This is a genomic window from Fuerstiella sp., from assembly GCA_022447225.1.
GTDB lineage: Bacteria > Planctomycetota > Planctomycetia > Planctomycetales > Planctomycetaceae > S139-18.
This window is the reverse complement of record JAKVAZ010000006.1, coordinates 346,029-403,699: the sequence shown is the minus strand read 5'-3', so window position 1 is coordinate 403,699 and position 57,671 is coordinate 346,029. Positions and strand designations below refer to the sequence as shown.

The window sequence follows — 57,671 nt, the reverse complement described above, 5'->3', positions numbered from 1 at the left end:
GCACGCCGAAATCGTCGGTGGAAGCCACGATGCCCCGACCAAACAGATGGTGCCAGATCCGGTTGACGGCCACACGGGCCGGAAACGGATTGTCCGCAGCCAGCAGGCGTTGAACCAGTTCACGGCGGCCGCTGCCTGATTCAATCGGTGCCTGGTCCTCTCCGGCAATTGCTTCCAGAAACGACCGTGATGCCACAGGACCCGGATTGCGGTGACTGCCTCGAGTGAAAATGTATTGATCTTCCCCCGTTCCATCGGTGATGGCCTGTACCGGTACTGCGTGAGCAGCGTGTGTTGACTGTTCGGACCAGGCTGTCTGGAGTTGAGTCCACTGTTCATCCGACGACGCGGGCAGCAGGCTCTGTGCAAACAGGTCAGGCCATGCGTACTTCACCGCACCTGCAATCGGATCGGTCCCGGAATCAGTCTGTAACGCCTGATAAAGCTGACGAACCGGTGCAGGAACGTCAACGGCGGGTGGTGCTCCGTTTTGGTGTTCCACAAAGTGAACTTCGTCGATCACGAACCAGCCGTCACCTTCATCGATCACTTCCAGGTAAGCCTGATTACCGAGATAGCGATGAGTGTCGCCGGCAATCCGTATCCACTGGAATTTTCCTCCGGTATCGAACTTCTGATCAACTCCACTGAACAGAAGTCGGTTGAAGTGAGACATCACATAACCTTCGATCACCAGACGAACCCGTGCGCGTTCGCCGGCAACACGGATCAGGATCTCCGGGTGCGTGATTTCGAATGTGGGGCTGTACAGATGACCTCCAAACTGATTGGACAGATCTCCCGAGCTGAACCCTGCATGTGCCACACGATGCTGATTCGCACCGGCGGCCACTTTCGCTCTTGGTGACCCTGCAAAGGCCGGGCCTGTTACCGACCAGCCGTCCGGCAGGCCGTTGCTGAAATCAGCATACTTTTCAACAGAGGATTCGGATTGCAGCGCCTGCCGCACTTCATCCTGCCACCGCTGAACAACACTGCCAATATCTTCCTGTGGCGGTGACTGGGCCACTTGAGCCAGCAAAGAAACCGGGTCCGGGATTTTTCGCGATTCGGCCTGCCCTAGTTTTTCCACCCACAGCCGCAACAGATCCGGATCACAGGAGAATTCGTCAGCAACCGCCGTGATTCCGCGCCGGGCACCGACTGCTTCAGCAAAAGGTTGTTCGCCAGGCTGTGCCTGACCGCGGAAGACGTCCAGTGCTGCGCCGGCATAACGCAGGGCCGTTCCGGATTTCAGATCCTGTTGCTGTAACGTGGCGACGAGCCTGTCGACCTGGCTTCTGAGTTTGCTCAGTTCTGCAGTTGTTCGGCCAATGCTGTTTCCCGGGTCCAGCCATCCGGTTCGTCGCCGCGAACTTTGCAGGATACCGTACAGAGCATAATAGTCCCGGGTGGAAATCGCATCGAACTTGTGGTCGTGACACCGGGCGCAGGCCACGGTGAGTCCCATGAATGCGCGGCCAAACACATCGATCTGATTGTCGATCTTGACGGATTCTTCATATTCCACGTCCACCGGTGAGTGTTTGGCTTCATGCAGGAACCAAAAACCGGTGCCAATCAAAGATTCGTTGTAGCTTTCCACCGGATGACGGCGAGGCTCCGGCAGCAGGTCGCCGGCGATGTGCTCGCGGGTAAAGTCGTCCCAGGGCACGTCTGCATTGAATGCTCTGATCACATAGTCGCGGTACTGCCATGCGTGCAGCAGAGGATAATCGAATTCATGTCCCAGTGTTTCAGCATAACGGACCACATCCAGCCAGTGCCGGGCCCAACGTTCACCAAACTGAGGTGAAGCCAGCAGCCGATCAACCACCGTTGCTGTCGCAGTCAGGTCATCGGCCGGATCATCAGTGAATCGCCGGATATTTTCCGGTGTCGGAACCAGTCCGATGATGTCGATATAAAGGCGACGAATGAGTGTTTGTCGATCGGCGTCCCCGGCCATCGGCAGGTCTGCGTCTTCCAGGCGAGCCAGAATAAAACGATCAATGGTATCAGTCGGCCACGTCGAATTCCGGACGTTGGGCGGCTGAGGATTTTGGATGGGTTGCCAGGACCAGTGCGCGTCCCGGCGTTCTTTTAACGGAAACGCTACGGGGGGGGTGATAGGCGTTTGGGAAGCCTGAAGACCTTGCGGCCATGGAGCACCCATTCGTATCCAGTCGACCAGAATCCCGATTTCCGCTTCAGGCATTTTCGATCTGGGGGGCATTTCCAGTCCCTCGTATCGAACGGCTTCAATCATCAGGCTTTCATCAGGTTTCCCCGGTACTATCGACGGGCCACTGTCTCCGCCTTTCAACAACAGTTCGCGGTTGACCAGTACCAGCCCCCCTTTCGGCTTGGCGGTCCCCGCGTGACATTCGAAGCATCGCGCCTGCAGCAGCGGGATCACTTTGTTCTGAACAAACGCTTGTTGCTCAGCCGTGATCGGCTGTTGCTCTGCCGACACCGTAGCCGTAACCGCCAACAGCCCCACTAAGAGCCGGCCGATCAATATCGCCATATCCGTTGGAATATTGTTCGCACGTCGCATTGAAGACCCAAACCATGAAAACAGACACTGTTCGAAACGCTGACTCGAAACCCTGATATTGTGACCGGAGCCGGACTCACATTCAATGTCTGGCTATGCTGTCACTGCAGAGCCAGACGGGGTGCAGGCTGACAAACCGGTCAGCCCTTGTTGCATCGAATGTCTTCGACCATCCGTAACACTTCAGCACGTCGCACCATAATCATTTACATGTGCGCCTGAGTACGTTCGCCGTGTTCTTTCATCAACTGCACGACGTGGTTGATGTCAAAATTTTCTGTTGTCTGACAATAGTCCACAACCGTCTTTTCCGATTCCAGAAATTTGTGAATAAAGGAGACCAGCTGGTCGAGGGGAATTTCCTGAGGAATCGTCATCACACCGTGTTCGTCGGCATGGATGAGATCGCCAGGATAAACAACCAAACCACCAACTTTCACGGGTGTGTTGATTTCTATCCAGCGAATGTGGGCATGCCCCACGACCGCGGCCGGTGCGCAAAGTTTGAAACCGAGCTGTTCGACTTCCGGCAGATCACGCACTCCTCCATTGGTAATTGCTCCCACCGCCCCCAGACGCAAAAAGATACTGGCGGCCACGTCGCCCCAGGAACAACTGCGTGCCGCTGGCTGGTCCATGTCCTGAGAAACCATCACCTTCGGACCGGGGGCCCTTTGTACGTATTCCCACATTTGCTGCCATTCCACAATTCGTTCCCCTTCGGCCGGTGGTAATTCACCGACAACCTTTCCGGTCACCGCGTATCCGACGAGCGGGCCCAGAGACGGAGAAACGGATCGGATGGAAGTGTCCATGAGACCTTCGGTGCGTGGACGAAGATCGAATTTTTCGAGGGCATCATAAACGATGGGTGTGCGGATCTTTGCCAGTTCTGCCAGGGCTTCGTCGTTTGTCATGGAGCTGCCTTTGAGGAAGTGAGTTGAGTGACCTGGTGACTGGAATTGACGTTGGACCGACAACAGGCCGGTGTCCATTCTTTACGGAACGACGACCACCAATAGAACATGGGAATGAAACCGCAAACCCGAACGTTGGATTTCATGCGATATTGATATGAACCGGACCGGACGACAGTTTGAAATATTGTCGGTGCCCCGGCCAACAAACCTTGAGTTGCCAGGCAGACCAGGGCCAGTGCGAACAACAGGAGTGAGATGTCTTCTGCGGTGGGTCCCGCCGGAGTGGCTTAAACGCGACGGAGAACTTTGTGGAGATCCACAGTGCCCGCGCAGGTTAATCAGCCACTTAAGCAGCATTTCTTTCTGCCACCTGCCACCCCGTCATCCATCACTGCTTCACGCTCCCTGAATACGCGGGTTGAGGTGCTTCGTTACTGCGTCGACGGTTCTTGGGCGGATGACGGGGTGCGTTCGACGGCAGCACAAAAAATTGACACATCAAAAAAAACAATAATTTGAGCATTGCATCCATGCCTGAAGCTGCCTACATTAACTGAGACTGAGACTCAGTATCATATCGTTTTGTTGGGGAACTCAGTGGGGTGTTGTCAGGCTTTGTGCGTTTCATCAGGAAAACGGCGAGCCATAAGTGCTGCCTCAAGTGATTCGATACAGAGTTCAATTGACCAGGTTTTTCATTGGCCGGACAGAATGATGACGAGGCAGGGCCCTGGGAAAAGCGACCATAGCCATCGAACATTGCGGCTATTCGCGGCAGCGGCTGTGCGTGCTGTTCTCATAAACAACGGAATTTGTGGTTTTGGTGCAGGTCACTGGTCCGGAAAGTAAGACACGATGATTGATTCACAGCCATTGGAATCGCTGCGTGCTGCTGCACAGCATGAATTGGAGGCATCCAACTTTCAGGAAGCCCTGCTGTTGCTGGAGCAGTGCTTTGAACAGGTGCCTGAGGATCCCAGAAGTTACGAACTTCTGGGACTGGCTACGTATGCCACCGGACATTACGGCTGTTCTGTGAACAGTTTGGAACGAGCTTCGTCACAGGTGCCCCTGCGATCGGTGGCCCAAGTCTGTCTGGCACATGGGTATGCAAAAATTGGTCGTACGCAGCTATCGCATGACCTATTGATCGAACTGGGTAAAAATCTCACCCTTTCCAACAGTCTGCTGCTGCAGATCGCCACCGGACTGGACCAGATTAATCAGTCTGAGGAGGCGATTCAGCTTTGTCGGGTGATTGCTCGACGGGATTCAAACTGCGCTCAGGCCTTTTACGACCAGGGATTCTATCTGGGACGGCTGGGGAAATCGGTGGACCGCATTGTTCCTCTGGTCCGGCGTGCCATTGCTCTGGCACCTGACGTTATCTGTTATCGGGTGGGGCTGGCGGGGCTGTTTTGCATAAACAGACGTTACGAGGAGGCCTACGAACTCATCAGTGAACTCAGCAATCAGCAGATTGAATCGATCGAGTGTCTCAGCTGTATGGAAAAAATGACGCGTATTTACGAACGGAGACAGGACTTTCGACGTACGGTGATCGCCCGCCAGCGGATGCTGCAACTGGAAAAATTATCTGTCTGAATCAGATAAACAAAGACGTTCGAGGGACTCGACAGAATTGACAGGACTTCTCCGCTGAAAACAGGATTCCGGTTCGGACCATGCACCTCATTTTCATACATCTCAAAATTTTTGGTTTGATCGTGGTTTTGACAGCACTGATCTTCGGAGTGAATTGGTGTATCGAAATGCTGATGTTTGACCTGCGTCGGTTTTTGAACTCGGCTGGCCGAATGCGGGAGGCAGAACACCCGCGCAGACTGAGTCCTTTCGAACGGCCCAAGCCGAACAGATCGGTGAGAAATTCGCATCTGTTTGAAGACCGTGGTTTTGAACAGCATTTTGTACAGCGTCAAACACGCGATAACAGCAGGGACTGACACACGGTGCTGCTCAATATTAATCACGGGATGGTTTAGATGATTGCCGTTGTAGACACGACAACCCTGACAGTGGACGTGGCGCGTATGCATCGCGCAGCCGAAAAAGCGTATCACAGTCGTAATACAAAAGTTGCCAAACGTATCCTTCGGCGCTGTGTCCGCCGCAATCCACGTGATGGCCGAGCCTGGGAATTGTACGGAAACGTGCACCACTCCACCGGCAACTATCCTCTGGCAGTGGCCGCCTTTCGGCGCGGTGCCAGGATTGTTTACCTGGAAAACAGCAGTCGAATTTCGCTGGCCCTGTCCTGTGCCAACCTGGGGCGTACCGCTCCGGCCAGAAGAATTTTAGTTCGGTTGTTGCAGAACGATTCACTGACTGCGAATGAGTATCTGCAGCTGGCAATGGGGCTGTACATCGTCCGGCAACCGCACCTGTCCATTCACGCCTGTCGTAAAGCTCTGCAGGCGGATCCGGAATGTGCTCAGGCGTGCTACGACCTGGGTTATTACTGTGATAAGTCCGGCTATCCGTCTACCACTGTTGAGTGTCTGATGCGACGGGCGTTGAAACTGGATTCTGGTAATGCTCGATACAAAATTGGTCTGGCATGTCTGCTCTGCAAAGCCGATCGGAGCAGAGAAGCTCACCGGGTGGTGAGGGATTTGGGGATGACAAGTATTAAAGCCATGACGTGCTCCAGCTGTCTGCAGCGACTAGTGCAGTTGTATCGCCGTGCCAAGGATCGTCGTCGACAGGGCGTGTGTCAACAGCGACTTGTAGAGCTACAGCTACGAGGCTGTGGATTCGAATGCTGATCTTTCTTTCGGGAGTTACAGCACAGGAACCCAGTTCTGGAAATCGTCAGTTCGACTGATTGTTCATGACTAATAGCCAGACGTGCGTCCAGTCCTGCAGCCCAAAAATACAGATCGCGTTGCCGGCCAACAGTCCCTTTAACCCTTTAACCCTTTAACCAGAGAATCAAGTGAATTATGACTGACAGTTTTATTCCCGTTGAAGGTGAACACTTCGTCACAGTGCCTGCCGGAAATGAAAAGCATACGAACCTGATTGGTGTCCGCGGATTACTGCTGACGTTGGGACCAAATGCCATGGTACGTGCGGACTTTGATGGACACGGTGTTGTTGAGTTGTCGGCCTTCGATCTCACCGAATATACAGAATTAGAGGCGGCCGTAACCGGAGCCGGCTCTGAACCCAATGTGGGGATTTACTTTGGTACGGAAACGGGAAATACCCAGGAGATCGCTGAATCTATCGAGAAACAGCTGCAGGGATGCAATGTCAGTGCCTGCCAGGATATTGCTGATGTTCCGGTAACAGACCTCCTGAAGCATGACGTCCTGCTGTTGGGAGTCTCCACCTGGAACATTGGAGATATTCAGTACAACTGGGAAGAAAAACTGGACGAAATTCATGCCCAAAGTTACAGCGGAATCAAGGTTGGCATCTTCGGTCTGGGTGATGCCGCCGGTTATCCGGATACCTTCGTCGATGGAATGGGTATTCTGTGGGACCGCATGAAAGAAAGTGGTCCGGAACTAATCGGTATCTGGCCATCCGACGGCTACACCTTTGATGAATCCAAAGGTATGTATGACGAATCACACTTCCTCGGGCTTGTCATTGATGAAGATGGCGAAGCAGAACAGACGCCGGACCGCGTCAGGGAATGGGTGGCGCAGCTGCACAGCGAACTGGGTGCGGCTGTGGCTGTGTGAATCTTCACATTCGACTAAATGGCCGCAGGGCAGTCAGCCGGATAACCAATTTACCTTTTTGTGGTGTTCGGCTGGCTGTGTGCTTACACGCAGGACCGATGACTAAACCAGTAGTCGCTGGAAACGGGCAATTCAGCCTATGTCAGGTGAACTGCCGCGAGACCGTGCACAGAGAACGGCTACTGACACAAAGCGATAGTCAGAACGGAATGTTGGCAAGAGGGCATATTCGGAAGAGCGTCCGTCGGTGGGTTGGTCTTCGGAGGAATCGCGCGTTCGTTCATTGATGTCCTTCCCGACCCGTACGCAAAAGTTTAGAACAAACACCAGGTGTCGGCTTCTTTTTCGATCATTGGTGCATGGGAAACTTACCATTGATCGTGATTGATGTTGAGACATCGAGGTAGCACCTTTTTACCCGTCAGGACTTTGAGGCTGTACCGAAACCGAAGTAGCACCGCACGAGGTCGAATGTGGGTGGAACACCGTTCACCCTGTGTCAGTCGTGGGTTGATGGTTTTGCGTTTGCCGGGTCTGACAATGCCGCGCCGATAAGTACCCCGGCAACACCGATCACGGCACCGAGCGATTCACCCGTGGTGTACATGTAGTTGGTCAACCCTGGGCCGGGGTGAGCAAAAATATGGATTGCGGTTGAAACGGGAATGCACAAAGCTGCCAGGACGGTGGCGGTCAAAGATCGAAATCCAGGAGCCATCAGAGCACCTGCCAGCGTAAACGCGATGCCATTGGGAAGAGTTTGCAGTACCGGCAGAATAAAGGCTGAATAACCTGAGCCCTGTCGATCCAGACCGAGGTGCGAGTGAAAGACGACTCCTGTGTGTTTCAGTAACCAGCCAGCCAGCATCGCGGCTGGTAACACGCAGGCCCATCTCAGGAGTCTGCTGCTGCGGCGCTGGTTTTGAACGGATTCTGAGTCGTGCATGATTTCACAATCTCGTCCGACGGATCCGACCGACTGAAAGCGGTATTGTGACGCCGAACACTTACTTCCCGATAGATCGATTTGTTTGAGTTATTCGAAGGACCTGTACTCGCCCGGCGAACTTTCGTGACCGCTCAGTTCGTGGTGCAGTATTTGCCAACAGACAAACTCATCGCCAACATTTTTTTGCAGAGGAAAACCTGCAGGCTGAATGACTGTGTGTCAGGCTGATCTGATTTTCACTAGACTGGCTGATCGGTGGCTGGGTGCGAATGCTGGCTTTTGTGAGTCAGTCTGCGAATGGAATGATCTCATACGAATTATGACGGCTTTAGTACTATGGATGGCAGCTGTATCGATTCCGGAGAAAGAGTCTGTTGTCTTTGTTTCGGACTCTAAATCCGGTACGGATAATGCGATTCATACCTGTCGTTTTGCATCAGACACCGGTCAGCCGATTTCTGTTCCGATCTACGCATGTATTGGTTATTGGTATGTTGAGTTAACCCGGACTGTGTCGCCACACGGATGTCGTTTACGTCGAATGCCGCGAAGTTTCATGAAACTGGTCTCTGTTTGAATCATCATCCACATGACAGATCTGCTCTGTCAAAAAAAGGTTAATAATTAATAATGCGTCAGACACCACAGCAAAGAATCACTCGCCGTCATCTTCTGGCCGGTGGTGCAACCCTTATGGCTGCATCAACGCTTCGGCCTCTTTCGATTTTGCAGGCGCAGGAGCAGGCTGAGAAAACGCACGGCCGTCTGCGTATCACCGGGATTGAAACGCACGAAATTGCAGTTCCGTATCAGGACTGGATCGCATATGAGCTCAATCACTATTACGGACCAACTCGACGTACCATCTATGTGGTTCGTACCAACAGCGATCTGATCGGACTGGGAGAGGGAGGACGTTCACCGGAGGCAGAATCCGTCCTGGAACAGTACATTGGTTCCAGTCCGTTTCACTGGATCGGGGATGAGACAAGTCTCGGTCTGGGAACAGCTATGTATGACCTGATGGGGCAGGCCGCCGGGGTGCCCGTCTGGAGACTGTTTGGTCAAAAGTATCGGTCTTGGGTGCCGGTTGCATCATGGACTGTGTCCACAGATCCTCAGCGGATGGCTGCAGCGGTTCAGCGGTATGCGGCGGCGGGATACACGTGGATGAAGTACCACCTGTCGCCGTTCGAGAATGTGATTGATCAGATGGAAGCGATGCAGGCGGTGGCCCCAAAAGGATTCCGGATCCACCACGACCTGACGATGGGAGGTTCTGACGACCACACGTTCGAGCTGCTGGAAAAAATTTCACGGTATCCGATTGCAGGTTGCTTCGAAGATCCGCTGCCGTCCAGAGACATCGAAGGCCATGCCGAGCTGCGAAAGAAGTGCCGCCTGCCGATCTACTATCATCATTCCCCGCTGGGGGCCGGATTCGAAACTCAGTCGCGAGCTGCAGACGGGTATATTGTCGGCCACTCACGAATTGGCGATGCGATTCGACGGGCGGGGCTGTTTGCACAGCTTGAGCTTCCGTTTTCACTGCAAAACGTGGGTGGCATGATCACCCGGGCTATGTGCGCACACATGCATGCCGCGTTCAAAACGGCCCGACTGCACTTCAACAACGATACCGAAACATGGAAAGCTGACGTGGTGAAAGAACGTCTTGAACCGGTCAACGGTCTGCTTCGCGTTCCGGAGGGGCCAGGACTGGGCGTGACCCTGGACCCTGACGAACTGGATCGCCTGAAGAATCTCACACTGCCCGAACATCCAAAGTGGATTATCAGGACTAAATATGCCAACGGCACCACAATGTACAATATTGCCAATCCCCAAAGATCTTTGTTTATGGTCCGGCCAGATAAAAGGCGTGAGGTGACACTCAGCTATGACGCTCCGCTGGCCACCGACTACTGGGACCCGGATGGAACACCGGCATTTCGTGAGATGTTTCAGCGACTGGAAAAAGAAGGGATGGTCCTGGAACGACCACAGTAATACAGCTCACACGCTACGTGCCGGTATTGATGGAATCGAATTTGTGACTTACGTTCAGTGCACCGGCTGAACCTCATTCGGGAGGATAAGACGTTCGTCGGTCTGCCTGGTTAGGTCATGCATTGGGCTGTTTTGGATCAGCTCAGCAGAAAATGTAAGCCATTATCAGATCAGCAAAAAAACGCGACGCAGGTTTTTCACCATGCGTCGCGTTACATTGAGTCAGACAAAGCAGCAGGACGTCTAGAGGATTTTCTTGATGTCCGCGATGATTTCCTTTGTCTTCAGCTCTTTAACGTCGCTGACAGCGAAGTTGGCTTTAACATTGACTTGATCAGCCAGAATAACCGTGACCTGTGCTTTGGGGCTGATTCCGTAATTGTCGGGACCGTTTTCGAATTCGTTGGGCACAACGAAAGGCACCTGAGTGGCTTCACTTGTGGTGGCCAGTTTGCGGGCAGCATCGGATGCATCGTCCCTGTCATCAGCCAGGACGTTAACGAAGCCGGTCAGTTTTGCGTCTGCATTTTTGTTGATGGCCTTGTCAAGCTGCTTAACAAATTCAACAACCTGAGGGTCAATCGAACGCGTAAAAATCACAACCTGCGGCTTTGAACCGTTTTTGCAGCGATAGCAAAGTGACTTGCCTTCTCTCACGCCATCCTTTTCGGCACCGGCACATTTGGTGACGTAGAACGCACCGAGCCTGTCACCGGCCTGTGGACCACTTTTCAAATCCTCGCCAACACTTACAGCGGACGTAACAGCGAAGGCCATTCCAAACATCACCAGATTTCTCACAGTTTGCTCCTGTTCAAGGGGGGCTGATATCTCCGTGCTCTGCGGCACGAACAGAGATTTGTATGCTCTTCAATTTTTGAAACACGACTGCCGGACGTTCGGTCAATGCCGACACCGAATTATTTTCGCCTGACTAAGACTGACCGTCCACCACCAAATATGATTTCACAGCAACCAGTCTACCTGTTCCAGTGCGGGCTATACTACAATGTCCGACAGTTGGTTAGAAGTGAACGAGATTGCATCCGGGGAGATCACTCCCTGCAAAATACGGTTTCGCTTCGGTTTTACCGGACGAAGTTTTATGGATTCTTAAACTTCCGGCCGAACTGCAGATATGAGAACAGGCTGCAAATGAATCGAGAACATCATGGCAGGGATTTCGGGTCTGTCTGGAACTCGATTCGTCCGGAGTTGGGGGTTGTTTCTCCTTTGTGTTAATCGATTAAGCGGACAGGCGAATGCATCGAACGTTAATGAGCATGATCGTTCTCACGTTGGCGTTGTCCTGTGGTCGGCCTGCCGGACAGGCGGCTGAGTCTGCCAGGAACTCAGGTGAGGCTCTGGAATCAGCCGCATTGTATCGTTCTCCGGTGGATGTGGCACTTTCCCCGGACGGACTCTGGCTGGTCACTGTCAACGAAACATCCAACAGTTTGTCTCTGATCAGTACGAAGGATCAGTGTGTTGTTGATGAAGTGAGTTGTGGTGACCATCCTGCGGATGTGGCGTTTTGTCCCGACAGTCAAACGGTTGTGGTAAGTTGCGCGTGGTCCGGCGATGTGCGTGTTTTTCAGATTGCTGATCAGCGACTCGGGCAGCATGCGGTGGTGGATGTGGGATATGAACCATCCGGCCTGGTGATCAGTCCGGATGGCAGCCGCGCATTCATCGGACTTGTCGCCGGAGCCCAGGTTGCAGAAATCGACCTGGAGTCCAGGAGGGTTGGGCGACGTTTTGAAGTTGGAAACTGGCCGCGATACCTCACTGTCTCTCCCGATGGGTTACGACTTGCCGTGGGCTGTGGCGGGGATGGCACCATTCATGTGATTGATACGCAAAGTGGTGATCCGCTTTACAGTGAACCTCTGGTTAACGGAATCAACCTTGGACATATGGTTCCATCGTCGGACGGCATGTACGCCTACTTCACATGGATGGTCTATCGTACGAATCCCATCAACGTTGGTAATCTTCGACGAGGCTGGCTGCTTGCCAGTCGGATTGGTCGCGTTCGCCTGGATGGTCCGCAGGTCCGTCAAGCAATCTCGCTGGATGTCCCCGGCAAAGCTGTTGCGGACCCTCACGGAATTGCAATGACTACTGACGAACAGAGGCTGGTGGCGTCTGCGGCAGGGACTCATGAACTGCTGGTCTATCGACTTACCGATCTGCCGTTTGTTGGAGTTGGTGGACCAGGAGATTTGATCGACCGTCGGCTGGAAAACGATTTTGATCGTTTTCACCGAATTGAAGTGGGTGGACGTCCCATGGGACTGTGCATTGCCGGCGATGACAGCACGGTTTACGTTGCCAACTACCTGCGCGACTCGATTCAGATCGTCAGTCTTGACGACAGGCAGGTCACAAATGAGATCGATCTCGGAGGTCCCGAACAGATATCACTCGCTCGACGTGGAATGGCGATTTTTCACGACGGGCAGCGCAGTCTTGATCAGTGGTACAGCTGTCATTCGTGTCACCGCAACGGTGGTGTCAATTCGCGGCCCATGGATACGATGAACGATGGCAGCGAAATGACGTTGAAAACCGTACTTCCGCTGTATGATGTGAGCAGGACGCAGCCATGGACCTGGCATGGATGGCAGGATAATCTTGAGAATGCCATCCACAAGTCACTGACATCCACAATGCTCGGTAAGCCTCCCGCCGACGAAGAGACTCGGGCGTTGCTGGCTTATCTGGACCAGCTGGAAGCCCCGCCGAATCCACATCGAAACGCGGATGGATCACTGAGTGAGGCCGCGCAGCGCGGTAAACAGGTGTTCCAGAGCAGCAGAGCCGCGTGTGCTGACTGCCACAGCGGTCCGTATTACACGGATGGACAAATTCACGATGTGGGACTGGGATCATCCAGAGACGTTTACGAAGGTTATAACACTCCGTCGCTGCGAGGTGTTTATCGTAAAGTCCGTTTGCTGCATAGTGGCCGAGCCCGCTCACTGGAGCGAGTTGTGACTGATTTACACAGCCCGGAAAAGGTATCGGGAACCGGTGGTCTGACCGAAGCGGAGGTCCAGGATCTGATTGCGTTCCTCAGGTCGCTGTAGCGAGCGTAGTGACGTTTACCCGTTATTCACCTGCTTGACCCGGTTGACCGAATCGACAACCATCCTCGCCGTGAGGCGGAGTTTGAATCGGCGTCTTCCGGGGACAGACGGCAGTGTCGCTGCGTATTCGGAAGACAACCTTCGGACTGTAAACGTTTCACAGATGACCGGCAGATTTCAGAGCTGGTTCGGGATTTCAGTGACCCTCATTTAACGGTCCGGACGCGCACTTATGACCAAACCACTGCCACGTGAATTTCAGGTAGCCCTGACCGCTGATTTTTATGATGACGCTGGCCAGCCAAAATTCAACGAATTTGGACTGAATGTTTTTGAAGGACATGAGCACATTCGAGTCACCAGGTTTGCTGAGCACTGTCCGGAAATCAGGTCGCAGCAACTTGCCGACAGTGCCGGAGTCATTGTGCTGACTGCACGGGTCACCGCTGCCACGCTGACGGATTCTGATGATTTTTTGGCGGTGGGGCGATTTGGAGTGGGATACGACACTGTGGACGTGGATGCCTGCACCGAACGCGACGTGCTGGCGATGATTACTGTGGGAGCAGTGGACCGGCCTGTGGCGGAAGCGACCGTCGGCTGGATGATTGCGCTGTCGCATCACATGCTCACAAAAGATCGACTGGTGCGTACCGGGCAATGGGACGAACGTACTCGGTACATGGGCTGTGAACTGCGAGGCCGGGTACTGGGGGTCGTGGGGCTGGGAGGGATCGGGAAAACACTGGTGTCACTTCTGCAGGGGTTTGGCATGCAGCAACCCGTTGTCTTCGATCCTTTTGTACCGGCAGACGTGGCGGCATCTGTGGGAGCACGTCCGGTTGAACTGCAGGAGTTGCTGTCAACGGCTGATTTTGTGTCAATTCACTGTCCGTTGAACGAGCACACCCGGGGGCTGATTGGATCGGCCGAGATCAGTCGGATGAAACCGGGTGCCTATATCCTGAACACCGCACGCGGCGGAATTGTGGATGAACAGGCGCTGTTCGAAGCACTGCAGAGTTCCCGAATCGCAGGTGCTGCTCTGGACTGTTTCGAAAACGAACCGGTGACAGAACCGCATCGGTTTGGTGAACTGGAAAACGTGATCCTTGCTCCGCATTCCATTGCCTGGACGGAAGAACTGTTTCGTGATATTGGCCGCACGGCCTGTCAAAGCATGCTGGATCTGTCCGCCGGAAAGCGGGCACACGGAGTTCTAAATCCGGAATTGTTTGAACGGAGTAGTTTTCGGAACAAGTGGTCCCGGATCACGGGGATTCCCGAAGGTGATCTGGAGTGAGAGGTCGGCCCGAAAGACTCATCCTGTTCCCGAACAACCCGAAAATCTAAGTGGCCATGGCCCAGCCCCGTTCAAAGTTATTCAGGCTTCCCAATCAGTTGTTTCAGTACGCCTGGGTCGGTGATGCCTTCGCTGGCAACCAGTATCACCTGACTGCTGTCATCCAGTTCCAGTTGATTCCGCACATTCACGTTATCGGCGGCTGCAATGAATCCGGCAACGGCCGTGATCCCGGTTTCTCCAATCGCAATTGACGTTTCTGTGTCAAATTTCCTGAGTGTCTGCAGTGCGACGTCTTCACCAATCGTCAAAAATCCAAAGGCACCTCCCTGCAGGATTGCCCACGCATCTTCTGTGAGGATTCGAACAGACAAACCGTCCATCAGGCTCGAAATATCACCCTGAGCCGGGACTCGCGCGGCTTTCAGACAGCTTTGATAGGCGGAGTCAGCAGAATGAGGCTGAACAATCACGATTTTTGGTCGATGAGGGCCGTATTTCATCCACAGGCGGCCCGTCACTGCGGCAGCCATCGATCCGCCTCCGGCAGGAATGAACACATGCGTTGGATTGAAGTCACGGGGGCGGGAGGCAATGAGTTCTTCGCCAAGAACAGAGTAGCCATGCACGATTTGGCGCTGCACGGCTGAATAAGGCGGGGCTCCGTTTCCTGCCAGGATGTAGTCGTACATGTTCGAATCTTCAACGGCACGAGCGACCGAGTCGTCGAATGTTCCGGGAACACGAATCGTGGTCGCTCCAAAACCCTGAATCTGTTCCTCACGGAAGGCTCCGGTGGCTTCAGGCATATAGATGCGACATTGACAGCCGAACTGCCTGGCAGCCCATGCCAGTGCCCGGCCGTGATTTCCGGATGTTGCTGCGCACGTTGTGATGTGCCGGACCAGCGGCTTCAGATTTCCCTGAGCGATTTCTGAAAGGCGACCCTGTTCGGGGCCGATTCTTGCCAGAAGTTGATTTGCCAGTGCATACGGAGGACCCAGTGTTTTGAAACTGTGTGTTGGTATTCGCTGACCTTCGTTTTTGATCAGAACGGACCCGACATGGTACTCATTTGCCAGATTCCGATGGTTGACCAGTGGTGTCGGCGCGTAACCCGGGAGTTGGCGGCAAAATTCGTATGCTTTTACGAAGTCGTTTTCGCTCAGAACGTCCGAGGCGTCCTTGGAATATTCTTTGCCGTAGACACCCTCCGTTGTGACGGCGATTCGTGCATGAGGCGATGCTGTCCCTGTATCGTCGGAGGCATTGGAGCCCATTATACTGCGTCTTCAACTGCGGCTACGATCTGACGGACCACATCATCATCCCATGCGGTATCTCCGGCTCCCAGTGGCCGGCGCGGCATTCCTACGTTGATACCGTATCGGAGACGCATTGCCGCTGTTAAAAATGACCAGACGGAACCACTGCCCAGGACACGTGATATCGAATGTTGAAGGGCCATCATGAAGCGATATCCTGCATCAAAGTCGCCGGCGACAAACCGGTCTCGGGCTTTTTGTGCAGGAGCCGCCCACAGATTGAAGAAGGAACCAATGGCGCCCGTAGCTCCACTGAGTGCAGCATGACACAGCAGCTGATCGGCACCACTGAAAAGTAACAGCTGTTCACGGGCGGTTTCGTGAATCTGACTCAAAATATAAAGATCGTGATCGGTGAATTTCATGCCTCCGATGTTGGGCAGATCCATGACACGGCGGGCGTAGTCAGCGGCGGGAATCGAAACCTGATTGACGTGACTCAGATGATAGACATACAACGGAAGATTTGAGGCACTCCCAATCCGCCGGTAGTGCTCAAACACGGCCTCAGCACCGTAGGAGTAGTAAACCGGTCCAACTGCGGAAACGGCGTCTGCTCCGATTGATTCTGCGTGTCGGGCCAGATCCGCTGCGTCGTCTGTAGCCAGCGCTCCGACGTGAACCATGACCGTGATTCGTCCGGCCGCAGTCTTCACGACTCGCTCGGCAATCTCACGGCGGTGCTGAAGTGACAGAAGCGGCCACTGACCTGTGGAACCCAGAATGTAGAGGCCGGGAACTTTCTGACTGACGAACAGTTCGACGAGTTGTTCGATGGCGGCGTGATTCGGCTGTTCCTGTTCGTCGAACGGTGTGATCATGGCGGGCCATACGCCGTAGAATGAAGGGGCTGCCATAAAACTTCTCGCAATTCAGTTGGAACATGGTTGTTAGTTAATGCATGTGACCGGCAAATAGCCAGGCACTAAAAAAACCACCGGCGGATGCCGGTGGTTGTGACAGATCTCATCAGGTGCTCGAAAACTCACCAGTTTTGTGCGCCACTGTCAACGGGAATCATTCGTGACCTCACTGCATTTTCAAACACTCTGTTGGTGACCGGGTCCTGCAGCCAAATTTTACCACTTTCAGGATCGACAAGTCGCACAAGTCCCTGAGTCTTCGGTATTCCCTGCCCGTTCAACACGCCGTTCACTGAACTCAGATTGACCGGAGTAATATTCAGTTGGGGCAGCCTGCCATTTGGATCCCACGAGTCCGCCATTTCATGATTGACCGGCAGGTTATTAACGATGGTCACAAACGCCAGCACCAGGGAACATGCACACAGAGCAATGATACCGCCATGGAACTGCCGTTGCGGGCGTTCGGATGCTCGTGCCAGACTGCGACGATCTTCAATCCGTCGTTCCACGGAAGCCCAGACGGACAGGTCTGACTCCATCATGGTGTTGTCTCGAAAATCGTACAGAACCTGCATGGCATCCACCATGCCCGCGTTGTACGACCGGCACTCCGAACACTGATGGAGGTGCTCTCCAAGCAGCTGTTCTTCATCAGCAAGGTTGTCATCACCAACAGACAGATGGATCAAATGTCGGACATCGGAGCACTTCACCGTGTAATTACCTTTCTGCGGCCGACGATTCATCCGCCTGCCGACCTTCAAAAGTTCGTTCGCGTCTTTCCCATGCCTCACGAAACATTCTTCGGGCTTCCGCCAGTCGCCATCGAATCGTGGCTTCACTACGTTCTGTCACAGCTGCAACTTCGGATGTTGAGAAGCCTTCAAGATCCCGAAGAATCAACACGGTGCGGTAGGCTTCCGGGACATCCGCCATGACCATCTGGACCTCCTGTGACAGATCCAGGTTCAATCGGGGATCTGCGGTGGCTGGATCCGGTGTTCGTTCCTGACTTGATTCACTGAACAACGCCCATTTGCCCCGACGTTTTACCCGGCGCAGATGGTCATAGGTCAGATTCACAGCAATTCGAAATAACCACGGTCCGAATCGCCTTGAAGGATCAAATTGTTCAAGTCGTTCGAACGCTCTTAAGAAAGCCTCCTGAGTCAAATCCTGAGCCATTTGGTCGTCCGGCATAAAGCGGCGGATGACTCGCATCACACGCCGTTCATAACGCAGGACCAGTTGGCCAAAAGATTCACTGTCTCCACGTCGGGCGCTGTCTACCAGACGCGCATCAGAAACGACCGTCAGGCCGGATTCGTCAGAATCCGGATCCAAGTCGGATGAATTGAAAACTGAATCGGAATCAGTCATGTGCAGCGTTTTGACCGGCATAGCACTCTGAGATACGCAGAGTTGAGCGTCGGTGTTTGAAGGAGTTGGAATTGTGGCTTACGCTTTCTATGCAGAACTGTCCGCTGAATTGTTCCGCCAGTTTGACGATTGACAACGGTGTCAGACTCTGGAGATACCCGAAGCACGCGGCAATTTCCCCAAAATAATAGGAGAAACGAGGGTTTTGAGTGACTTGTGGCTCTAATCACTGCGAATTCCACACAGGCTGGTTAAATTGCCAAAAGTACGTATCTGACCATGAGCTGCTGTGGTTCAGTGCTCTCAGGTGATCGGAGACTAATCCATCCCAGCAAAGATCATTCCGTTCGCGTCAATGAAATTATTGTCCCTGGTGTGATCATGTTTAATGACGGGACGGAGACGGAGTTCTGTTTCGGGAGATCTCCGGCCGGAGTGAATGTGGCTACCGCCTGGAAGACGAGGAAGACAATGCTCGCAATCCGGCAGGATCGCATCGGCGGGACACGGAAAACGATTCGGAATTACGACACGAACAGGCGGCTCCAACGTTGAGTCCGATTTTACCACGTGCACGTTTTGTCGGATCCGTTACGGTCCCTGGTTGAGGCACGCCTCTCGCTGACGCTGTGCCTGTGCACTCACTCTCACCGTAAAGGGCTATTTGCCGGTGCCTGTTTCTCAAACAGGACCAGTATCTCCCGCGATCATCGCAGCACAAAAAACTGGTGTGCTGATCATCGCTGACAAAACAGTGTGAGACTCCGCTATCAGCCGTTCCATCCGCGGTGTCCGACAGGGAGTGTGTAACGGAATGTCTGAGCGACTTAATCAACAAAGAGAGGACACTGTGTGATTTGCGGATAAAACGATTTGTCTGAACCTACCGCACAGCCGGACGGGGCATTGTTTGGCCGATCAACAACTTTCCTGATTCACAAAACCGTCATCGCACACGTTTCCTCGGCGCCGTGAGACATGCGGATTAACTCAGCGGCAGGACTGCCGTGCTGTCCCCGATCTCATCAATACCGGCTCCCATACGCTGGCTGAGAGACAGGAACAGATTGTTCAGAGGAGTTTCTGTTTCCAGTTTGATATGCCGACCGGACTCAATGGAGCCAGCTCCCTTTCCGGCCAGAATGACCGGCAGATCGTCATGATTGTGTCGATTCCCGTCTGAAATGGCGCTGCCATACAGGATCATGCAGTTGTCCAGGAGAGTGGAATCACCCTCTGTCACGGATTTCATTCGTTCCAGGAACCAGGCAAATTGTTCGACCTGATACTTGTCAATTCTTTTTATCTGTTCGATTTTTTCCTGATCGTTTTGGTGGTGTGTGAGGCCGTGATGACCGTCTCGTACATCAACTTCGGGGAATGTGCGATTCGACCCGGCACGTCCGAGCATAAACGATGTGATCCGTGTTGAGTCGGTCTGGAACGCCAGCAGTTGCAGTTCGTACATGATTCTGACGTGCAATTGAAATTCGCCTGGAAGGTCGTCCGGAAGTTCTATTTCCGGAACGTCAGGCGGAACAAAGTTTGCGGCGTGTTCGATCCTCTGTTCGATTTCTCTTACACTGTTAAAGTATTCGTCGAGCTTAGCTCGATCGCTGCCGCTCACAGTCTTCATCAGTCGCTTTGCGTCACCTGATACAAAGTCCAGAATGCTGGCCCGGCCGGCGTCACGCTGTTTTTGATCCTGTGAGTTTTCGCGAATACCAAACAGCCGATTGAATGCCAGGCGGGGGTGGACTTCTTTGGCCATTGGCGTCGTTGCGGTTCTCCAGCTGATGTTTTCAGAATAGGCGCAACTGTAGCCGGAATCGCAGCTGCCTGCGCCGCGTCCGCGTTCGATTCCAAGCTCTAGGGACGGGAGCCGTGTGGCTCTGCCGATACTACCGGCTATTGCCTGGTCGATCGACTGTCCGACTGAAATGTCAGCGCCGGATGTCTTGCGAGGTTGGGCTCCGGTCAGGTAGGCGCCGGCGTTGCGGGCATGGTCACCGGCCCCGTCGCCGTTGGGGCGAGCATGATGCTGCGCGAGCCCCGTAAAAATGATGAGGTCATCGTGAAACGGCTGGAGTGACTCCATTGTGGCACCGAACTCGAAATCATGTCCTTCGCCAACGGGACGCCACGGATCCAGGATCACACCGTTCGGAAAGAAAATGAATGCTGTTCTGAGTGGCGGTTGCGGAACCGTCTGGCCCAGTGCGTTTGCCGGCTGCATGACTTCCAGCAGCGGCAAACCCAGTCCGGCTCCGATACCTCGAAGGACGGTTCGGCGATTGATTCTATCTGATGACATTTGATGACCTCCTCTGAACTCGACTCACACAGCACAGCAATCAGCATATCACGCTCGGCCTGCTGACAATAGCAGTGACTCGTTCTTGTGCCCTGACCTAGTGCTCTGAATGCCCCCGTTTCAAAAAGGCGTCAGACAAAACGATCGACTCAACAAGCGAAGAAAACCGATTGTCACGCTTTTGCATATATTGGACACAATCGTCGATGGCACACTTGTCATAATAGTCTAAGCCACGACCGGTTGCGTAGATCAACATTTTCTTTGCCAGGTTCCTGACAAAATCGTCGCGGCGACTCAACAGAATCTCAACCAGTTCCTGCGGTCCGCTGAATTTTCTGCCTCCAGGAAGCTCTCCACTGGCGTCCACAGGCTGGCCGTGTTCTTCGTCTCGCCAGCGACCAATGCCGTCGAAGTTTTCGAGTCCCAGACCAAGGGGATCCATAAGCCGGTGACAGGATGCACAGGTGGGATTGCTGCGGTGCGCCGCCATTTGCTCACGGATTGATATTGATTTTGAATTCGAGTCCGCCTCTTCCAGTTCCGGAATGTCGGGAGGTGGAGGTGGAGGAGCGTCTCCCAGCAGATTTTCCAGTATCCATTTACCTCGCTGTACGGGACTGGTGCGCCGGGGATAAGAGGTCAGTGTTAAAATGCTGGCATGAGTCAGTATCCCGCGACGATGACCGTTGTCCAGTTTGACCCGAACAAACTGATCTCCCGTTACACCCTCGATTCCGTAGTGAGTAGCGAGTCGACGATTCACAAATGTAAAGCGACCGGTTAGCAGTTTTTCAATATTCAGGTCCTGCTGCATAACGCTGCGAAACACCAGCCTGGTTTCCTGCATCATGGCCTGACGCAGTTCTTCGTCAAATTCATTAAAGACCTGATCGTCCGGCTGAGAGCGTTCAAGGAGCTGCAGGTTAAGCCACTGTGTTGCAAAGTTGTCCGCAATTGCGGTGGATTTCTCGTCCCGAAGCATGCGGTGAATCTGGGAAATTAAAATATCCGGCTCATGCAGACGGCCCTGTTGGGCAACCCGAAACAGTTCCGGGTCGGGCATGCTGCTCCAAAAAAAATAGGACAACCTTGTTGCCAGTTCATAATCGTTGAGTGCGCGTTCCGGCTCACCGTCCTGCGGGTCCTGTTCCATACGAAACAGAAACTCGGGAGACACCAGCATGGCCTGGATCGTGGCAGCGACTGCTCGTTCCCAGTTCTGTCCGTTATGCTGAAAGACGGCGGATGTCAGATCTGTGTAGCGTTTGATTTCTGTCTCGGTGACCGGGCGTCGCAGGACTCGGTATAAAAGTGGAGACACCACCTGTGTGGCTGCATCGGAGACAGTGATATCGTCGACCGGGCCGGAACCAACGATCCGGCGATGGGCTTCAGTGTACTCTGGTTCTGCATCTCCGACCGGCCCGTGGATCACCACACGTCCGATCCCCAGTCGTGGTCTTTTCGATTCGTCCTGTTCTGAGTCACCATCATTCAGTTCAAATACAAACCGGTGAAAGCCTGACGTGAGTGTGAATTCGTGTCTGAGTTTGTTTGGACTGGCGCGCTGTTTCAGATGAAAGACTTTGGATTCAACGCCGTCAACTTTCAATGTGAATTCAATGTCCTGTTCATTCAGCGGCAGTGTTACGGCATCGAACACGACTTCGTAGCGTGCTTTCACCGGCACCTGCTGCCGGAACGCGAGATTCCCTGTGCGATTCAGGTATCTGAGTCCCTGGAAGTCCTCAATATCGTCGTGGCTGGCTTCGAGACTGTCAGACGGGGTTGACCATTCCTGTGGCATTGAATAATCGGTGGTGTCGATTACGGCTTCGGTCACCTGTTCGGCTGCCGCAAGATATTTTTCTATCAGCAGCGGAGAGACGCTCAATACGTCACCGATGTTGTCAAATCCTTCACCAACGTCGTCTGAAGGAAAATCATCGGCCGGAGTTACGTCAATACCGAACAGGTCGCGAACGGTGTTGTTGTATTCGACGCGGTTGAGTCGCCGGATGGTGGGGTGTCCTGGCCGGGCCAGCTGCCGGCAATCAAAATCGAACAGAAGATCTTCCAGAATATCCGCTACCACCTGGTTTTCCTCTGTGGAGGGCCGTGGTGTCACGTCTTCGGGGGGCATGGCACCGAGGCGGACCATTTTGAGGACGCGCTGCCATGATTGACGCTGTTTCAGCAATTCGTGCTGAGAGCCGGTTTTGTGAACCGCTATGCCGGCCATTTGTTCATCAGCACCATGGCATTCGATGCAGTAGTTGTTGAAGTATGAGTTGAGCGGTTCCATCAGCGTCTGTTGATCGCTGTCTGTTTGATCAGCATGCAGGGCCACACCAGTGAACGATGTCAGCAGCCAGATCATTGCCGAGGTAAAATGGAAGCGAGGACGCAGCATACCGAAAGTCTCTGCAGCGGCAGGCAGGGATCCTGGAGAGTTTGACTGGAAGGAATATAACGTGAATGGCAGGAACTGTAGTCTACCTGGCAAATTCCCGGACGTCCAGAATTAAGACACGCGCCCTGATTCCGGTGTGTCTGCGGTGTTGTTCGGGTGGACACGATTTCTCAGGTTGAGATGATTCTGTGGGACGTTGGTATTACTGCTTCTGACAGTGAATCCTCGGATGATCCACTCATAATTCTGTTCGAGAATCGCACCTGGTGATTTAGCTGTAGAGTCCTTCGATTCGATCACCCATATAAATGTGATGTGGTCGACCATCGACGTCCACCCATTTTGCCTCGCGCGGAATTCCCAGTGCGTCATAAATCGTGGCGGCAAAATTTTCCGGGGTCTGGCGGTCACGGGTCGGTTCGGCTGCAATCCGGTCGGAGGCGCCAATGATATTTCCTCCACGCACTCCTGCTCCGGCAAACAGCATTGTATTCACGGGGCCCCAGTGGTCCCGACCGGAATCTTTGTTGATCTTTGGTGTGCGGCCGAATTCACCGGTCACAATCACCAGCGTTTCATCGATCATTCCGGATGAGGTTAGGTCATCCAGCAGTGCTGACACGCAGCGGTCCAGAGGCGGCAGTAGGTTGTCTTTGAGATTGACGAAGTTTCTGCTGTGAGTGTCCCAGGAGGAATTTTTACCGAGGTTGACCTGAACCAGTTTGACACCACTTTCCACAAGTCGTTTTGCCATCAGCAGTGAGAGTCCGAATTTGTTGGCCCCATAGCGTTCAACCACTCGTGGATCTGCGTTCTCCACGTCAAAGGCACTGCTAACCGTGGAGTCGGTCAGGACTGAGATGGCCTGTTGACGCTGCCCGTCAAAGCTGTCAGCAGATCGTTCCAGGGTCCGCTGCTGGCGCTGGACTTCTGCCAGTAGTTCGATGCGACCGCTGAGTCGGTGTCGACCGCCGTCCGGCAGCATGAGTGTGGGAGTTTCAAATACTGTTTTTGAACCATGTTTAAATTCAGATCCGTCAAACCGAAAACATTCGGGGCAGGCTCCGTTGCCCTTGGCGCACTTTGCCGCAATATCGATGTGCCAGGCGTCCCAGTGATCTCCAAGTTTGCCGGCGTACTGACCTGGTCGAACTCTGTTGGCTTCGTTCACGCTGGGTTCGGGCAGAACAACGGCCGGAGGCATTTTGCCGCGATGGTGCTGTTTTGCATAAGTCACGATCGCCGGAATCGACGGCCATTCATTAGGACTTGGGATTTTGGCCAAAGAAAACCCGGCTGGAAGATCCAGGCGACCGGTCAGCAGCATGTGGCAGGCCGGTTCATGACCGTTGCTGGCCGTCTGCATGGAACGGACGAGTGCATAGCGGTGGCTGCGTTGGGCGAGTAGCGGCAAATGTTCGCAAACCTGCAGTCCTGGTGTTCGCGAGTCGATGGGCTTGAATTCGCCGCGGATATCGTCGGGCGCTTCGGGCTTCATGTCGAAGCTGTCATGCTGCGAGAGCCCGCCTGTGAGAAAAACAAAGATGACCGATTTGGCTTTTGATTCGGGGTTGCCGGCCAGAGCCTGCAATCCGGAGATCTCGGCCATACCCAGTCCCAGGCCAATTCCACCTGCCCTGATCACGCCGCGTCTCGTGAAAGCTGATGCCGGAATATTAATTCTGCCGCCCATCGTATACCTCTTTTGCAACGAATCCGTTCGAAACAGGTGCCGACTTCGCAGGACTACGAATGAATGTCGTGACCGATCACCATCCGCAAATGATGCCTCTTTATGTCTAAATCTTAGTCGATTTGCTGACCACAATCCAATTTGGTTTTTCAATGGACAGGAAATGGAGCCAGGAATCCGGTCGGATGTTTCTGTGTTCCCGGTCGCGATCGGACGGATCACATCAGGCCGGGCAATCGAACTTGATCCGCGACGTCTCTTTTAACAGGCGCGGGTACGGATCCGGAGGTGTTTGGGTTTCACAGTTCGGATGTCTGATCTGGTTCGCGGGCCGTTTAGATGTCTTTATACTCGCCAGACACTGCAAACAGACTTTACAATCCGGGTTGACGCCCCTGAGTTATTAATTTTCAGGAGAACTGATGGTCATGCGCTGCCGGTCAATATGTTTCCTTGTGGTGATCTTTGCCTTCAACAGTTTACCTGCAGGTGAACTGTTTGATTCGTCAGACGTCCGGACTGTGCAGTTGTTGACGGTACCCGAGTACTGCGAAGGAGTCGCATTCGACCACGAAGGTCACGGTTATATCTCGCATGGTACGACAATCACCACGTTTGATCTCGACGGGAAGTCCACACCGTGGGCGGTGACGGGTGAGCCGAACGGTCATAAAGTGCTTTCAGACGGTACTCATCTGGTCTGTGATGCCAGTCATCACGCTGTACTTCATCTGTCGGCCGACGGCAGAATACTGGAACCGGCATCCAGTGAATGTGACGGGAAACCGCTTCGAGGTCCAAACGATCTTTCACTCGATACCCCCAATGGAGGTTTTTACTTTACTGATCCGGGCGACAGCGATCTTGAAAATTTAATTGGTACGGTGCACTACGTCGACAAAAACGGCAGGACACATCAACTGGACAACGGGCTGGCTTTCCCGAACGGAATCGTCATTCGACCGGACGGTAAGACGCTACTGGTTGCCGAGAGTCAGAAGAACCGAATTCTTGCGTACGAAGTGACCGCACCGGGGAAAGTCAGTACTCGAAATCTGTTTGCAGAACTGCCGACAAAGAATGCTGACCAGGGACAGATTGATAACCAACCTGATGGTATGTGCCTGGATGCTGCCGGAAATTTATATGTCGCTCATTACGGGATGAAGCAGGTGCAGGTGATTGACCCGACCGGCATACTGATTCGTCAGTATGACGGTGGAAATCTGAGGACCAGTAACGTGGCATTCGGCGGTCCGAACATGGATCAGTTATTCATCACAGGAGCTTTAAAGTCGGGTCCTGGCGGTTTGTTTCGTCTGATTCCCGGCAACAGGGGCCTGGTGATTCTGCCCGACAGACGCTGAGGAACGAGGTGATAAGCGGGAAACGTGAGACTGCCTGATCACCGCGGATTGTTCGGTTTGACTCCAACGGTCTGCGTGCGGGATTTCCGCGGGGCTTCCTGGTGACTGTTTACGCTTTTGCGTGACCTGCAACCTACGCACCTGAATTGTTTAGGTGGGGCAGTTAACGATAACGACGATTCTCTGGATCAGTCCATGAAGATGCGCTGGTAGTCCTGGAACATCACATCCATCAGATCACGTGCCGGTTCGGTTGCGCGATAACGTACGAATCCATCTCCTGATTCCGTTTCTGTTTCCACCAGTCGGATATTGTCTTCTTCGCTGTACATCCACGCATCTTCCTGGAGATACGCGAGGATCTGATGCAGATCAGTGTTATCCGCGGGAATGAAAACTTCACCGTCGAGAAACAATTGATAGGCGTATTCCTCGAGTTTCGGCCATATTATGTCACTGGAGGAGCCGCGGTAGTATGGTTGCAGCACGGACGCGGGAGCCGGCTTCACACTGGGATTATGAAGCATGTCGATGGCATTCCACGGACAAATCGTCAGCTGGTAGTAATCGCTGCTGTCACTAGGAGACCGATAACACATCTGACAGCCGATGCACCGACTGGTATCAATCTGGTGGTAGCTTTCCGATGGAATCGGACTTACCACTTCATAGATACAGTCCACCGGACAAACAGATGCACACGAATTACAGGACGTGCAGCTGTCCTTGTTGATCACGTTCAGATACCGAGTTTCCTTCTTGCGATCCGATTTGCGGGTCTTGAAGTACTCAGTCATTGAAATCGTCATGTGTTCACCTGCTTTGAGGAGGTCTCAGCAACTCACACTGGATGACCTCAGGCAACTGCATGGACCACGTCCGGAACAAATCAACCGTTTTTCATCATCGGCCGCGGGCTTGCCGAACATGCACCTGTCACCAAGAATAGTGTGCTTTTCAGCAGGCGACCACTGCGGCATGACCAGCCTGATGGTGTTTTTTCCTTTCCCCCGGAGATTCCTGCGGGTGAGAAGGGTTTCCTTCTGCGAATTTAATCCGGCGGGGCAAAATTGCCCGATGTCAGTACGATATTTTCCGGAAGCAAAACGCAGCTGAGATCGCCACTCACGCCACCTGTTGTATCGGTACCAATGATCCGATCTCCAAAATGCACTTCCTGTAACGGCACATGTCCCTGAACGACGGTTACCGGGCATCCTTGCGGAACCGGTCCCCAAATGAATGTTCTACTGAACAACCACGGTGGCTGGCCCAGAGAGTAGTCGGGTTGCCGCAGAATCTGGACCTGCATATCAAACGGCAGGTCAGGATCCAGTCCCGCGTGGACAAACAGGTACTGCGGATGTTCGACACGCCAGGGAAGGTTACTCAGCAGCGCGATATGTTCTTCGGGCATTGCCGATCGCAGCTTGTTAATATCCCCGAATTTAACACCGTAGGATTCGAATGTGGGTTCTGCAGAATAAACCCGCAGCCAACTGGTTTCCCAGTCGAGGTAATCCGGTGCCTGGATCAGCTCCAGCGATGCCGCCATTGCAAGTTCATGATTTCCACAAATCCATGTCACTTTGTCATGCTGTTTTGACAAATCACAATACAGATCGAGTACACCTTTGGTGTCGGGCCCCCGGTCGACAAGATCACCGACGAAGACAATCCAGCGACTATGGATATCCGGTGTGTGTTCCAGCTGATGAATAATCCGGCGCAGCTCAACTGACTGACCGTGTACATCGCCGATCACAGCGACGGGCCCGTCAATACTGGTTGGGAGGTGGCTGATTGACATCAATTCCTGTCCTGTAGTTTCATGCTGAACAATTTCCGAAGGGAGTGTCGGGTTATTTTTCAAGAGGACAGACGTCGCCGGGAGCGAGCACGACCGGCTGAGCTGACGTTGAAGATTCGACCTCATGTTTCCATGCAGTCGCGTCCTGTTCAATGAGTGGCCACGTGTTGAAGTGAGCTGGAATGACTATGTTTGGATTCAGGAACCGGATTGCTTTGATCGAATCGTCCGGTCCCATGGTGAAGTTGTCTCCAATTGGAAGAATGGCGATTCTGATTCCTTCGTTGCCAATCAACTGCATGTCAGAGAACAGTCCCGTATCACCGGCATGATAGATATTGCCTTCGTCCGTTTTGAGAATGATGCCAGCCGGACTTCCCCCGTTACTGCCGTCGGGAAGCATCGAACCGTGATGGGCAATCGTGAGTTTCACCGCTCCAAATTCGAATGAATGCTGACCGCCGATATGCATTGCATGCGTGTTTTCGATTCCCTTTGACTGAAACCATGTCGCGATTTCGTAATTTGCAATGACAAGGGCGCCTGTTCTCCTGGCAATGGATTCCACATCGGCAACATGATCCTCATGACCGTGCGTCACCAGAATGAAGTCAGCTTCGATTTTGTCAGCTGTCGTGCAGGCCTGAGGATTGCCGGTGAGAAACGGATCGATCAGCAGTCGATGACGGCGGGTTTGGATTTGAAAGCATGCGTGCCCAAGGAATTTGACAGAAGTTGGCATTCATCGTACCTCAGGCTGTTCCCGGTACATGTAAAGAGATTGCGACGGAGGATTTTCTTATGGAGTGTTTGCTGCTGATGTGGTGATGAGTGTCACCCGGGATTTTTCAAAATCGCATTCATATTTTGTTTGTAGGCTTCCACGCCAGGTTGTCCGTAGGGATTGACACCGATCAGCCGGCCTTCAACCACTGTGGACAGCATCAGCAACTGAAACAGCTGACCGATTGAATGGTCGTCAACACCGTCCAGCTGTAAATCAGCGGTCGGGCGACGGTCGTCGGCATACGCCTGATTGGTTCCGCCAATTGCCGCATTCAGTACGCTGGAGACCTTAACCCCCGCAAACTGATTGAGCTGGTCAAAATCATCATCTCGGAACGGGATCTCCAGGTCGTTGTGACGAGGACGTCCTGGTAGCAGATTCGTAATCAGTTTGTCTCGTCGTCCCTGCTGGTGTTGCTGCCCCCGACTGTGCAGGTCACGCGTGTTGACTCCTGTGATCGGTGTGGCTCCTTTTTCACGTTTTCCGAGACTCTCCGACAGAAGCTGATCGTACCACAAACCAACCGCCTCCATGTGGCTGCCCCACGTTGACAGTACACGTGTGGTCATGTCGTGGTCTGTTTCCATCAGATGTGCGACCGCTGTGAAGTCCAGGACAGCGTTCTGGCCGTATTCTCCAGTACGGAAGTGTTTTGTCATGCTGGCAGCCCCCAGCAGAAGTTGGCGGATATTGATTCCGGCAACGGCGGCCGGAAGTAAACCCACGGGGGTCAGTACCGAGAAACGTCCTCCAATTCCATCGGGGATCGAGAACACATCTCGGAAGCCCGCTGCTGTGGATAAATCCCGCAGCCGACCTGTGTTTCCGGTGATCGGTACGATCAGATCCTGGACGGCTTCAGGAAATCGCCGTTCCAGCAAACTTCGGAAGTGGCGAAACGCAATGGCTGTTTCCAGTGTCCCTCCGGACTTACTGATCACGATTACAGAAGACCGACCTTCCGGGTTCTCGGCCGAGACTTGTGCGGCCCGTTGATCGAGTAGACGCAGCAGGGCCGTCTGATGATCCGAATCCACGTTCCAGCCTTCAAAGTAGATTCTTGGAGTTCCCCTGCGATCCTGTCGACTGAGTTGGTTGTGAAAGGGATCACACAGTGCTTCAAACATGGCCCGCATTCCCATGTAAGAACCACCGATTCCAAGGATGACTACCGAATCTGAAGTCTGTCTCAGACGCTCGGCACATCGTTCGATCCGGGCAATCAGACTGTCTGCTCCGTTCTGATTCATGTCGTGCAGCAGATCTTCCGGCCAGGAAACAAATCCGGCGTCAAGAGGCTGTTTATCATTGGGCACGGATTCGCCTGATTTGAACAGTTCAACGTCTGCCAGAACCTCGTTACGTGCGGCTTCAAGTGCACCGGCTAACCCTGCAAAACGATTGTCCGGTATGATTGCCAAGGCGGCAGAAGGGTCGTAAGTGACGAGATTCGTCAATGGAATCCTTTCAAAATCTGAATACAGGCGACGGTCAACAACGCCCCGGAGGGCTCTCAACCGGCCACTGACGGAGTAGCCGGATAAGTGTTCTTACCATTGCCCCCGTCCCGCCTGAATCACGCCAGTCTGTGGAAGTATCTGCCCAGGACGGACCAGCGATGTCCAGATGGACCCAGGGGGTGGTTCCCACGAATTTGCGAAGAAAACAGGCTGCCGTGACTGCACCGCCCCAGCGTGGACCGATGTTTCGGCAATCTGCAACATCGCTTTTCAGTAATTCATCGAAATGCGCGTGCATTGGCATCGGCCATACGTTTTCACCGGTATTAGAAGCCGCCTGCTGAATTCTTCCGGACAATTCTTCACATCCGGCAAACAATCCGGTGATTTCTTTGCCGAGAGCAACAACGCAGGCACCCGTCAGCGTTGCCAGATCGATGAGATGCGTGGTACCGTGGTCAATCGCGTACGCCAGCACATCCGCAAGGACTAGTCGTCCTTCAGCATCCGTGTTTTGAACTTCTATCGTCGTGCCGGTTCGGGCCGTGATGACGTCGCCCGGTCGGTAAGACTGACCGCTGATCATATTCTCGACGAGTCCGAGCCAGGCGGTGACATTCACGGGAAGTCTGAGAGACGCAGCTGCCCCGACGGCTTCCATGACCGTAGCCGCGCCAGCCATATCGGACTTCATGGCAACCATAGATTCAGCTGGCTTAATCGAAAGTCCGCCGCTGTCGAAAGTGACACCTTTACCGGCTAATGCAATTTCGTCGGTGCAGTCCGGATTGCCGCGCCATGACAGCCGCACCAGCGACGGAGTACGGTGACTGCCCTGCGCCACGGCCAGCATGGCATTCATGTTTTCCCGGGTAAGATCTGCAGCACCCAACACCTGAAATTCGAGATCACGTTGCTCAGCCAGCTGGCCGGCTTCCTCAACCATACGTTCAGGGGTCATGTGAGACGGCGAACAATTGACCATGCAGCGGGTCCGGGCAACCGCGCTGCCAATTATTCTTCCGGACTCGATATAGTCATCAATATTTGTCGGTGGCTGATCGACCGCGATTTGTACGTCGGTAAAATCGAATCGTGAGGGCTTTTGCTTGTGGATTCCTGCATCCACGGCGGCCACGGTCACACAGTCTGCGACTAATTCTGTGAGTGTTGTTGCGGACCAGGCGGTGGTCAGGTGGTCTGCAAACCTGACACCGATTCGGAGGTCTGGTTGTTCGTTGATTTTTCGCAGGCTCGTGATCAGTGAGCGACGCAGCCGTTCTGCACTCAATTCGTCTGTTGGACCCACACCGGTCAGCAACAGATTGACAGGAGTGATTTCTGACAGCTGCCGCAGGCTGAGTGTTCTGCAATAGTTGCCGGCAAACTCCTTTCTGTTCCAAATACAGGCAAGCTTTCCGTTCAGCTGCCGATTTGTCTGATTGAGATCAGCAGGCAGTGACTCATGCTCGGCACTCACAAGCAGCAGCCAGTCGAGATCGAGGGTAACCGCAGAATCGGTCGTGATTCTGATCATGAGTTTGATCCGTTCGGTCGCGACGATTCGACACCTCCGCTGTCGTTACCGGAGTTTGGTTTCTTTTTCTTTCGCGGCCCGCGGCGGCGACGTCGTCTGCGCGGGGATGACTTTCCTTCGTCGAGTTCTGTCGAACCGGTTACAGCATCTTCGCCTTGGGCAGCCTCGGAAATCGGCCGTGATGTTTGTGTCTCTGCGGAATGTCCGGATTCAGCAGGCTCGGATGATGGAGTGTCTGATATGTCCGCTGTGGACTGAGTCGCTGCTGCGGGCTGTCGGTCGGGTTTGTTTGTGGAACATTTGTCCGATTTCTGCTGCCCCGACCCGCGACCTCCTCGACGTCTCCTCCGGGGTCTGCGTTTTCCGGAAGGTGTTGGCTCTGCAGCAGTGTCAGCAGATGACATTTCTTGTTCAGCAGTGACCAGGGGCGAAGTTGTGGACTCAATCGCGGTGTCAGGTTCAGAGTTGTCCGGTCCGTCAATGGTTACCTGATCGGCAGCATCCGGATCCGCATTGGCCACCGTGTCACGCAGAGGTTTTCCTGACCGGCTTCGTCGGCCGCGTGGTTCGGTAGCAGGTGAAACCAAATCGGCGATATTCGGAAGTGGAAGATCGGTTCCGTCGTCGTTTTCTTCCTGAAATTCCGGTGACAGATATGTTACGAAGGAGGAAACGTCCGGCGCTGACAACGGTGCCGCATCTGAATATTTCATATGCGGCTGACCACTGCATTCGCATCTTTGTGTGGTCACTTTACCTCCGGTGCGCGTGTTCCTGCCGCAGTCTGGACATTTCCAGATACGCATCACCTTGAGTTCGTGGTGAAGCGATGGACCCTTCATATTCGGACATCCGGAAAACGCAGAGAAAACCGGGGAAAATCAGCTGCTGAAATTCCTCGTGCAGCTGAATACGGTGTTCCAACGATCATACACGGGTTTGCTGCAGTACCAACGATCGTGGAATAGAAGCATGCGAAGGTTATCGTTACGTCCCTGCGGCGGCAACGGAGGCGTGAAACAAGACGATATCCTTATCCTGGCTCGTCTGTTTCACATGAGTTAGTTGAATGAACGCCGTCGTAGTCGGTCTTTACCCAGCGGCACCCAGTGTGATCGAATAACGTTGGCAAACTTGTTGTTGGATGCCTCTAACGGTCGCAGTCCAGGTTTTTTTTAAAACCATGTCTGCGTTATCATTCAGAAGTATGACCGACGACCTGAGATTAGCGGTGCTGCTAATACCGGCAGACCGTCTACTTCAATCGCTTCATTGAAGAGGCTGATTCTCAATGAAGATCGGGGAATGCCTGAGACCGGGAATTGCCCATGATACGGGTCGTCGCCGTACGCAACTGTTCATAATCCATATCCGCCGGAAGGGCGGCCCATCGGTCCAGACGATCATTTCCGAACGTCACAATCGATGCGTGCTCGGTCTTATCTGCGTCGATAATCGGATCGAGATCGTAGATTCCCAGGGATCGTCGCAGTACCTCGATATCCTCAAAATCGCCGGTTGCGAACACCCAGTCTGCCTGGTTCTTTTCGGGTTTGATTTTGTAACGCTGCATATACGCCTGTAGCTCCTCCGGAGTATCGACTTCAGGTTCGAGCGTGAGCGCGATGAAAACCAGTTCTTCTTCTCCGAAGGTGAGCGACAGATCATGCCTAAGACGTTTGAGTGTCAGCATTGTTGTGGGACAGCTTCCCTCGCAACGCGTGTAGAAAAAGACAATGCAGACACAGCGATCCATCACAAGATCTGAATAAAAACTCACTTTCGTTCCCGATTGGTCCACCAGTTCGAAGTCACCGAATTTGTCAGAAACTCTCGACCCCGTTACAGTTGGATAGCGAGTGGAAGGCAGATGATCACCAGTCTTTGAAAGGTCCTTAGTTTCCTGGAATGTTTCAGGGGCTGTGTTCTGTGAGCCCGGGCTCGGTTCCGGCTGACTTGATACGAAGAAGATCACGGTTCCGCAGGTGACGAAAGCCGGTGCGCTCAGTCGCCGCAGCCATTTTGCTTTAAGAGTCATCATGCAACGTCAGTTTTGAAGCCAATGGATTTACGGGAAGACACGAGTGATGGGCTCGTTCGATGACGGTCCGTCCACTTTGGGGTCGAGAACAAACATCATTCGCATATCTTCGTGCTCGATCGTATGGCAATGGAACACGAAAGGACCTTGGAAGGTGCGAAATTTCATTAAGATTTCGGCTTCCGTCCCGGGACCGAGCATCGTTAGGTCGATCAGGTTCTGTTCGCTTCGAGGGGGTGTTCTGCCCTCGATCTTTACCAGTTGGTGAGACTCCAGATGGATGTGGATTGGATGCCACCATCCACCGCCTCCGTTTTTCAGAATCCACCGTTCGGTTGTTCCGAGTTTGGGGATTGCGTTGGACAAATTTTCATCAAAGAACTGGTGGTTGATCTGCCATGCGCCCTTCCGTCGCTCGAATTCAAACACTCGGGTGGCCACGACTTCGTCAGGGTTCATGGGGATGAAAGGACGCAGAGCGCTTCCTTCCGTGATGGTAGCGCTGTCACGCTCGCGAGGTCCGTCCTGCACCTCGAATTTAAGAATTTGCGTTCCCGGAATCTCGGTGTCGCGATCGAACAGCTTTCCTTTTGGACCGCGTCCATCCTCCTGTACCAGAATATTTTCCAGGTACAGTTCCGACGGAGCATCGGAAAAATCGATCACCACATCCGCACGTTTGCCCGGAGCCATCAAAAGTGTTTCTCTTTCAATCGCCTGATCATGCAGATGGGTATCGGCTCCTATTCCCAGAAACGCTTCTTCTGTGCTCAGACGCAGTTCCATGTGTCTGGCATTACAGCCGTTGAGGAACCGAAAGCGGTACTTGCGACGTTCAACGGGGAATGTCGGAAAGGCTTTGCCATTGATAACGTAGATGTCGCCAATCGAACCGTTATGGTCGAGTGGATCGAAGAAGAATGTGCCGTCGGAGTTGAATCGACGATCCTGAATGGCAACAGGAATGTCGTATTTCCTCGCAGGCAGCACGTTTCTGGCGATCAAATCGAGCTCGAGTTCGTCGAACAAAAGATAGAATCCGGCGAGACCGAGATTGACGGTCTCGGCAGCGATGTCCATGGCATGATCGTGATACCAAAGAGTCGACGGTGCGTGAGTAAAATCCGGTTCGCCGTTTCGAAGAGGAAGACAATTTGGATAAAAGTAGTCTCTCGCTTCAAACGGCAGGATATAGAAATTCGGGAATCCGTCACTGTGGGCCGGAGTGTGACCGCCATGCAGGTGAGTGGAGAGAGGCAAATGATCCGAATCGTTATGAGTTCGAACGATTACGGGCTGACCGACGTAGGCCTCAAAGGTTGGGCCAGGAAATTGCCCGTCATAACCCAGGATTGGCGTGGAAACTCCGGGAATAATTTCTGCGTGCGATTCCCTGACTCTCATCTCGTAATATTTATCAGGAAACCTCTTAAACAGGGGTATATCCGGATGTTCCTGGCCCCTGCGAGTGAAATACTCCGGTGCGACACCGTGGAAAACATTACCGACCTCAAATGGAGGGCTCCCAATGCTCACCGGTTGCTTGACAGGAGGAACCGGCATCAAAACCGAGAATTTCTTGAAACGCAGAGGAGTCACGTCCCGTCCATCTCGCTTATCACGACGCCGGTTACGCTTTTTCGATTTGCGGCCTTTTCTGCGTCCTTTGTCTGCCCGTGAGATTTGAGAAAGTGCTCCTGCTCCTGCAGCAGCACTGACACCCCCGAGAAGAATTGATCGCCGATCAAGTTTATTTTCTGAAGACATCAAAACTACCTCCTGCACTAACTGAATGTAAGAAGCAACCTCTTACTTGGGATCCGTCCAAAGTTGAGTCGTGTCATTCAGTCTCCAGACGCATTTAGTATTAATATGCGAATGGATATGCGTTGTTGATTTTTGATTGACAGACAGAGGATCCGCCTCAAGCGAACTCTCAAATACAAGTAGGCATTCCGAACCGATTCTCTAATCGATGTTGAACTTTCAGACAGTAGTATGACGTTATGCTTCGTTCGTGATCATTGATCCCGAGAGTCAGAACGGGAGATGTAGAAAGTACATATGCGGAGTAGTGTATTTTAGGTAAATGGCTGACAAATTGGTTTTGGCAGGCTTGGGTAATTATGAAAAAATAGATAATAAATGCTTGGGGTTTATTAGCTGTTAGTTAGTGATCGATGGCAAGGGCGTCGCACCCAGGTGAGCACGAGTTCATTTGTTCAGGGCTGTTTTCTGCGTAGCCGTGGAACAGCGGGGATGATCCCGGTGGTGCCGAGATACTCATTCAGATATCTGCCACTGATGGCTTGTTCGGGAGAATATTCAAACTGCACTTCAACGTGCGTACGAAAATATTCGGACGACAGCATCGGACCGGGAAACCGTTAGTGACTTCGTTTATGCCGCTTTTGTTGTGATTGAAAATCTAACTGCATCTGATCAGTCTGAATGTCACGCGCAACCTGTTCGAATTGCGGCGTGCTTCTGTTCAATAAACCGGACGTGGTGGGGAATGTGTTCCGTGATCCGTTCCAGCAGCGTCTCAAGGGTCATCGGGCCATCCTGACTGTGGACCGCCGTTCTCTGCCAGCACTCCACTTCCTGATGTCTCAGGATACCGGCGATGTGGCAGCGGGTCGTTGTGATCACGGCCAGTTCATCACCGACATCGCGGTTGCGACAGTATTCATCTCGTACCGATTTGTTCGGAGACCATGCAAAGAGAGTCGGATTGTCTTCAACCAGTACACGCTTGATTCGATCGGCGTAAACGATCTCGGTATCAGCCAGATGACAGATCACCTGTCGGATCGACCATGTGTCGGCATCAGGCAGTCGATCCAGTTCCGAGTCCTTAATGTTTTCCAGCGTTCGTCTCAGAACAGCCGGGCCGGCGGAATACTCAGTAAGCAACAAGTCGATGTCCATTGGTTCCTGTCTGAACGATGAGTCTCACTGTGGATCAGGATTGGCAGGCATACTCAGGACGTTCTTCGCGTTTGCCCCGAAGGTTCTCGAACAATGTCGCCCGTACTGACAAAACCGACGAACAGACATAAGGCCATCGATGTGAGACGGACGAAACCAAACCGTAAGTTTATCAGCATCCGGAGACGATCGACATGATCGGGTGGTTCTTTCAGTTGACAATGCTATTCAGGGACAGAGACACGAATCTCAGGATCAACCCCTTGAACCATGTGATGTCGTACGGTCCGCGGTTCACAGGTCCGGGGCCGGAAGATGACTTCGCCTGGTATGTCGTGCGATTTCCGGTTCTCCGACCTGCTGGCTGACAGATCCGTCGGACGATCGGTATGATAACAGCCGACGGGAATTCACCAGTACCATTCTGACGACATGGTGGCAACCTGATTCGGGCGGACGCCTTTGGGTATGGCCGGACTTTGATGGTTGCTGCGAACACGCACGCAAAATTCACAAACTCGCACGACGAACTGTGGACTCCGCTTCTGAATGGCTGCCAGGAAAATTGTGCGATACGAAAGACTGATCATGAACCGGAATCATTGTCTAGCGGGAGTGAAGTCTGCTTTCGGGGGCGCAATCGCAGTGTTTGTGTTTTTGGGAGTCGTGCAGGGAAATGATGTAGCGGGTTCCTCGCCAGCAGGTAGAGTCCCCTGGACATCTTCGCGGGTGGTCGGGTCTCCGGATCCGGCACCTCCCTACGAGTTGAAGTCTGCTTTTCCGAATCTGCAGTTCAGTCAACCCACGGTGGTGACCGCGGCACCTGGAACCGACCGTCTGTTTGTGGGGTCACGCGGGGGACAAGCCTGGTCACTGCCCTCCGACCGAAATACCGGCACGGCCGATCTGATTTTCGATTCCGGACGTGAGATTTATGGAATCGCCTTTCACCCGGATTTTGTTGAAAACCGGTTCGTTTATTTGTTCATGACCGAACAAAAACCAGAACCGTCGCGGACACGCGTTGCCCGATTTCAGACGAGTTCCGAGCCACCGTTCGTGATCGATCCGGACAGCGAACACATCGTTCTGGAATTTCCTTCCAGTGGACACAACGGCGGCTGCCTGAAGTTTGGTCCGGACGGTTTTCTGTACATCGGCGCCGGTGATGGCGGTAATGCCAATGACAAACATAACACCGGCCAGTATCTGGGTGATTTTTTGGCATCAATTCTTCGCATCGACATCGATGGTACCCACTCAGCAATGTCGTATGCGATTCCGGAAGACAACCCGTTCCGGCATACCGTCGGAGCGCGTCCGGAAATCTGGGCTTACGGTCTTCGACAGCCCTGGAAATTCAGTTTCGATCGGGAAACCGGCGAACTGTGGGTCGGTGATGTCGGCCAGCAGTTGTGGGAGATGGTCTACCGGGTTGAACGAGGAGGAAACTATGGCTGGAGTATTATGGAGGGACCTCAGAAGTTTCGTCCCAATCGCCAACAGGGGCCGACTCCAATCATCCCCCCGGTCCATGCCTACCAGCACCATGAAGGACGTTCTGTCACCGGCGGATTTGTTTACCGTGGTCGGCGCAATCCTGATCTTTACGGACAGTACATATTTGCGGATTACGAAACCGGCCGGGTCTGGGGACTCAACACTGAAGAAAAACCGACACCCACACGGAGGTCTCTGGCGCAGACCGATTTCGACATCGCCGGTTTTGCAGAAGATCACGATGGAGAACTGTATCTGCTGACGTACGAAGACGGACGAATCTACGAACTGTCGCCGACCAAATCGGTCGGACAACCACATTCGTTTCCCCGCATGCTCAGCGAGACCGGGCTGTTTGCATCTGTCGCCGATCACCAGCCGGCCCCGGGAGTCGTCCCGTATTCGGTGAATGTGCCGCTGTGGTCCGACGGTGCGGACAAGGACAGACTGCTGGCCCTGCCTGACCACAGCACCATAACCTTTGAACGTGATTCCGCCTGGACGTTTCCCGACAAAACGGTTTTAGTGAAGACGTTTTCTCTGGAAATGGAGGAGGGCAATCCTGAGAGCAGCCGGCGGCTGGAGACACGAATTCTCACGCTTCAGGGGAAGAACTGGGCCGGCTATACCTATCTTTGGAATAACGAACAGACGGATGCTGAACTTCTGGGACCTGGGCCACTTGAACGAACATTGACGATTCGCAGCGCCGGTGATCCGGACCACACACGGACGCAGTCCTGGTATTTTCCCAGCCGGGCTGACTGCCGACTTTGCCATAACGGTACGTATCGAGTGATTGGCATCAACACAGCGCAGATCAATTTAGATGAGGGTTCACAGAAAGATGCTGAAAATCAGAGCTCCAATCAACTGGACAGATTTCAGGCCCACGGACTGTTTGCCGAACCACTACCCGAGTCACCGGGCGATCTTCCGCGACTGTGGCCGATTGAGGATGAAAGTATCTCAATTGCCAAACGGGCGAGATCCTATCTGCACGCCAATTGCGCTCACTGCCACCGATACAAGGGGGGAGGCAACTCCAGCTTCAAACTGCTGGCCGGGCTGCCGTTAACTGAAACAAACACACTCAATGTTCGTCCACAGCACGAAACTCTGGGTGTTGACGATGCAGCCATCATTGTCCCGGGGGCTCCCGAACGGTCACTTGTCCTGCATCGTATGTCCACTACCGGCAGAGGACGTATGCCGCAACTTGCGACAAATCGGGTTGATCACGTCGCGGTCTCCCTGCTGGAACGCTGGATTCGGGAACTGCCTGTCGATGAGTGACTCGACCGTCACGTCACGTACCAACGTGTTTTTCTGTTCGATGCCTTCCATGTTCCCGTCAACTCTCTGACGATTGTTCCGTTCTTCAACTTTGCTTTGAGGACACCATGAACCATACGCCCGTATTTTTCACCGGTTCAGCAGTCTGCAGCGTTGTTTTCGCAGCAGTCACTGTGTTGCAGGAACCAGCACACGAATCCGAGGTCATCCGACTTCCCGGGGCGTGGTCCACAATCCGGGCGGACCGGTACGACAGTTTGCAGGCAGCTGTCGACTCCCTGCCGATAGAGGGGGGTAAGATCCTGCTGCCGGCGGGAACGTTTGAGATCACTGAACCAGTTGTTATCACACGAGATGACGTTCTGATTCAGGGAAGCGGCACTGCCAGTCATATCAAAAACATCAGCACGGAAGGAACACCAGCGCTGATTCTGAGACCTCCGTCAGACCGGCCCGATTCCGATGAGCTCCAGTGGCGGGTGACTCTGGCAGATTTTCGCGTGTCAGGAAACGAACACAGCGGACACGGGATCATGGCGACTGATGTCAACGAGCTTTACATCAACGGGGTCACCGTGACCGGAAACGGAGGAGACGGCATTCATCTGGATCATGCCTACGAAGACCCCCGCGTCTGCAACTCACTGGTGACCTACAACAAAGGTACCGGTCTGTACCTCACACGCTGCCACGACATCGTGGTGTCGGCGAACCAGTTTGAGGAAAATCAGGACGCGGTGAAATGTCTGGACAGCTTTAATCTTTGCATGACGGGCAACAACCTCGATGACCATCTCGGTGATGGTGTTGTGATTGAGTATACCTACGGATCGGTGCTGTCCGGCAATATGATTGAAGAATGCCAGGGGACTGCTGTCGTACTGGACCGGGACTGTTACGGAATTACCGTCAGCGCGAATGTTGTTGCCCACAATGCGGGTGGCGGAGTCGATTTACGAGACGCTCACGGTTGTTCCGTGAGCGGCAATACTTTTACGCTGGTGAAGAAAGATGCACTTCACATCGGACCATTGAGTGGGCGAATCACGGTTACGGGAAATAACTTTTCCAACAGCTTCCTGGGTGCGCAGGGGAAGCGACATTATAAGAACCAGGAACCTGCCAGTGGCCTGGTGCTGGAAGGGACCAGCAGTGTGACAGTATCAGGTAACGTATTTGCCGGTCTCACCACTCCGGCGGTTACAGTGAAACGACCCAGTCGGCACGTTCTGTTTGCCGACAATGTGATCGAAGATGCCGGAAAGGAACCGGTTTCACGGGCATCGCTGAGCGGCATTGTCACAGACAATCTGGAAGTCCCGCCGCCGGCACGCCACCGCAGCGCCCCCGGCTCAACCGCTCTTATCGAATGACACGGCGGAGATGCAGGACTGAACCTGAAGTGCCGTCGGCGTTGACCGACTCCGGCAATGTCTCGTCCAGATACGTCCATCGCACGGTCAGCCGGTCACCGGATAATTCGTAGACTCCGCGGGCAGACGAATGTGTTCGATTGCCCGCATCGCCATGTTCGATGAAAATTCGTTTGGGATCGCTGTCCGTCTGCAGCCGGTATTTGAGCTTGGACCCCATCTGTTCAGCACGAATGGGGATTTCGTAGCCGGGCCTGCTCGGTGCGACCGAAATCCAGTTGCCCTGAATTGCTTCGTGATCGGTCATCGTGCAACCCCGTATACGGTCTGGTCAGCAGTGATTGAATCTGTGCTGCAGCGGTGGACCCACCGTGAAGTCTGAGTGTGCCATGTTAGTCCCGACCTGTCCACACGACCCCTGGGCCGGAAATGGACAGATACCTGTCATATTGCGCCCGTTCCTGACTTCAATTGTCAATAGTCATCCGGGTTTTGTCAAAACGAGAGACGCAATTCGGTGTCGAAATGTTAGACTGATGGTACGCGTTCTGAACGATTCGAGTGAATCTGCCATCGTCGTTCCGAACACCGACCGTGCGGGATTCACTGCAGCAGCGCTGGAGATCTCTCATGAGCACAACTCGTTCCACCCTGCCACATCCGCGGGTCCACCGTCGGGAGATGATCCAAAGCGGGGCGATCGGACTGCTGGGCCTCAATGCACAGAATGTTGCCAGGGCTCGTACCGTTTCAGACACAATGATGCTTCCCCCCGCGAAGAAGGTGGTCTACATCTTTCTGCCCGGCGGACCTCCACAGCACGAAACATTCGATCCCAAACCGATGGCCACAGCTGAGGTCCGGGGAGAGTTCAACGCCATTGAAACGGCCGTGCCAGGAATGCTGTTTTGCGAGCACCTGCCGTTGCTGGCAAAACAGGCCGGAAAAATCGCACTGTTGCGATCTGTTCATCACCACAGCAATGATCATATCGCCGGCACCACGATCATGACCTCCGGCGACACACGGGTTCCGGCGCTCACCCCCGAAACCAAAGAACCGGATACAGGTGATGCTCCCGGGATTGCTTCTTTGGCAGGATACTTTCGACCGGGAGCCGAACAACTGCCGGGATCAGCTGTGCTGCCTGAGTACGTCGGGCGCGGCAGCGGCACCGGGCAGACGGTTCCAGGTCAGCAGGGGGGCAGGCTGGGGCGGCAGCACGATCCCTGGCTGGTGCAGGCTGCATCCAGGTGTCTGGGCTGGGGAGCGTGTCCGAACTGTTTTGACGACGGTGATGACGATGCCGTGTTCGCTTTCGGACTGCAGCACAATCATACGGTTCCTGGTCCGGTGTTCGCCGCCACGTCACTGAATGTTCCACAGGGGGCGGACCGAGTCCGACTGGATCAACGGCTGTCGCTTCTGGATTCGCTGGAACGTTGCAGGGTCCGACCGGTGCCTGGTCCCGATGCCCGGACTCACGATTCGTTTCGAGCCCGAGCCGCGTCGATGGTGACGTCCTCCCGGGTTCAGAAGGCGCTGAATGGTTTCACGGAACAGGACAAACGGCAGGATCGGTATGGTCACAACAAGTTTGGCTGGTCTCTGCTGCTGACCCGACACCTGCTGGAGGCGGGTGTCAACATGATTCAGGTTTCCCTGGGGCGGAACGGAACCTGGGACCTGCACCGCCGTGCGTTTCCGCTGCTGAAAGAATCGCTGCTGCCACCGATGGATCTTGCCGTTTCGTCGTTTCTGGAGGATCTGCAGCAGCGCGGGCTGCTGGATGAAACGCTGGTGGTGATGTGTGGAGAGTTTGGTCGGACGCCGCGGATTTCATCACCTCAGCCGGGACGCCGGCCAGGTCGTGACCACTGGGGGGCACTGCAGACCATCCTGTTTGCAGGAGGTGGGGTCACCGGTGGAAACATTGTTGGTTCCTCAGACCGCATTGGTGGATATCCTCACGAATGTCCCAGGACGCCGGAGGACGTTGCAGCAACAATTTTCGATGCTCTGGGGATTCCTCAGGACAGCATCTACCACGATATGACCGGACGTCCCTATCCCGTCTATCTGGGGTCGCCGGTTACCGAACTTTATATGTAGCCGGGAACTTGCGGCGATGAATCAGCGAAAGGCACCGTGTCCTGTGACGCGAGACACGGTTGTTGAGCAACGATACGGAGAAAACAAACAACACACCCGGAAGAACGATGAACGCGAAGTGCGTTAGTCCGCCTGGCCGTTGCCCTGTTCCAGCACACGCAGCACATTTCCTCCCAGAATTCTGTCGGCCTCGTCCGGACTGTAGCCGTGACGGACAAGCACGTCAGAAAATTCCTGCCATTGTGGAACACTCTGGCAGTGTGAAGCAACGGCGACGTGATTGATGCCCGCCATTTTGACGGCGTAGTCAATGTGGCGAAGATTCAGTTTCGTTGACCAGACAATCGCATCTTGCCGTTTGGCGGCGGCCAGTTCGAACGGGTCTGAGAAACGATTCGCCAGCGCACGGTCACGTTGGAGTCGGGCGTTTGTCCGCTCAGTATTTGTCCGGGGAGTTGCCGCTAGAATTCCTGCGACACCGCCGTTTCGTGAGATGGCTACCAGCATATCATCGCTCAAATCCCGCATGCTGTTTGACAGTGCTCGACAGCGGGAATGGGAAGAAATGATCGGCATTTGAGTGGTTTCCAGCGTATGCCAAAACGTTGCATCCGATGCGTGTGACACATCAATCAGGATTCCCAGTTGATTGCATTCGCGGACCACGTCACGGCCGAATTCCGAAAGACCGGGACGTTCTTTTAGCTCGGCACTGGAGTCCGACCAGGCAAATGACGCCAGGTGGCACAGGGCCATCACACGGATTCCCAGACGATAATACATGCGCAGGACTTCCAGATCGTGGTTGATCCATCCGCTTTTGAGCATCAGGAACAGAGCGATTTTTCCTTCCTGCACAATCTGCACTGCCTCTTCAACGGTCAGGGCCAGTGCGATGCGGTCTGTGGAAGCTTCAATATCTTCCAGCTGCCGGTCGATCGACTGTCGGATTCGTTTGACGACGTCCTCACCGGTGAACACGTTTTCCCAGATGTCGACACCCGGTGGCGGAGCGGCTGAATCCGCATTGGGAGGAATCTGTACCAGGAGTTCTTCGGAGGTGACGGCCTGGATCACCACATTGATGTTGGCCCGTTCCAGATCCGTCAATTTGACACAGGCAGAATAAGCATCCACGACCGCCGAATTACGGTTCATCGACTGACCTTGTCTGCTGTCCGCGGTTCTGTCCGGCGTCGAAGTTGTTGATTCCGGTGATTGCGTCTGTCTGGCGGCACACAATCCTGAAGGCAGGCAGCCCATTCCGCCTGTCACCTGCAAGGTTCTTTCGAAAAATCTTCTCCGGTGCATGTCGGCTGTCCTGTCCAGTGATCTTATCTGCGAGTCATTCCATTGGTGCCATTTTGCAACCATGTGAAGGCGTTTGTATTTCTTTCCGGTAGCGAGGAAGTTTGCTCGTCGCTCCCAAATCGGCAGGCTCAACAACAGTATCCGGTATTTCGCCTGAGGAATACATGTTGTCCATATCGGCTGCTGACCGACTGACCAGCGCAAACAAAAGGGCACGTGTCGTCACGTGCCCTCGGGTGTCGATATTTCAGCCGAGAAACGAAATTACTGGATTTCGAATCCTTCGATGTGTGAATTACTGGCAGCCAGTTCGGTTAATTTCTCCTTAAAGTCGAAGTCTTTACTGACCTGGAAACTGCAAAAACGACTCGGAATATCTGTCTTCAGTTCTGTCAAGCCAGCAACGTTGGATAAAGCGCCTCGAACTGAGGCCTCGCAGCCCCTTCAGGTCATTCCCGGCAATCTGAGTGTGACCAACTGTATTCCTTCTGTCATTTGCTCAGTGTCAGAGGGATTAACGTTGTCAGTCGCTGGACTGACGGCATTGTGGTCAGCACTTGCTGGATTGTCGGCACTGTCGCCGCAACCAATCAGTGCAAACACAGCCAACGCCATAGCAACCGTCGTCGAACGCATTAAAAACCTCCTGGAAGGAAAAAAGAAGAGTTGGTACTTCTTACCGCCTGCAAACACAACTGTATCGTTTGTCAGTACGCCTTGCTGCAATCATTTTCACAGAAAGTGAGAGTTTTGTCGCCGCACGATCGATCCACGGACTAATGGCGATTTCGCTCCCTGGAGTGGCTGGTGGCCGACATTTTCCGCTTTCATCGTTCGACATGCAAGATCACTTCGCGATTGCGGAAAATACGAACGGTGCCGATGAATTTGTTCACTACAAACGTCATCGATTCTGTCTGAGGAACCTGATGATTGGCCTGTCGGAAGTAACCTGAGCGTCAAGTCCGGCAGTCAAAACGGAGAGGAGAGGGAATCACCTTCAGAATATCAGTAGACGTTGATGCCTGAATGGTTGTCTCGTGTGGAAGACCGGTATTTCGACTGCTTTTGACGCGAGGCAATGGTTGCCGATTACAGTCACCGGTGACAGGCTGCAGAAAACCCTGCACCGCAGGGCAAGAAACAGAAGAAATTGAATCACTCGGAGGGAGGAAAGAATCGTTGTAGTGACTGTTCCCCTGGAGGTCGCGTCAGCAGTGACACAAGAACCAATACTGAAACAGACACGGCAACCATGCCGACACAGGGCAGCATTCCGAAAAACGAGTACCTGGGATTCATCGCAAAGTCCGACTGCACAAAAAAGTAGATCCAGGTCGTCGCCGCTGCGACGACGGAGGCGCAGGCGCCGGCGGCCGTCAGTCGTTTCCAGTAGATAGCGGCAATTGCCAACGGGACCAGTGCCGAAAATCCACTGAAACACCAGGTGCCAAGTTCAAAGACTGCGCGCGGTTCCAGCAGACTCAGAACATAGGTGACTGCCACGACCGCCACCACGAAGCCTCGTGCAATCACGACGATCTGCCGATCGGTGAATCGGTCGCGGCCGGCGTAGTGTTCAACGATGTCCTTGGTAAACATCGTACCAACACACAAAAATTGACTGTCGAGCGATGACATGATTGCAGCCAGAATGCCGGCTGTCAGCAGTCCGGACAGCACAGGTCCGGATAGTCTGGTCACCATCATTGCCAGCACTGCATTCGGACTGGTTCCCTCCGGAATCAGCAGTTCGTCTCCGACTGTTGCTGACGTGGCCCAGATTCCGACCAGCACACAGGGAGCCCAGACCAGCATGATGAAGATCGGATGTACCACGATCGGCAGTCGGAAGCTGTCGACATTTTTGGCAGTGAGCCAGTGCTGAAACAGGTGAGGAAACATACCAGCAGACAGTGGCACCAGCATGAAACTGAAGAACAAAGCCGGTGGCAGTTTATCACGGGTGAGCATTTCCGGGTGCCGCTGCTGAACGTTCTGAGTCGCTGCCTGAAGACTGCCCAGCAGACTGTCCTGTCCTCCGATACGGCCGGCGATTATCAGAAACGTGACGACACCCAGAATGATGAATACGGACGTTTGGAATGCGTTGGCCCATGCGGTTCCGCGCATGCCCCCTGCGAACACGTAGGCCAGCACGATCATGCAGATCACCAGGGATCCGAGCCACGGCGGCACTCCCCCGTTGAATTCTGCGAAGGAACCGGGAAAGGCACCGACTGTGACTTTTTGAATAACCGTTCCACCACCTAGGACGCCGATCAACAGGTAGGGGATGATCAGCCCCACCAGAATTGGGAACAGCAACAGGCCGATGTGATTACATTCAAGGCGATCCCGAAAGAACTGAATTTGTGTGGTGTATCCGTGTTGGCGTCCCAGTTTCCACATGGGAATCCCGATTAAAAAGAAACACAGTGAATGGACAATGGCACTGGAAGAGGCCATGAGTCCATACACTCCGATTCCGATCTGGTAGGCCTTGCCGGTTGAACCCACCAGGGCGAAGGCGGTCATTGTTGTGCCGAACAGCGACATCAACAGCAGGAAAGGGCCGATCGAATGACTGGCCAGCATGTAATCCTGACTGGTGCCTCGAAACAGCCGGCTGGACAGGATTCCGACAGCGATCAGCAGAATAAAGTATCCGGCTATGATGGCCAGTTGGATCAAGATTCGGATCCTCCCGAATCGGGGTCGGGCGTGACATCATCGGCCGGCCAGACGAGCTTTGTGGCCAGCCACCAGGTTACGGCGGCAGCGATCGTTAGTCCGATGTGATAGGCCAGACCGGCCGGCAGGAATCCCATGATCAGTCGACCGTCGGACCACAGCCAAAGATCCTGATGCAGAATCACCAGCAGCAGGATCAACAGCCAGATGACGTATCTGACATTCATTTGCCGGTCTGTTCTGCTGTGGAAGGTGATCGTGACTGCATGAAATTAAGTCCGGTGACAAACACAAACAGTGTCAATGCCGTTACGTTGGTGGCCATACCCAGATTGATTTCCCCGATCGTTACGTCAGGTGTGAGCAACATGGCGGCGGCGATCAGAATCAGGGTTCTCAGCAAAATGCCGGTGCGGCAGAAAAAATAGCCGGCGAGACCGACAGACAGTGCGACAATGCCGACAGCAGCCATTGAGATTTGCATGATCGCGGGCATCAATGCAGCGGGCCCCCCTTCCGGGTTCATCAGCAGCAGTTCCGGTCGATAGACAAACATGAATGGAAGAGTAAATCCAACCAGGGCAAATCGAAATCCTGCAAACGCCGTGGGCATGATTCTTGATTCGGCAATACCGGCGCTGGCGTACGCGGCCAGTGCGACCGGGGGCGTTACCATGGACATCATGCCGAAGTAAAATATAAACAGATGTGCGGCCAGGGGCGGTACTCCCAGTTTATTAAGGACCGGGCCGATCAGCGTTGCCATCAGCAGATAACACACGGCCGACGGCAGACCCATTCCCAGGACGATCGAACAGCCCATGATCGCCAGCAGGGCCAGGAACAGACTTCGTTCAGCCAGGGGGATGATCGCATTTGGAAAGGCGGTGCCAACACCCGTCAGTGAAACCACACCAATCACCACGCCCACACAGGCACTGGCGGAAACCAGTGAAACACCTCCGCGAGCAGAACGACTGAATGCGTCCATAATCATGGGACGCCACTGAACATTAAGCAGACCGATGAGCAGTACGAGCAGCATGCCGGGAATGGCAGCATCTGCCCAGGTATCAAAATCGGAAAGGACCAGTCGATCATCCGGCCTAAGAACTGTGGCGACTGTTTGTGCCCAGCCGGCTTCTGTGTTGACCAGTTGGTTCCAATTTGCCCGGCAATACGCCACGGTTCCGGTGACACCGGCAAACACCATCAGGGCAACCACGCGATTGGTGATGGAAACCGCCATGCGGGGGCTCAGAATCGTGAGCACCAGAATCAGCTGCAGCGAATACGTGACGGCTCGAAACGGCGTCTTAAAGAACAGAAACGTGATCAGTGCCCCGAGTGCTCCAAAGAACACCAGTCCGTTGTATTGAAACAGTGAAACGGAATCTGCAGGCGACTCGGTCGGTGCATCTGCTCCGACTCGACGCGAGAAGAAGTGTACGAACAGCAGAATTGACAGATAGTACAGAATTGCAGGGACCAGCGCGGCTCTGGCGATCTGCACGAACGTCACGTCGTCAATCAGTTCCAGCATCATATAGGCCCCGGCACCCATCACCGGAGGAACAAGGGCTCCACCTGAAGCTGCTGCGGCCGTGATTCCGCCGGCAATATGAGGTTTGAATCCGGCGCTGCGCATCATCGGGATTGTAAACGTACCGGTTGTGACTGCGTTGGCCACAGCACTTCCCGACAGTGATCCCATTAATCCGCTGGCCAGAACCGCGACTTTGGCCGGGCCACCTGGGCTTCGACCGAATATCCGTTTGGCAAAATCGACGATGAACTGTGTTGCACCACTGATTTCAAGAAAAGCACCGAATACCACAAACAGAAACACGTACGTAAACATCACGCTCATTGCGATTGAGAACACGCCTTCGGTTCGCAGGAAGCACTGTGCAGCGATGCGTTCCACGGAATAACCGCGGTGTGGAAACAGCCAGTCCGGCATACTCGAACCGTACAGCGCGTATGTCAGGAAAGATCCGGCCAGGATCGGCAAAGCCCAGCCAATCGATCGACGTGTGGCTTCCAGGATGAGCAGCGTTCCGGCAATCGCAACCGCAAAATCGGTTTCGTTAAATTTACCGGCTCGTGCAGCCAGTGTATTGCCCTGGTAAATCAGGTAACCGCAGCAGCTGACAATTGCGGCTGCCAGAAGAACGTCCACAACGCGCAGAGCTTTGACTCCACCGAGCTTCCTGTGAATCGGATACATCAGGAAGCATAACGCTGAACCGAGCAGACAGAAGACCGACAGTCGGGAGAGCGGTGAAAGGGCTCCGTAGTTCACTTCGTAGATGGTGAACACCGAGATTGCGACGCTGAGCACGCCGACAAGAAATTGACGAACCCGATCGATCATTCTCAGGATCCCTGATCGTCCGTTTTAACGGGATTGTCTGAATTTTGATCACCAGACTCGTCAGCAGCAGCTTCGGAATCCGTAGTGTCGTCCGAAGCTGCATCAGCATCCGGCCAGATGCCGGCTTCACGGTAGTAGCGGACAGCTCCGGGATGGAACGCTGTGCCGGTTTCACGAACAACGTTCTTTTCACGAATTGCCCGTGCGGCCGCGTGTTTTTCGGCAATGGTTGCCCGGTTTTCCCAAATGATTTTGGTGATGCTGTAAACGAAGTCTTCATCTGCATCGCCTCGGACAATCAGATGTGCTGACCCAACGTTCAGGCCCTCGAACGCTTCTGTATGGGTACGGTATGTTTTGGCAGGGATTGTGGCTTTACTGAAAGACGGCAGATTCTCCACCAGTGTTTGCCGTTGTTCCTCACCATATGGCACCAAAAAGATATCCATGGTGGAGTCGGCATTCGTTATGGCCGGTGCCTTCAGACCGCCGCCGATGAACGTGGCGTCCACCGAGCCGTCCTGCAGGAAACCCACAGACTGTGCCATGTTGGCAGTTCTTTCGTCAAAGTCCTCATAGGTCAGGCCGTGTGCTTTCAGAATGGGCCGAATGAAGTATTCAAAACCTGCGCCTTCAGGGCCCACGACGACACGTTTGCCTTTGAGGTCTTCGATGGTTCTGATGCCTGAGTCTTCTTTGGTTACGAATGTTGCAATCAGCGGAAACAAAGTCATGACGGATTTGACATCGTGTGGCTTCTCAAAACCGCCTTCTCCTTTAACAGCGAAATACGTAATCGTGGAATTGGCCATGCCAATCTGAATGTCGCCTGAATCCAGCAATCGCAGGTTTTCCAGGGTTCCACCGGTAGATTCGGCCGTCACTCCTCGCCAGCCGGTGTCCGCCTTGTGTTGAGCGAGTACATCTCCCACTGCAGCTCCCACGGTGTAGAACACTCCACCTTGGGGGGCAGTTCCAATACTGACAAAGCTGATCGACGTTCCGCTGTCCGGACTCTGGCTGCCACCGGAATCACCGCCGGTTCCGGATCCCCCGCTGTCGCATCCTGCAGTGATCAGCAGGCTGAGACTTATTGAACAAATCAGGAACTGCGACCTAAACGCAGTTCGGCCGAATTGAGCAGGCATAGCTGGTGGCTTTCAGGTGAAATCGGTCCCGAAGAGTTGTGGGGCAGATGGTTGTTTGGCTGAGGCAATCCGGTGAGTCTGATGGCACATGTCCGGTGAACTGCCGATGTTATCAGTCAGGGATGGGGGCTGCCAGTGAGCGAATCCGACGGAATGATGAATCCCGGTACCCCACGGATTCTTTGGCTTTTGTATTTCTGACATGCCGCGTGATGACTGAACCTGCTCAGCATCGTCTGTTCAACCGTCGTTACACGGACTCTCACCCCGGAAACGGTCACTCTGTGAGTTAGGAATCCTTGCTGGATGTCGCGATGTGTTCCGACTAGTGTTCAACCACGTGCATTCCGCAAACAGACCGGCGGAAACGATAAGTTTGTGTGAGACATGATGCAGCGACCAAATCAACGGCAGCCCGAATTTGATGTGTCTGCTGCTCCTGAACTTGCGTCCGCCTGGAGTTACTCTGCCGATCGATATGATCAAATACAGGAAGTAATCCATCAGTGTCTGCCGGATTTCGCAGCCTGCGTGGCAGTGTCCGGATCACTGGCCCGGATGGAAGCTCATTCTGCTTCTGATATTGATTTGATCATTGTGGCGGACGATCGTCACAGGAATATAACAGACACCGAAGCCGCGGACGCGGTCGCTTTGGTTTGGGATCGACTGGATGTTCTTGGCGCAGCGCGTCCCAAAGCCGGCGGAGTGTTCTCGGTGTGCGCACGCTGGAATGATCTTGTTGATCCGGCGAGCAAAGGTCGCATTGATGAAAGCCTTATTACGTTTGGACACCGGATCCAGTTGCTCATGGACGCTCAGCCGGTCTTCTCTGAGTCTCGATTTCTCGAACTTCAGAAGGACATCCTTGTCTGGTATTCAGAGACACGGGTCGCACTGATGTTTGAAGAGGCCGGACCGTTTCACTGGTTGTGGCAGGACGTCCACCGCTATTGGCGCAGCCTGAGGTCTCGTACGTGCTGGACGGATACGAATGACTCTGCAAAATCACTGGCATTGAACGTCAAACTTCGTTCGTCCCGTCTGCTGCTGGTCTTTGGTTTTCTGAAGGCACTTGATGTATGTGACTGTTTACAGGTGCCGCTGAATTCGGTCGTTGACAGCCTGACCGGAATACTGTTCAGAACTCCAGCGGAACGTGTACTGCTGCAGGCGGAATCCATTGCCTGCTGGAACACCATCTGGAAATTCATTCAAGAAACGAGTGTGCATCCTGTGAGTCGGCTGCCGCCACACATTTTGAGAGCCCTGTCTGAGCTGAGTGATTCGGTGTTGGAACTGACCGGTAATCCGGAACAGCCTGGTTACGTTCAACGCTGGCTGATGTGATCTGCGATTAACTGTTTTGCTGAATGAATTCGTCCAGAGCGTTCTGCATGAGTTCGACGCACTCACTGAGTTCACCCAGCGGAGTCTCCAGTTCCGAAAGACGGTCCTCACGCCCGAGTTTTTCGATGGTAGCTGACAGTTCCACAACGGCCGCGGCGCCGAACCAACCGGCAGAACTCTTCAGAGTGTGGGCTCCGTGTGTCACGGCCGGGACATCCTTAGACGCCAGGCCGGCGTTCATTTCAGCCAAAAGTCCTTGGCATTCTTTACGGAAGACGGCAGCCAGGGATGCGATAGCCCGATTCCCGCCGGGAATGTTTTTTGCTGCGTTGTCCCAGTCGATGATTTCAGTGTGATGTATCAATTCTTTATCCGGCGATGCCGTTTCGACAGAAGAGTCGTCGACAGAGTCGGAATGAGTGCGAGCCCGTGATTGCACTTCGGGACTTTGATTTTCCGGTACTGAAGGACCATTCGAGTGCTGCAGACGATCGATTGCTGCGTGGAGTTGTTCGGCGGTCAGTGGTTTTGACAAATAGTCATCGGCGCCGGACGCTATGCAGCTTTCCCGGTCGTGACTCATGGCTTCCGCGGTGAGTGCCACGATGATCTGGTGTCGGCCGGTTTTGTGTTCGTGGTTGCGGATTCTGCGGATGGCTTCGCGCCCGTCCATCACTGGCATTTGCATGTCCATCAGTACCACGTCAAATGACTGTCGTTTTAGTGCGTCGAGTGCCTGCTGACCGTTTTCTGTAACAACGACTTTGTGGTTCGCAAGCTCCAGAAGTCCGCGGGCAACGATCTGGTTGACATGATTGTCTTCGACCAGCAGAACTGTGCAGCCATCTCTGTCGGAGTTCGCGGACTGGTTGTCTGAATCTGATTCACTGTCGACAGAGACGGATTCTGTGTCGCCTGGCCGGCCGAACTGCCGAAGGAGCTTCTCAAGCAGATCGGAAGACAGAAGCGGCCTGCTCATCACTCGGCAGATATCGTGCTGAAGTTCTCCGAGCTCATCGGGATGCCTTGATGACGAAAGTATGAACAGCACACAGTTGTCCCGGTCGGACTGAAGATGATCCTTCAGGTCCGGTCCTGTCATCTCCGGCATGTTATGATCCAGCAGCATCAGCTGAAACGGCCGGCCGGCGGAGGCGGCGTGAGAAAAAGCATCGATGCCGGACCGGACGTCGGCCGCAAGAGTGGGAACCATCTTCCAGTGGAGCAGCAGTTCCTCCAGAATTCTGCGACGGGTCTGATTACCATCCACAACCAGTACCGGCAGACTGCTGAGACACGAGAGATCCGGTGTCGTCTTTTGGGGAGACTCCTTTCCCTGTTTGAATTCGCCGGTGAAGTAGAAGGTTGTTCCGACGCCGGGTTCACTTTCGAGTTCGATTTCGCCATTCATCATTGCTACAAGCTGTCTGGAAATCGACAAACCAAGACCGGAGCCTCCGAAGCGTCGAGTCGTCGAAGCTTCAGCCTGCTCAAAGGCATTGAAAATCGTTTCATGCTTGTCCCGCGGAATTCCGATGCCGGTGTCACGAACGGAAATACGAAGTCGGACGGAATCGTCCTGTGGATCATCACGTTCCGGCCGCGGTGAATCGGCAGTGGCATTGGTGCGGGTTAACAAATCCAGTTCGACGTCAACAAACACTTCTCCGTGAAGCGTGAACTTTACGGCGTTATCAACCAGGTTCACGAGGATCTGACGCAATCGACCGGAGTCTCCCCACAACCACTGCGGAACCTGAGGTGAGATCCGGCAGTTCAATTCGAGATTTTTTTGATCGGCAACCGGCAGTACTGTTCGTATGGCTCGGATCACACAGTCCGAAACTGAAAAATCATCGTTGTCCGACTGCAGCCGGCCGGATTCGATTCGGGATAGGTCCAGAATATCGTTCAGTAACCGCAGCAGAGCCTGAGCTGAATCATGGAGAGTTCCAAGAAACTCTCTTTGCTTTTCGTCAATCCGTGTTGTCGACAGCAAATCAGCCATCCCGATGATGCCATTCATGGGCGTACGAATCTCGTGGCTCATGTTCGCCAGAAACGAACTTTTGGCCTGGTTGGCTGTTTCTGCCGCGTTAAGTGCGTCGATCAACTGCTGTTCGTATTGTTTGCGTTCCGTGATGTCGATCACCGATGCCAGGCCAAATGTACCTTGATCAGTCTGCACGGGCCTCAGTTCGACTTCGACTTCAATGTTATGTCCGTCACGATGAACACCCGTGAGATCGCGTCCCATGCCGATCCTTCCGGATATTGGTTCAGTAAACCAGGCTGACGGAAGTACCGGGTGCTCACTCTGCATTCGGTCCGGAACCAGGCGGTCAACTGACTGGCCGATCAACTGGTGTTCCGGGTGTCCAAACAGCGATTCGATCTGTGAATTGGCCATAATGATGCGGCCGCCGTCATCGACAAGCAGCATTCCGTTCGCTGCCGAATCGAATACGATTCGCATCCTTTTTTCAGAATCCTTTGCTGCCTGTACGTTTTTCTCCACGCGTCGACGCATGGAATTAAATGACGAGGTCAGGTACGCGAGTTCATTGTTGCCGCGAATCAGGATGTCATCACGCAGCCGTCCTTCAGCCAGATCAGTACTGGCATGTGCCAGACGGACGATCGGTTCAGACAGTCGGCGAGCGCTGTAGTCGGAGACGAAGAACGCTGCCAGTGCCAATGCCGCTACCATCGCAACTCCTGTCCCGATCGTCCAGTTTAATATTTTGATTACCAGAGACGCATCCTGTTGCATCAGCCGTTTCTGGTCTGCAGACAGATCGCGAAGCAGACTCGTTACGTGCTCAGCCAGCGGAATGGCATCTGTTTTTAGCAAATAGTTGGCCACGTTGTGGTCTGCCGCCAACCTGGCGGTAATAACATTTTCAGCAAGTTGTCCAAACGCCGGCAGTTCATCGGTGACCAGCATCCACAACTCACGCTGGTCTGCGGTCAGCAGTTCGATACGTGAATCGACACCGGTTCGATGTCGATTCACTGCCTGCAACCGTTGCCGAAAAATGTCAATCTCTCCTTCTTCCCCGGATGCAACATACCGGCTAAGTCTGATTTCCGAATAGGTAATTCCGGCACGCAGATCTGCGAAAAGTCCCAGCAATTTTTTGCGACCTGGCTCATGGTCCAGGTCTTTTTCCAGATCGATCATGCCCGTGATTGCTGTGAAGATGTCTTCCGCAGGCCCGCGAACGTCCAGGTCGAGGATCACACGGGCCGGCTCATTGCCCGGCCGGCGGGCGGTGTCTTCAATCCACCACTGGGCTTCCTTCAAATCTCGGAGTGTTACAATGATCTCTGCCAGATGATCGCGGTCCCTGGAACGAACCCAGTATCGATTCAGCTGCTGTAATTCTTCGATCGCCGGTTCGATGTCCTCATCCCATGCTCTTTGCCGTCCTTCACGCAGTGACTCGTCGCCGACCAAAATCCAGCCGCGCAACGACGCCAGCGACCGTTCCACTCCAGCCAGTGCTCTTGCTGACGTTTGTGCTGTTGGGCCCCTCAATTCTGCCAGACGAATTGTGTTTGCGCGGAACCAAACTGTGATTCCCAGCATTGCCAGCAACACAAACAGTCCGAGTGCTGCTATGAACAAATGTGACTGCAGCAGGAGGGAGAAGAGCGAGTCGCGAGGCTGACCGCCAATCTCATCCGGCTGTCGCCGCGAAATTTTCCGGAACGAAGAGTTCATGGTTCTGTGCTGTCCGACTGCAGCCAGTCCGGCTGTGCGGTGACGCAATGTTCCAACTCCATCAGCTGTCGTTCCAGAAGACCTGCACGCTGATACACGTGGGACGGAAAGCGACGTCCCGGATGGACGACTCGACGGGGCATTTTCGCATTTGGCAGCTGTGAGTGCAGAAAGGCCAGTTCCGAAACCAGCAGGGAAGCCACGTCGTAAACGTCGCTTGATGTAGCGACTGCCCACTGTTCTTCAGTGACAGTGAGTGTCAGCATGTTTTGCCCCGATATTTCACTGATTCGTCGAACGCGTTCCAGACACACGGTCAGACGCTGATACACGTCAGTTGGTTGTTTTCCCGGAATGAATTTGGGCACGGCGGGTAGACGAGTTGCCTCAGGAAACTGAGCCAGTACCTGTGAGGCATAACCAACTGCGGCGGTGACCTGCTGATAGACATCGGCAGGTGAAAACTGTCTGTCCAGCAGGAGATTCAACTGTCGGTTGGCCTGCACAATTTCACGGAAGACATGTGTGGGGGTGTGTGAGGGGGCTGGTGACGATGGTGTGGCCCTGTAGGAAATTCCCAGTCGCTGTTTGACGCTGCGAAGTCGTTCGAGCGCTGCATCGACTGTATTGAACACGGTGGCCGTTTCGATGTTTTCTGATGGAATTTCCGGTTCTTCACCGTATTGACGTGTGTATTCGAAGCTCAGTCTGTCTGCTTTACGAAACAGTGTCAGTGCCTGAAAAAAAACTTCCCGGGGCGCTGCGTTGGTGACGTCCAGTTCAGGCTGGTCATTTTTGGGGCGTCCCATTACGAACCGCAGATGTTCGAGTTCTTTGTTCACCAGTTTGATATGTACGAAGACATCGGCCGGTTCAATGACTGAGGTTGTTACTGGTATGTCCGTGTCATCCGCCAGTGTAACAGACGGGACGAACCGGACGGTACAGATGACTGCACAACCGACAAACAGCCGAAACAGATACGCGGAGATAGAGGTGCACCGTACGCCGAGGCTGCGGTGTTTACGATCATTGTGAAGGACTGTTTTCACTGGTCGGACCCTGCTGAAAAATCTCAATTGAAATCGCCACGAGAACGTTGTTTCGGCAGTCAAGGTGTGACTCCAATTGTACCAGCATTCTCAGCCGGAGTAACATTGTGTGACAATCGAATCGGATGATTAGTTTTGCAGTCGGGCAAGGACCGGACGAACTTTCCGGTGAATTGTTTCAGAGACACCGTGGAACTGTATTTTTCGCGGAATCACCAGTGCTGCGAGTTGTACGATATCGAAGTATTCAAGAAGCCCGAAACACAGCGACTCCGGCACTTCGTTCATGCCCCTGTTCTGTTCAATGAGCTCCCGCAGACTTCCCAGCGAATCGGTGGTTTCGACCATGTCAATTTCATCTGCAGACAGTGCGGCGGCGACCATGGCGATCAGGGAGGTCCGGGGGCCGTCAGCGATGAGTCTGATCCGGTTAATACCCTGTTCCTCCTTTGCCCATCGCGCGACACTGCGAATCTGGCTGGCCTGAATGCCAAGGGGCCGGTCACCCAGACTGGAAACGAGAATCGCATACAGAAAGTCGCGTTCGGAAATCCTGGATTCACCAAAATAAAACGGATCCAGTGCCAGCACCCGATATCCCGCTGAAAGGAGCACGGATGTTTTGGGTGTCGCTGTCGCTCGTCCCTGATCCGAAATGACAATTGCCAGCTTTGTCGGGTCGGTCTGTGGTGTGCTGAGTTCCACTGAGGGGACCGTCCAGTTTCCATCGATGCGGAGCCATCGCCACGTTACGGATCGGGCTGTATCTGAGTGTGATGACTGGTCGATCGCAACTGTCTGATAGTTGTGTGCCCGGACCAGTTCCGACAGCTTTTTCCGCTGTTTCTCCTGCCAGCTTGCCAGGTCCTGAGAATTGTGCGGCAGGCTGCGCTGATGCCGTTTGGCAATCCGGAGGGCCAGGCTGTTGAAGTCCAGATTGTCTGACGGAAGTTCAACAAACAGTTCTGAACTGGTCTTGATTTCGTCGCGGGCGGGAATTTCCGATCGCTTGAATTGCGGAAGATCCGGATAAAAAAAGTCTCCAAGTGCTGTGTACAGTTGCTGGCGATTGTCGAGACCGAAATTGTGTGTTCCGGGGTCGTGATTGATATGGTATCGCAGGTGGGAGGGCCTGCCGTACAACTGATATAAAGGTTTGGCGGCTTCCAGCAGAGGCGGCAGAGCGTGTTCAGCTTTAAAACAGCAGTTGTCTTCAGCATTGTTTGTCAGCAATACCGGTCTCGGGGCCAGCATGGC

Annotated in this window: 43 protein-coding genes (2 of these 43 cut by a window edge); 12 read left to right on the top strand and 31 right to left on the bottom strand. The window is 53.8% G+C overall.

Annotated elements, in window-relative coordinates; all coding sequences use genetic code 11:
• On the bottom strand, positions 1-2,560 hold the 5' portion of the coding sequence (locus MK110_06110) for a PSD1 and planctomycete cytochrome C domain-containing protein (protein MCH2210856.1). Its footprint begins 746 nt before the window's first position; the window shows 2,560 of its 3,306 coding nt (coding positions 1-2,560); the start codon lies at positions 2,558-2,560; its stop codon lies beyond the left edge, outside the window.
• 206 nt (positions 2,561-2,766) lie between these two features.
• Positions 2,767-3,477, bottom strand: a complete 711-nt coding sequence (locus tag MK110_06105) for an RraA family protein (GenBank protein MCH2210855.1) — start codon at positions 3,475-3,477, stop codon at positions 2,767-2,769.
• Positions 3,478-4,335: 858 nt separating this feature from the next.
• Between MK110_06105 and MK110_06100 the strand changes: the two genes are divergently transcribed.
• From MK110_06100 to MK110_06090, 3 genes are all read left to right on the top strand, one after another.
• Positions 4,336-5,085: a hypothetical protein gene (locus tag MK110_06100; protein ID MCH2210854.1), complete on the top strand. Its 750-nt coding sequence runs from the start codon at positions 4,336-4,338 to the stop codon at positions 5,083-5,085.
• A 398-nt stretch (positions 5,086-5,483) separates the two neighbouring features.
• Entirely contained in the window at positions 5,484-6,266 is a 783-nt protein-coding gene (locus MK110_06095; protein ID MCH2210853.1) for a tetratricopeptide repeat protein, read from the top strand.
• Between the two features lie 177 nt (positions 6,267-6,443).
• Complete coding sequence (locus MK110_06090; protein MCH2210852.1) at positions 6,444-7,193, top strand: flavodoxin; 750 nt, start codon at positions 6,444-6,446, stop codon at positions 7,191-7,193.
• Between the two features lie 499 nt (positions 7,194-7,692).
• Here MK110_06090 and MK110_06085 read toward each other — a convergent pair whose 3' ends face one another.
• A complete protein-coding gene (locus MK110_06085; protein MCH2210851.1) occupies positions 7,693-8,139 on the bottom strand; it encodes a hypothetical protein in 447 nt (148 codons plus the stop codon).
• Positions 8,140-8,772: 633 nt separating this feature from the next.
• Here MK110_06085 and MK110_06080 point away from each other — a divergent pair.
• Positions 8,773-10,152 (top strand): hypothetical protein, encoded by a 1,380-nt coding sequence (locus MK110_06080; GenBank protein ID MCH2210850.1) that lies wholly within the window; start codon positions 8,773-8,775, stop codon positions 10,150-10,152.
• Between the two features lie 243 nt (positions 10,153-10,395).
• On the opposite strand, the gene MK110_06075 is transcribed toward MK110_06080, so the two are convergent.
• Entirely contained in the window at positions 10,396-10,953 is a 558-nt protein-coding gene (locus tag MK110_06075; protein ID MCH2210849.1) for a hypothetical protein, read from the bottom strand.
• 461 nt (positions 10,954-11,414) lie between these two features.
• On the opposite strand from MK110_06075, the gene MK110_06070 reads away from it, so the two are divergent.
• Both MK110_06070 and MK110_06065 read left to right on the top strand, forming a co-directional pair.
• The gene (locus tag MK110_06070) at positions 11,415-13,244 is read left to right on the top strand and encodes a c-type cytochrome (protein ID MCH2210848.1); all 1,830 of its coding nucleotides are present in this window, start codon (positions 11,415-11,417) and stop codon (positions 13,242-13,244) included.
• Between the two features lie 232 nt (positions 13,245-13,476).
• Positions 13,477-14,547 carry a dehydrogenase gene (locus tag MK110_06065; protein MCH2210847.1) on the top strand — a complete coding sequence of 357 codons (1,071 nt, stop codon included), beginning with the start codon at positions 13,477-13,479 and terminating at the stop codon, positions 14,545-14,547.
• 77 nt (positions 14,548-14,624) lie between these two features.
• On the opposite strand, the gene MK110_06060 is transcribed toward MK110_06065, so the two are convergent.
• From MK110_06060 to MK110_06030, 7 genes are all read right to left on the bottom strand, one after another.
• Complete coding sequence (locus MK110_06060) at positions 14,625-15,827, bottom strand: diaminopropionate ammonia-lyase (GenBank protein ID MCH2210846.1); 1,203 nt, start codon at positions 15,825-15,827, stop codon at positions 14,625-14,627.
• Complete coding sequence (locus MK110_06055) at positions 15,827-16,729, bottom strand: dihydrodipicolinate synthase family protein (protein MCH2210845.1); 903 nt, start codon at positions 16,727-16,729, stop codon at positions 15,827-15,829. Before MK110_06055 ends, MK110_06060 begins: the two co-directional genes overlap by 1 nt.
• A gap of 128 nt (positions 16,730-16,857) precedes the next feature.
• A complete protein-coding gene (locus tag MK110_06050) occupies positions 16,858-17,451 on the bottom strand; it encodes a hypothetical protein (GenBank protein MCH2210844.1) in 594 nt (197 codons plus the stop codon).
• A gap of 7 nt (positions 17,452-17,458) precedes the next feature.
• Entirely contained in the window at positions 17,459-18,118 is a 660-nt protein-coding gene (locus MK110_06045) for an RNA polymerase sigma factor (GenBank protein ID MCH2210843.1), read from the bottom strand.
• Positions 18,119-19,103: 985 nt separating this feature from the next.
• A complete protein-coding gene (locus tag MK110_06040) occupies positions 19,104-20,432 on the bottom strand; it encodes a DUF1552 domain-containing protein (protein MCH2210842.1) in 1,329 nt (442 codons plus the stop codon).
• 97 nt (positions 20,433-20,529) lie between these two features.
• Positions 20,530-22,848, bottom strand: a complete 2,319-nt coding sequence (locus tag MK110_06035) for a DUF1592 domain-containing protein (GenBank protein ID MCH2210841.1) — start codon at positions 22,846-22,848, stop codon at positions 20,530-20,532.
• A 271-nt stretch (positions 22,849-23,119) separates the two neighbouring features.
• On the bottom strand, positions 23,120-24,541 hold the full coding sequence (locus MK110_06030) for a DUF1501 domain-containing protein (GenBank protein ID MCH2210840.1): 1,422 nt from the start codon (positions 24,539-24,541) through the stop codon (positions 23,120-23,122).
• Between the two features lie 428 nt (positions 24,542-24,969).
• Between MK110_06030 and MK110_06025 the strand changes: the two genes are divergently transcribed.
• Entirely contained in the window at positions 24,970-25,908 is a 939-nt protein-coding gene (locus MK110_06025) for an SMP-30/gluconolactonase/LRE family protein (protein ID MCH2210839.1), read from the top strand.
• A gap of 188 nt (positions 25,909-26,096) precedes the next feature.
• Here the strand turns inward: MK110_06025 and MK110_06020 are convergent, their stop codons facing one another.
• The 10 genes from MK110_06020 to MK110_05975 form a co-directional block, all read right to left on the bottom strand.
• Complete coding sequence (locus MK110_06020) at positions 26,097-26,717, bottom strand: 4Fe-4S binding protein (GenBank protein ID MCH2210838.1); 621 nt, start codon at positions 26,715-26,717, stop codon at positions 26,097-26,099.
• A gap of 242 nt (positions 26,718-26,959) precedes the next feature.
• Complete coding sequence (locus tag MK110_06015; GenBank protein ID MCH2210837.1) at positions 26,960-27,718, bottom strand: metallophosphoesterase; 759 nt, start codon at positions 27,716-27,718, stop codon at positions 26,960-26,962.
• A gap of 52 nt (positions 27,719-27,770) precedes the next feature.
• A complete protein-coding gene (locus MK110_06010; GenBank protein ID MCH2210836.1) occupies positions 27,771-28,460 on the bottom strand; it encodes a metal-dependent hydrolase in 690 nt (229 codons plus the stop codon).
• 92 nt (positions 28,461-28,552) lie between these two features.
• Complete coding sequence (locus MK110_06005; protein MCH2210835.1) at positions 28,553-29,962, bottom strand: glucose-6-phosphate isomerase; 1,410 nt, start codon at positions 29,960-29,962, stop codon at positions 28,553-28,555.
• A gap of 34 nt (positions 29,963-29,996) precedes the next feature.
• Positions 29,997-31,502, bottom strand: a complete 1,506-nt coding sequence (locus MK110_06000; GenBank protein MCH2210834.1) for a leucyl aminopeptidase — start codon at positions 31,500-31,502, stop codon at positions 29,997-29,999.
• Complete coding sequence (locus MK110_05995; GenBank protein ID MCH2210833.1) at positions 31,499-32,344, bottom strand: hypothetical protein; 846 nt, start codon at positions 32,342-32,344, stop codon at positions 31,499-31,501. Before MK110_05995 ends, MK110_06000 begins: the two co-directional genes overlap by 4 nt.
• Positions 32,345-32,790: 446 nt before the next feature.
• On the bottom strand, positions 32,791-33,543 hold the full coding sequence (locus MK110_05990) for an SCO family protein (GenBank protein MCH2210832.1): 753 nt from the start codon (positions 33,541-33,543) through the stop codon (positions 32,791-32,793).
• Positions 33,544-33,570: 27 nt separating this feature from the next.
• Positions 33,571-35,310 carry a multicopper oxidase family protein gene (locus tag MK110_05985; GenBank protein ID MCH2210831.1) on the bottom strand — a complete coding sequence of 580 codons (1,740 nt, stop codon included), beginning with the start codon at positions 35,308-35,310 and terminating at the stop codon, positions 33,571-33,573.
• Between the two features lie 687 nt (positions 35,311-35,997).
• On the bottom strand, positions 35,998-36,474 hold the full coding sequence (locus MK110_05980) for a DinB family protein (protein ID MCH2210830.1): 477 nt from the start codon (positions 36,472-36,474) through the stop codon (positions 35,998-36,000).
• A gap of 410 nt (positions 36,475-36,884) precedes the next feature.
• Entirely contained in the window at positions 36,885-37,064 is a 180-nt protein-coding gene (locus MK110_05975; GenBank protein ID MCH2210829.1) for a hypothetical protein, read from the bottom strand.
• Here MK110_05975 and MK110_05970 point away from each other — a divergent pair.
• Positions 37,063-39,270: a PQQ-dependent sugar dehydrogenase gene (locus MK110_05970; protein MCH2210828.1), complete on the top strand. Its 2,208-nt coding sequence runs from the start codon at positions 37,063-37,065 to the stop codon at positions 39,268-39,270. The two genes, MK110_05975 and MK110_05970, sit on opposite strands and share 2 nt — an antisense overlap.
• Before the next feature lie 107 nt (positions 39,271-39,377).
• A complete protein-coding gene (locus MK110_05965; protein ID MCH2210827.1) occupies positions 39,378-40,643 on the top strand; it encodes a right-handed parallel beta-helix repeat-containing protein in 1,266 nt (421 codons plus the stop codon).
• Here MK110_05965 and MK110_05960 read toward each other — a convergent pair.
• Complete coding sequence (locus MK110_05960) at positions 40,633-40,950, bottom strand: hypothetical protein (GenBank protein ID MCH2210826.1); 318 nt, start codon at positions 40,948-40,950, stop codon at positions 40,633-40,635. The genes MK110_05965 and MK110_05960 overlap by 11 nt on opposite strands.
• A gap of 323 nt (positions 40,951-41,273) precedes the next feature.
• On the opposite strand from MK110_05960, the gene MK110_05955 reads away from it, so the two are divergent.
• A complete protein-coding gene (locus tag MK110_05955; protein ID MCH2210825.1) occupies positions 41,274-42,755 on the top strand; it encodes a DUF1501 domain-containing protein in 1,482 nt (493 codons plus the stop codon).
• A 123-nt stretch (positions 42,756-42,878) separates the two neighbouring features.
• On the opposite strand, the gene MK110_05950 is transcribed toward MK110_05955, so the two are convergent.
• Together MK110_05950 and MK110_05945 are read right to left on the bottom strand one after the other, a co-directional pair.
• Complete coding sequence (locus MK110_05950; protein ID MCH2210824.1) at positions 42,879-43,913, bottom strand: dipeptidase; 1,035 nt, start codon at positions 43,911-43,913, stop codon at positions 42,879-42,881.
• 597 nt (positions 43,914-44,510) lie between these two features.
• The gene (locus MK110_05945) at positions 44,511-44,702 is read right to left on the bottom strand and encodes a hypothetical protein (protein ID MCH2210823.1); all 192 of its coding nucleotides are present in this window, start codon (positions 44,700-44,702) and stop codon (positions 44,511-44,513) included.
• Positions 44,703-44,845: 143 nt separating this feature from the next.
• On the opposite strand from MK110_05945, the gene MK110_05940 reads away from it, so the two are divergent.
• Positions 44,846-45,022 (top strand): hypothetical protein, encoded by a 177-nt coding sequence (locus MK110_05940; GenBank protein ID MCH2210822.1) that lies wholly within the window; start codon positions 44,846-44,848, stop codon positions 45,020-45,022.
• Positions 45,023-45,224: 202 nt separating this feature from the next.
• Here MK110_05940 and MK110_05935 read toward each other — a convergent pair whose 3' ends face one another.
• Genes MK110_05935 through MK110_05920 form a run of 4 tightly spaced genes read right to left on the bottom strand, consistent with a single transcriptional unit; the run spans position 45,225 to position 50,285 of the window.
• A complete protein-coding gene (locus MK110_05935) occupies positions 45,225-46,760 on the bottom strand; it encodes a sodium:solute symporter family protein (GenBank protein ID MCH2210821.1) in 1,536 nt (511 codons plus the stop codon).
• Entirely contained in the window at positions 46,757-46,987 is a 231-nt protein-coding gene (locus MK110_05930; GenBank protein ID MCH2210820.1) for a DUF3311 domain-containing protein, read from the bottom strand. The genes MK110_05935 and MK110_05930 overlap by 4 nt, the downstream gene beginning before the upstream one ends.
• On the bottom strand, positions 46,984-49,137 hold the full coding sequence (locus MK110_05925; GenBank protein ID MCH2210819.1) for a TRAP transporter fused permease subunit: 2,154 nt from the start codon (positions 49,135-49,137) through the stop codon (positions 46,984-46,986). The genes MK110_05930 and MK110_05925 overlap by 4 nt, the downstream gene beginning before the upstream one ends.
• A 2-nt stretch (positions 49,138-49,139) precedes the next feature.
• The gene (locus tag MK110_05920) at positions 49,140-50,285 is read right to left on the bottom strand and encodes a TAXI family TRAP transporter solute-binding subunit (protein ID MCH2210818.1); all 1,146 of its coding nucleotides are present in this window, start codon (positions 50,283-50,285) and stop codon (positions 49,140-49,142) included.
• Between the two features lie 387 nt (positions 50,286-50,672).
• On the opposite strand from MK110_05920, the gene MK110_05915 reads away from it, so the two are divergent.
• Complete coding sequence (locus MK110_05915) at positions 50,673-51,635, top strand: nucleotidyltransferase domain-containing protein (protein MCH2210817.1); 963 nt, start codon at positions 50,673-50,675, stop codon at positions 51,633-51,635.
• Positions 51,636-51,642: 7 nt separating this feature from the next.
• Here the strand turns inward: MK110_05915 and MK110_05910 are convergent, their stop codons facing one another.
• The 3 genes from MK110_05910 to MK110_05900 all read right to left on the bottom strand — a co-directional run.
• Positions 51,643-55,362 (bottom strand): response regulator, encoded by a 3,720-nt coding sequence (locus tag MK110_05910; GenBank protein ID MCH2210816.1) that lies wholly within the window; start codon positions 55,360-55,362, stop codon positions 51,643-51,645.
• A complete protein-coding gene (locus MK110_05905; protein MCH2210815.1) occupies positions 55,359-56,204 on the bottom strand; it encodes a hypothetical protein in 846 nt (281 codons plus the stop codon). Before MK110_05905 ends, MK110_05910 begins: the two co-directional genes overlap by 4 nt.
• Positions 56,205-56,543: 339 nt before the next feature.
• A protein-coding gene (locus tag MK110_05900) for a hypothetical protein (GenBank protein MCH2210814.1) crosses the window boundary here: on the bottom strand, positions 56,544-57,671 show its 3' portion. The gene runs 882 nt beyond the window's last position; the window shows 1,128 of its 2,010 coding nt (coding positions 883-2,010); its start codon lies off the right edge, out of view — the gene reads right to left on this strand; its stop codon occupies positions 56,544-56,546.

What these genes read in the sequence shown, in the direction of transcription:
- MK110_06105 (MCH2210855.1), bottom strand. Translation starts at nt 3,477, where the DNA reads ATGACAAACGACGAAGCCCTGGCAGAACTGGCAAAGATCCGCACACCC.
- MK110_06100 (MCH2210854.1), top strand. Translation starts at nt 4,336, where the DNA reads ATGATTGATTCACAGCCATTGGAATCGCTGCGTGCTGCTGCACAGCAT.
- MK110_06095 (MCH2210853.1), top strand. Translation starts at nt 5,484, where the DNA reads ATGATTGCCGTTGTAGACACGACAACCCTGACAGTGGACGTGGCGCGT.
- MK110_06090 (MCH2210852.1), top strand. Translation starts at nt 6,444, where the DNA reads ATGACTGACAGTTTTATTCCCGTTGAAGGTGAACACTTCGTCACAGTG.
- MK110_06085 (MCH2210851.1), bottom strand. Translation starts at nt 8,139, where the DNA reads ATGCACGACTCAGAATCCGTTCAAAACCAGCGCCGCAGCAGCAGACTC.
- MK110_06080 (MCH2210850.1), top strand. Translation starts at nt 8,773, where the DNA reads ATGCGTCAGACACCACAGCAAAGAATCACTCGCCGTCATCTTCTGGCC.
- MK110_06070 (MCH2210848.1), top strand. Translation starts at nt 11,415, where the DNA reads ATGCATCGAACGTTAATGAGCATGATCGTTCTCACGTTGGCGTTGTCC.
- MK110_06065 (MCH2210847.1), top strand. Translation starts at nt 13,477, where the DNA reads ATGACCAAACCACTGCCACGTGAATTTCAGGTAGCCCTGACCGCTGAT.
- MK110_06060 (MCH2210846.1), bottom strand. Translation starts at nt 15,827, where the DNA reads ATGGGCTCCAATGCCTCCGACGATACAGGGACAGCATCGCCTCATGCA.
- MK110_06055 (MCH2210845.1), bottom strand. Translation starts at nt 16,729, where the DNA reads ATGGCAGCCCCTTCATTCTACGGCGTATGGCCCGCCATGATCACACCG.
- MK110_06045 (MCH2210843.1), bottom strand. Translation starts at nt 18,118, where the DNA reads ATGACTGATTCCGATTCAGTTTTCAATTCATCCGACTTGGATCCGGAT.
- MK110_06040 (MCH2210842.1), bottom strand. Translation starts at nt 20,432, where the DNA reads ATGTCATCAGATAGAATCAATCGCCGAACCGTCCTTCGAGGTATCGGA.
- MK110_06035 (MCH2210841.1), bottom strand. Translation starts at nt 22,848, where the DNA reads ATGCTGCGTCCTCGCTTCCATTTTACCTCGGCAATGATCTGGCTGCTG.
- MK110_06030 (MCH2210840.1), bottom strand. Translation starts at nt 24,541, where the DNA reads ATGGGCGGCAGAATTAATATTCCGGCATCAGCTTTCACGAGACGCGGC.
- MK110_06025 (MCH2210839.1), top strand. Translation starts at nt 24,970, where the DNA reads ATGCGCTGCCGGTCAATATGTTTCCTTGTGGTGATCTTTGCCTTCAAC.
- MK110_06020 (MCH2210838.1), bottom strand. Translation starts at nt 26,717, where the DNA reads ATGACGATTTCAATGACTGAGTACTTCAAGACCCGCAAATCGGATCGC.
- MK110_06015 (MCH2210837.1), bottom strand. Translation starts at nt 27,718, where the DNA reads ATGTCAATCAGCCACCTCCCAACCAGTATTGACGGGCCCGTCGCTGTG.
- MK110_06010 (MCH2210836.1), bottom strand. Translation starts at nt 28,460, where the DNA reads ATGCCAACTTCTGTCAAATTCCTTGGGCACGCATGCTTTCAAATCCAA.
- MK110_06000 (MCH2210834.1), bottom strand. Translation starts at nt 31,502, where the DNA reads ATGATCAGAATCACGACCGATTCTGCGGTTACCCTCGATCTCGACTGG.
- MK110_05995 (MCH2210833.1), bottom strand. Translation starts at nt 32,344, where the DNA reads ATGAAGGGTCCATCGCTTCACCACGAACTCAAGGTGATGCGTATCTGG.
- MK110_05990 (MCH2210832.1), bottom strand. Translation starts at nt 33,543, where the DNA reads ATGATGACTCTTAAAGCAAAATGGCTGCGGCGACTGAGCGCACCGGCT.
- MK110_05985 (MCH2210831.1), bottom strand. Translation starts at nt 35,310, where the DNA reads ATGTCTTCAGAAAATAAACTTGATCGGCGATCAATTCTTCTCGGGGGT.
- MK110_05980 (MCH2210830.1), bottom strand. Translation starts at nt 36,474, where the DNA reads ATGGACATCGACTTGTTGCTTACTGAGTATTCCGCCGGCCCGGCTGTT.
- MK110_05970 (MCH2210828.1), top strand. Translation starts at nt 37,063, where the DNA reads ATGAACCGGAATCATTGTCTAGCGGGAGTGAAGTCTGCTTTCGGGGGC.
- MK110_05975 (MCH2210829.1), bottom strand. Translation starts at nt 37,064, where the DNA reads ATGATCAGTCTTTCGTATCGCACAATTTTCCTGGCAGCCATTCAGAAG.
- MK110_05965 (MCH2210827.1), top strand. Translation starts at nt 39,378, where the DNA reads ATGAACCATACGCCCGTATTTTTCACCGGTTCAGCAGTCTGCAGCGTT.
- MK110_05960 (MCH2210826.1), bottom strand. Translation starts at nt 40,950, where the DNA reads ATGACCGATCACGAAGCAATTCAGGGCAACTGGATTTCGGTCGCACCG.
- MK110_05955 (MCH2210825.1), top strand. Translation starts at nt 41,274, where the DNA reads ATGAGCACAACTCGTTCCACCCTGCCACATCCGCGGGTCCACCGTCGG.
- MK110_05950 (MCH2210824.1), bottom strand. Translation starts at nt 43,913, where the DNA reads ATGAACCGTAATTCGGCGGTCGTGGATGCTTATTCTGCCTGTGTCAAA.
- MK110_05945 (MCH2210823.1), bottom strand. Translation starts at nt 44,702, where the DNA reads ATGCGTTCGACGACGGTTGCTATGGCGTTGGCTGTGTTTGCACTGATT.
- MK110_05940 (MCH2210822.1), top strand. Translation starts at nt 44,846, where the DNA reads ATGGCGATTTCGCTCCCTGGAGTGGCTGGTGGCCGACATTTTCCGCTT.
- MK110_05930 (MCH2210820.1), bottom strand. Translation starts at nt 46,987, where the DNA reads ATGAATGTCAGATACGTCATCTGGCTGTTGATCCTGCTGCTGGTGATT.
- MK110_05925 (MCH2210819.1), bottom strand. Translation starts at nt 49,137, where the DNA reads ATGATCGATCGGGTTCGTCAATTTCTTGTCGGCGTGCTCAGCGTCGCA.
- MK110_05920 (MCH2210818.1), bottom strand. Translation starts at nt 50,285, where the DNA reads ATGCCTGCTCAATTCGGCCGAACTGCGTTTAGGTCGCAGTTCCTGATT.
- MK110_05915 (MCH2210817.1), top strand. Translation starts at nt 50,673, where the DNA reads ATGATGCAGCGACCAAATCAACGGCAGCCCGAATTTGATGTGTCTGCT.
- MK110_05910 (MCH2210816.1), bottom strand. Translation starts at nt 55,362, where the DNA reads ATGAACTCTTCGTTCCGGAAAATTTCGCGGCGACAGCCGGATGAGATT.